A 55,482-nucleotide genomic window follows, 5' to 3' on the forward strand; every position below is an offset into this window, starting at 1 on the left:
CTGGGCTTCGACGAGACGAAGTTCGGACACATCTCGACCGGCGGTGGCGCGAGCCTCGAGTACCTGGAGGGCAAGACGCTCCCCGGTCTCGCCGCCCTGGAAGGCTGAAGGCACGATGACTGAGCGTCTCCCGCTGATGGCGGGCAACTGGAAGATGAACCTCAACCACCTCGAGGCCATCGCCCACACCCAGAAGCTGGCCTTCGCGCTGGCCGACAAGGACTACGCGGCCGTCGAGGTGGCCGTACTGGTCCCGTTCACCGACCTGCGCTCGGTGCAGACCCTGGTCGACGGCGACAAGCTGAAGATCAAGTACGGCTCGCAGGACATCTCCCGGCACGACTCGGGCGCGTACACCGGCGAGGTGTCCGGCCCGATGCTGGCCAAGCTCAAGTGCGACTACGCGGTGATCGGCCACTCCGAGCGCCGCCAGTACCACGGCGAGGACGAGGAGATCGTCAACGCCAAGGTCAAGGCTGCCTACCGCAGCGGGGTCACCCCGATCCTGTGCATCGGCGAGCCGCTGGACATCCGCAAGGCCGGCACCCACGTCGCGTACACCCTGGCCCAGCTGGACGGCGGCCTGGCCGACGTCCCGGCCGAGCAGGCCGAGTCCGTGGTCGTCGCCTACGAGCCGGTCTGGGCCATCGGCACCGGCGAGGTCGCCACCCCCGAGGACGCCCAGGAGGTCTGCGGGGCCATCCGCGGCCGCCTGGCCGAGCTGTACGGCCCCGAGCTGGCCGAGAAGGTCCGTGTCCTGTACGGCGGTTCGATGAAGGCCTCCAACGTGGCCGGCCTGATGGCCAAGCCCGACATCGACGGCGGGCTGATCGGCGGTGCCTCCCTGGACGCCGACGAGTTCGTCAAGATCGTGCGCTACCGTGAGCAGGCAGTAGGCTAACGCCGCCGCAGCAACGTAGGCTTTGGGGCCGGACCGCTGTCACCCAGCGGCCGGCCCCTTCGCCGAATGAACGAGAGAGTTGGTCCCGCCGTGGTTCTCGGGTTCTCGATTGCCCTGATCATCCTGAGCCTGCTGCTGATCCTCCTGGTGCTGCTGCACAAGGGGAAGGGTGGCGGCCTGTCCGACATGTTCGGCGGCGGCGCCATGTCCACCGGCGGCGGTTCCGCGGTGGCCGAGCGCAACCTCGACCGCATCACCATCGTGATCGGCCTCGGTTGGTTCGCCTGCATCGTCGTCCTCGGCCTGCTGCTCAAGTACAAGGGCTGACGCCCGAACGCGGGGGGTGCCGGGCCGCTGCCGAGGCGGTGGTGGCAGATTCTTAACTCCCGCTTACACTAGGTGGACTTCGCCACCGTCCGGAGCAGGCCGCGGCCGGACGGCACCAGCACCCAGGGAGTCAGACCGTGGCAAGTGGCAACGCCATTCGAGGCAGCAGAGTCGGCGCCGGCCCGATGGGCGAGGCGGAGCGTGGCGAGTCCGCGCCCCGCACCCGGATCTCCTTCTGGTGCGCGAACAAGCACGAGACGCGCCCCAGCTTCGCCGCCGAGGCGGCGATCCCCGACACCTGGGACTGCCCGCGCTGCGGCTTCCCGGCCGGCCAGGACGAGCACAACCCGCCCGCCCCGGCCCGCAACGAGCCGTACAAGACGCACCTCGCGTACGTCCGCGAGCGGCGCACCGACGCCGACGGCGAGGCCATCCTCGCCGAGGCTCTCGCCAAGCTCCGCGGCGAGATCTGAGCACTCCGTCCGAAGGGCGTCACCGGTCACCCGGTGGCGCCCTTCGGCGCATCCGGGGCCCGATGCCCCCTCCGCCCAGGGCGGTCCGTGCGGAGGTGACGGCCGGTCACCTGTACCCGGTGCAGCGGAACGGCCCGGCTCCGCAGGGCGGAACCGGGCCGTTTCGGTGGTGCGCTCAGGCAGACGCCGGGGGGTAGAGCTGCGGCGGGATCTTGGCCGCCGCGGTCCGGTCGAGGAGCCAGAGGGTCCGGGCGGTGCCGTGGGCGGCGGAGGCGGGGGCCAGCAGGGCGCCCGGGCCGCTGAGGGCCAGGGCGACCGCGTCGGCCTTGTCCTCGCCGGCGGCGAGCAGCCAGACCTCGCGGGCCGCCCGGATCGCCGGGAGGGTGAGCGAGATCCGGGTGGGCGGGGGCTTGGGGGCCCCGCGGACACCGACCACGGTGCGCTCGGTCTCCCGGACGCCGGGGTGCTCGGGGAAGAGCGAGGCGATGTGGGTGTCCGGGCCGACGCCGAGCAGCAGGACGTCGAACGCGGGCACCCGGACCCGGGCACCGGGCTCGGCGGCCCTGGCCAGCTCCTCGGCGTAGCGGGCCGCAGCGGCCTCCACGTCGGAGCCGTCCGGGCCGTCGGAGGCCGGCATCTCGTGCACCCGGGCGGGGTCGAGCGGCACCGCGGCGAGCAGTTCGTCCCGCGCCTGGACGGCGTTGCGCTCGCCGTCCGCGGCGGGCAGGAAGCGCTCGTCGCCCCACCACAGGTCGAGCCGCGCCCAGTCGACCGCGTCGCGCGCCGGGGAGGCGGCGATCGCGGCCAGCAGGGCGTTGCCGTTGCGGCCGCCGGTGAGCACCACCGAGGCGGTGCCGCGGGCGGACTGGGCGTCCACGATCCGGGTGATGAGCCGGGCGGCGGCCGCCTGGGCCATCAGTTCCTTGTCCCGGTGGACGACCAGCTGCGGGGTGGCCGCGGTCATGCGCCGCTCCGCTTGCGCGGGGCGGCGTTCTTGCGGGCGGCGGGCTTCTTGGCGCCGGAGTCCTTCTTCGCCGTGGCGGTCCTGGCCGCCGCCGACTTGCCGGACGCGGCCTTGGCCGGCTCGGCCGGGGCTTCGGCAGCGGGAGCCGGTGCCGGCGCGGCGTCGGCCGGGGCCTCGTCGGCCGGCACCTTGGCGGTGACCCGCGCCGGGGCGGCGGCCGCCGCGGCGACGGCGCCGGTGTCCGGCTCGCCCGCCGGGCGCTCCTTGAGCCGCTCGACCGGGGTGCGGACGGCGTTGGCGTAGATGTCGTCCGGGTCCAGGCGGCGCAGCTCCTCCGAGATGAGCTCGGCGGTGTCGCGGCGCTTGAGGGCGACCATCCGGTCCGGGGAGCCCGGCATGGACAGGGTGCCCAGCAGGCCGTCCGGGCGGTCGAGGACGATGTCGCCGTCCTTGGTGCGCATCCGGACGGCGGTGATGCCGGGGCCGCCGGTGACCACGCGCTCGACCGGGACGCGCAGGCGGTTGTGCAGCCACAGGCCGAGCAGCTCGACGCTGGGGTTGTACGACTCGCCCTCGACGACCGCGCCGATGACCTTGACCGGTCGCTGGTCCAGGGCGGCGGCCAGCATGGAGCGCCAGCCGGTGATCCGGGTCCAGGCGAGGTCGGTGTCGCCGGGGGTGTAGCTGGCGGCCCGCTGGGCGAGCTGGCCGACCGGGGACTCGGCGGTGACCGCGTCGGTGATCCGGCGCTGGGCGATGGCGCCGAGCGGGTCCTGGCCGGGGTTGAGCGGGGCGTTCTCCGGCCACCACACCACCACGGGGGCGTCCGGCAGCAGCAGCGGCAGGACGACCGACTGGGCGTGCGAGGCGAGCTCGCCGTGCATGCGCAGGATGACCGTTTCGCCGGAGCCGGCGTCGGATCCGACCAGGATCTCGGCGTCCAGCCGGGTCTCGGCGCGGGCCCGGGGCGAGCGCCCGGCGCGCTTGATGACCGCCAGGATGCGCGAGGGGTGCTCGCGGGAGGCGTCGTTGGCGGCCTTGAGGGCGTCGTACGCGCTGCCCTCGTCGGTCACGATCACCAGGGTGAGCACCATGCCGGCCGCCGTGGAACCGGCGGCCCGGCGGGCGTTCATCAGAGCAGCGTTGATCTTGCTGGACGTGGTGTTCGTCAGGTCGATCTTCATGGCCGGCGCCAGCTCCTGCCGTCTCGTGCGAGCATCTCGTCCGCCTCGATGGGCCCCCAGGTGCCGGCCGCGTACTGGGCGGGCTTGCCGTGGGTGTCCCAGTACTGCTCGATCGGGTCGAGGATCTCCCAGGAGAGCTCGACCTCCTGGTGGCGCGGGAAGAGGTTGGCGTCGCCCAGCAGCACGTCGAGGATGAGCCGCTCGTACGCCTCCGGGCTGGACTCGGTGAAGGACTCGCCGTAGGCGAAGTCCATCGTCACGTCCCGGACCTCCAGTGCGGTGCCGGGCACCTTGGAGCCGAACCGCACGGTGACGCCCTCGTCCGGCTGCACCCGGATGACCAGGGCGTTCTGCCCCAGCTCCTCGGTCGCGTAGGAGTCGAACGGCAGGTACGGGGCGCGCTGGAAGACCACCGCGATCTCGGTCACCCGGCGGCCCAGGCGCTTGCCGGTGCGCAGGTAGAACGGGACGCCTGCCCAGCGGCGGTTGTTGATCTCCAGCTTGATGGCCGCGTAGGTGTCGGTCTTGGACTCGGGGTTGATGCCCTCCTCGTCCAGGTAGCCGACCACCTCCTCGCCGCCCTGCCAGCCGGCCGCGTACTGGCCGCGCACGGTGTGCCGGCCGAGGTCCGCGGGGAGCTTGACGGCCGAGAGCACCTTGAGCTTCTCGGCGACCAGCGCCTTGGGGTGGAAGGACGCCGGCTCTTCGATGGCGGTGAGCGCCATCAGCTGCAGCAGGTGGTTCTGGATCACGTCACGGGCGGAGCCGATGCCGTCGTAGTACCCGGCCCGGCCGCCGATGCCGATGTCCTCGGCCATGGTGATCTGCACGTGGTCGACGTACGACCGGTTCCAGATCGGCTCGAACATCTGGTTGGCGAAGCGGAGCGCCAGGATGTTCTGGACGGTCTCCTTGCCGAGGTAGTGGTCGATCCGGAAGACCTCGTCCCGGGGGAAGACCTCGTGGACGATCCGGTTCAGCTCCTGGGCGCTCGCCAGGTCGTGGCCGAACGGCTTCTCGATCACCGCGCGGCGCCAGGAGCCCTTCGGCGGGTCGGTCAGCCCGTGCTTCTTGAGCTGCTGGACGACCGTGGGGAAGAACTTCGGCGGCACCGACAGGTAGAAGGCGAAGTTGCCGCCGGTGCCCTGGGCCTTGTCCAGCTCCTCGATGGTGGAGCGGAGCTTGTCGAAGGCGTCGTCGTCGTCGAAGGTGCCCTGGATGAAGCGCATGCCCTTGGCGAGCTGCGCCCAGACCTCCTCACGGAACGGCGTGCGGGCGTGCTGCTTGACGGCGTCGTGGACCTCCTTGGCGAAGTCCTCGTCCTCCCACTCGCGGCGGGCGAAGCCCACCAGCGAGAAGCCCGGGGGCAGCAGACCCCGGTTGGCCAGGTCGTAGATGGCCGGCATCAGCTTCTTGCGCGACAGGTCGCCGGTGACGCCGAAGATCACCAGGCCGGACGGCCCGGCGATCCTCGGCAGTCGGCGGTCGGCCGGATCGCGCAGCGGGTTGGCGGGCGGAGCCGGGGGTTCGCCCTGCTCCACCTCGGGGAAGGAGTTGCTCACTGGTGGTGTGCTCCGCTTTCCGTGCGTCGATTCGTGAGCAGGATCAGCTCTGGCCGCCGTGCGCGGCGAGCGAGGCGCTGACGGTGTCGAGCAGCTCGTTCCAGGAGACCTCGAACTTCTCGACACCCTCGTCCTCGAGCACCTGGACGACGTCGTCGTAGTCGACCCCGGCCGCGCCGATCGCGTCCAGGACGGCCTTCGCGTCCGCGTAGTTCGGGGTGATGGTGTCGCCGGTGATCACGCCGTGGTCGTCGGTGGCGTCCAGGGTGGCCTCGGGCATGGTGTTGACGGTGCCCGGGGCGACCAGCTCGGTCACGTACAGGGTGTCCGGCAGGTTCGGGTCCTTGACGCCGGTGGAGGCCCACAGCGGGCGCTGCGGCTTGGCGCCGGCGGACTCCAGGGCCTTCCAGCGGTCGCTGGAGAAGACCTCCTCGTACGCCTGGTAGGCCAGGCGGGCGTTGGCGAGCGCGGCCTTGCCCTTGAGCTGCTTGGCCTCGCCGCCGATCTTGTCCAGGCGCTTGTCGATCTCGGTGTCCACCCGGGACACGAAGAAGGAGGCGACCGACTCGATGGTGGACAGGTCCAGGCCGGCGGCCTTGGCCTTCTCCAGGCCGCTCAGGAAGGCGTCCATCACGGCGCGGTAGCGCTCCAGCGAGAAGATCAGCGTGACGTTGACGCTGATGCCCTTGCCCAGCACCTCGGTGATGGCGGGCAGGCCGGCCCTGGTCGCCGGGATCTTGATGAACACGTTCGGGCGGTCGACCAGCCACCAGAGCTGCTTGGCCTCGGCCACGGTCGGCGCGGTCTCGTGGGCCAGGCGCGGGTCGACCTCGATGGAGACCCGGCCGTCGCGGCCGTTGGAGGCGTCGTAGACCGGGCGCAGCACGTCGGCCGCGTCGCGCACGTCCGAGGTGGTGATCATGCGGACGGCCTCGTCGGTGGTGACCTTGCGGACCGCCAGGTCCTCCAGCTGGCCGGCGTAGTGGCCGTTGCCGCCGATCGCCTTCTGGAAGATGGTCGGGTTGGTGGTGACACCCACCACGTGCTTCTCCTGCACCAGCTCGGCCAGGTTGCCGGAGTTCAGTCGCTCCCGGCTCAGGTCGTCCAGCCAGATCGCCACGCCCTCGTCGCTGAGGCGCTTCAGAGCGTCAGTCATGGTGCTACATCCTCTTTTTTGTACGTCTGCTGTGGGGTCGTCAGACAGGGCCGGGCGGCCGATGTGCGGTCGGCTGCCCGGCCCGGGGTGCCTTAGCGGGAGACGGCCTCGACCGTGCGGAGCGAGGCGCGGGCGGCGTTGGCCACGGCGTCGGCGGTCAGGCCGAACTCCTGGTACAGCACCTTGTAGTCGGCGGAGGCACCGAAGTGCTCCAGGCTGATGATCCGGCCGGCGTCGCCGACCAGCTCGCGCCAGCCCTGGGCGATGCCCGCCTCGACCGAGACGCGGGCCCGGACGTTCGGCGGCAGCACGGTGTCGCGGTACGCCTGGTCCTGCTCGTTGAACCACTCGACGGACGGCATCGAGACGACCCGGGTCGGGATGCCCTCGGCCTCCAGGGCCTCGCGGGCCTGGACGGCCAGCTGGACCTCGGAGCCGGTGCCGATCAGGATCACCTTCGGCGACGCGCCCTCGGCCTCGGCCAGCACGTAGCCGCCCCGGGCCGCGCCCTCGGCGGAGGCGAACACCTCGCGGTCGAAGGTGGGCACGCCCTGGCGGGTGAGCGCCAGGCCGACCGGGCCGGGGTGGCTGGTGTGCCGCTCGACCACGGCGCGCCAGACCACGGCGGTCTCGTTGGCGTCGGCCGGGCGGACCACGGCCAGGCCCGGGATGGCGCGCAGCGCGGCCAGGTGCTCCACCGGCTGGTGGGTCGGGCCGTCCTCGCCGAGGCCGATCGAGTCGTGCGTCCAGACGTAGGTGACCGGCAGCTTCATCAGCGCGGCCAGGCGGACCGCCGGGCGCATGTAGTCGGAGAAGACCAGGAAGGTGCCGCCGTAGATACGGGTACGGCCGTGCAGCGCGATGCCGTTCATGATCGCGCCCATGGCGTGCTCGCGGATGCCGAAGTGGATCGTCCGGCCGTACGGGCTCGCGCTCTTGAGCGGGTTGCCCTCCGGAAGGAAGGAGGACTCCTCGTCGATGGTGGTGAGGTTGGACTCGGCCAGGTCGGCGGAGCCGCCCCACAGCTCGGGGATCAGTGCGCCGATCGCCTTGAGGGTGTCGCCGGAGGCCTTGCGGGTGGCGACGTCCTTGCCGGCCGGGAAGACCGGGATCGCCTTCTCCCAGCCGTCCGGCAGCTCGCCGATGGAGATCCGGTCGAACGAGGCGGCGCGCTCCGGGTTGGCGGCGTGCCAGGCGTGGAACGCCTTCTCCCACTCCTCGCGGACGGCCTTGTTGCGGGCCACCACCTTGCGGGCGTGGTCGATGACCGTCTCGGTGACCTCGAAGGTCTTGGCCGGGTCGAAGCCGAGCACCTTCTTGGTCTCGGCGATCTCGGCGTCGCCGAGGGCCGAGCCGTGCGCCTTGGCGGTGTCCTGGGCGTTCGGGGCCGGCCAGGCGATGATGGTGCGCATCGCGATGATCGACGGGCGGGAGGTCTCCGCCTTGGCCGCGGCCAGCGCGGTGGCCAGGGCGTGCACGTCGATGTCGCCGTCGGCCTTCGGGGTGACCCGCTGCACGTGCCAGCCGTACGCCTCGTAGCGGCCCAGGACGTCCTCGGAGAAGGCCGTCTCGGTGTCGCCCTCGATGGAGATGTGGTTGTCGTCGTACAGCGCGACCAGGTTGCCCAGCTTCTGGTGGCCGGCCAGCGAGGACGCCTCGGCGGAGATGCCCTCCTCCAGGTCGCCGTCGGAGACGATCGCCCAGACGGTGTGGTCGAACGGGGACTCGCCCGCCGCCGCCCGGGGGTCGAACAGGCCGCGCTCGTAGCGGGCCGCCATCGCCATGCCCACCGCGTTGGCGATGCCCTGGCCGAGCGGGCCGGTGGTGGTCTCCACGCCGGCGGTGTGGCCGTGCTCGGGGTGGCCGGGGGTGCGGCTGCCCGCGACGCGGAACGCCTTCAGGTCGTCCAGCGACAGGCCGTAGCCCGACAGGAAGAGCTGGGTGTACAGCGTCAGCGAGGTGTGGCCGGGGGAGAGGACGAAGCGGTCCCGGCCGACCCAGCTCGGGTCGGTGGGGTCGTGGCGCAGGAAGCGCTGGAAGATCAGATAGGCGGCGGGGGCCAGCGACATGGCGGTGCCCGGGTGCCCGTTGCCCACCTTCTGCACGGCGTCCATGGCCAGGACCCGCGCCGTGTCCACGGCCCGCTGGTCCAGATCGCTCCACTCGAATACGTTCGGCGTCGTGCTCACCCTGACTCAGGGCTCCTTCCGAATTTTGTGAAGTGTGACCCCGTGACACGGACCGGGCCGGCCACGCCGCTGTGGCCCGACTGTCGAGATGGTGCCGATCACGGAGGGTTGATCCCGCTTCTCTGTGCGAGCCTACCGCCCACGGGGCCCCTCACCCTGCGTGGTGGGACAACCGGCGATCCGGGGGCGGCATTCCTGCTCACTGTGTCAACTCCTCTGTCCTACCTTCACCCGGGTGAGGAGGGTTTGCCCGTCCGAGGGGCAAGACGGGCGAGGACGCGGCTCGCCCGGGGCACCCCGGGGCCGGTGCGCATATATGGAGCGTCTAAGCTGCCGTGGTACGCGCAGAGCGGACACGGGCACCCTTGCGGTCCGGGGGTCGCCTGTGGAAGTTCGTCGAATGTTGGGGTGTCCGTGACCGCCGTCGAATCCCGCCCCGCCGGGGTGGTAGGGACGAGGCCCACGAGCCGGCCGTTCGGGGCCCGTGTCGGAGCCTTCGTCGCACTGACCAAGCCGCGGATCATCGAGCTGCTGCTGATCTCCACCGTGCCGGTGATGTTCCTGGCGCAGCGCGGAGTGCCGGACCTGTGGCTGGTCGCCGCGGTCGTCGTCGGCGGCTACCTCTCGGCCGGCGGTGCCAACGCGCTGAACATGTACATCGACCGCGACATCGACGCCGTGATGTCGCGCACCGAGCGCCGACCCATCGTCACCGGCATGGTCTCGCCGCGCGAGGCCCTGGTCTTCGGCGTCACGCTGGCCGTCGCCTCGACGCTGTGGCTGGCCCTGCTGGTCAACGTGCTCTCCGCCGCGCTGGCGCTGGCCGCGCTGCTGTTCTACGTCTTCGTCTACACGATGGGCCTCAAGCGGCGCACCGCGCAGAACATCGTCTGGGGCGGCATCGCCGGCTGCATGCCGGTCTTCGTGGGCTGGGCGGCCGTCACCGACTCGCTGTCCTGGTCGGCCGTGGTGCTCTTCCTGGTGGTCTTCTTCTGGACGCCCCCGCACACCTGGGTGCTGTCGATGAAGGTGCGCGAGGACTACGCCAAGGCCGGGGTGCCGATGCTCCCGGTCGTCAAGGGCAATGTCGCCGTCGCGCGGCAGATCGTCGTCTACTCCTGGGTCATGGTCGGTGTCTCGCTGCTGCTGTGGCCGCTCGGGCACACCAGCTGGCTCTACCCGACCGTCGCGGCGGTCCTGGGCGCCTTCTGGATGAAGGAGGCGTACGCGCTCCAGGCGCGGGCCAAGGCCGGGATCGTCGGCGCGAAGCTCAAGGAGATGCGGCTGTTCCACTGGTCGATCAGCTACCTGACGCTGCTCATGGTGGTCGTCGCGATCGACCCGTTCGTGGGCTGAGACCGCCCTACCGGGGTGGGAGCTCACTGGGCCCCACCTGGCCGTCCAGCCAGTCCCTGAGCGGCTGCGAGGAGCGCAGGAAGCCGCTGATCCGCTTCCGCGCCTCGCGGGTGCCCAGCCACGCGGCCGGCTCCCACTCCTGCCAGGCGACCAGCCCCTTGTAGCGCAGCAGCTCGATCCGCGGGTGGTCCTTGGCGTAGCCGCGCGGCGCGGTCTTCAGCGCGTCCCGCCCGACCACCTCGGGTCCGGCCTTGCGGACCCGGGCGATCACCCGCTCCAGCTCCGCGCCGGTGACCTCCCCGGCCACCGCGGTGCGGTAGCGGTCCAGCTGGTCGGGCGCGAGCTGGTACATCCCGTTGCCGCAGGCCAGCCCCTCCGCGGAGAGCTGGACGTAGCCGCCGGAGTCGAAGTGCGCCCCGATGTGCGTCTTGTACGGCGACTTGTCGGCACTGAACCGGACGTCGCGGTTGGGCCGGAAGATCTTCGCCGGGCCGAACTCCGGCTCCAGCTCGTCCAGCAGCGCCGCCATCGGCTCGCGCACGGTGTGCTCGTACACGGCCTTGTGGTCGGTCCAGAAGCTCTTGGAATTGTCGGCCTCCAGGTGCTCGTAGAACTCGAGCGCCTCGGCCGGCCAGCCTTGGAAGGTCACGGGCTCAGCCTACGCGTCCGGCGTCCAGCAGTGCCGACGCCGCGGTCCGCGCCAGCGCGGCGGGCGCGGCGGAGCCCTCGCGCAGCGCGGTGACGATCGCGCCGTCCATCAGCAGCACCACCGCGCGGGCGGTGCCCGCCGGGTCCGGGTGGCCCTCCTCGGCCAGCAGGCCCGCCACGTACCCGGTCACCGCCGCCTTGTGCTCGGCGGCCACCCGGTGCGCCGGGGAGTCGGGGTCGGCGGTCTCCACGATGGTGTTGATGAAGGCGCAGCCCCGGAAGTCGGCCCGGGCGAAGCGCTCCGCCAGCGCGTCGAAGACGTTCAGCGGCCGCCCGCCGAGGGCGGTGACCCGCTCGTCCAGCCACGCCCGCCAGCGCAGGTCGCGCCCGCGCAGGACCTCGACCACCAGGTCGTCCTTGCTGGGGAAGTGCCGGTAGAAGGAGGCCCGGCCGACCCCGGAGACGCTCAGAATCCGGTCCAGGCCGACGGCGCGGATGCCCTCGGCGTAGAAGAGCTCCTCGGCGGTGGCGAGCAGGCGCTCGCGGGCGTGGGTCGGCATGCCCCGCATCGTACGCCCGCCATTGACCCGAACGGAACCGATCGGTACCGTCTGTCGAGCAACGGAACCGACCAGTACCGTTCCAGGAGGGGACATGCCACGCCTGCCACAGCTCGCCGAGGACAGCACCGGCCTGCTCGACGAGACCCGCCGCCAACTCGGCCGGGTGCCCAACCTCTACGCCGCCCTCGCCAACGGCCCGGCTGCCCTGGCCGGCTATCTCGCGATGCGCGACCACCTCACCCGGGGCGTACTCACCCCCCGGCTGCGCGAACAGCTCGCCCTGCTGATCGCCCAGGAGAACTCCTGCACCTACTGCGTCAGCGCCCACACCCTGCGCGGGACCCGGATGGGCCTGACCCCCGACGAGCTCGCCCGCACCCGCGAAGCCTCCGACGCCGACCCGCACGCCGACGCGGTGCTGCGGATCGCCCGCGCGGTGGTCCGCGACCGCGGCCGGGTCGGCGACCGGGAGCTCACCGACGCCCGCGCGGCGGGCGTGAGCGACGCCGAACTCGCCGAGATCGTGGCGCACGTCGCGCTCAACACCCTGTCCAACTACTTCAACCACCTGGCCCAGCCCGAACTCGACTTCCCGGAGGTGGCGGCATGACCCGCGAATGGCGCACCGGCTCGATCGAGCTGGTCGACGGCTACGCCCTGCTGGACGGGGAGGGGAGGGAGGTGCGGCGACTGGCCGGCATCGAATTCGCGGTCGAGGGCGGCTACCTCAACGTCCGGGTGCCCGGGCGGGACGGTCTGCAACTGCTCTCCGCCCCGGCCGTCCGGTCGGTCCGCACCGACGGGTAGCCGGGTGTGGCCCGCTGCACACGGTGCCGCCGTCGCCAGCCGGACTACTGATCGGTAGCATGCGGGACATGACCAGCGCAGACACCGCCACCACCGCCGCGCCGGACGCCCGCGCCGAGCGCCGGGCCAAGCGCATCGCCAAGAACATCACCAGCTTCGCCAGCAAGCACGGCGGCAGCGCGGAGGGCGTCGTCGAGTACGTCGGCCGCACCGCCACCCGGATCGTCCTGGTCGGAGCCGACGGCACCTGGGGCGACCAGGTCGCCCCGACCTACGCCATCGGGCAGCGGGCCGCCCAGCTGGCCGGACTGACCGTCCACGACTCCTTCGAGGGCGAGCTCGGCCTCAAGGTGAAGACCGGTCCGTACGAGTGGAAGCGCATGGCCGGCATCCAGATCTGACGTCAACCACAGGGGCGCGGGGAACTGCGCGCCCAGCCATCGCTCTACGTGAGGGAATGGCTGGGCGCGCAGTTCCCCGCGCCCCTGGTTTTCAGTGGTTGGCGAGCTGCGCAGGTGCGGGCACGTCCACCACGGTCTCCGCGGTACGGCTGCGCAGCGCGAGCGGGATGCGCACGGCCGCGCCGAAGATCAGCGCGGCGCCCGTCATGTGCAGCAGCACCATCGCCTCCGGCGCGTCCGTGAAGTACTGGACGAACCCCAGCACGCCCTGCGCCAGCAGCAGCACCAGCAGCTCGCGGACCCGCGCCCGGGCCGCCGTCGGCGCCTTCACGGCGGCGAACACCAGCACCGCCGCCAGGGTCAGGCCGACCGAGAGGAAGACCAGGTCGGCATGGGCCTGCGCCAGCCGGTCGTAGTCGAGCGGGATGCGCCACACCGGCTTGCCGTCCTTGCCGGGGGCGCCCGGGTGGTGGCCCGCGCCGGTGACCAGGGTGCCGGCCACCACCAGCAGGCCGACCACCGAGACCAGCACGTACGAGAGCCGGACGATCGGCGCGGCAACCAGCGGCCGCGGGGCGGCGTCGCCCTCCTTCGAGCGCTCCCACGTCAGCACCGCGACCCACACCAGGGCCATCGCGGACACCATGTGCACCGCCACGACGTACGGGTTGAGGCCGGTCAGCACGGTGATGCCGCCGATCACGGCGTTGCTCATCACCAGCCAGAACTGCACCCAGCCGAGCCGGGTCAGCGAGCGCCGCCACGGCTTGTGGGCGCGGGCGGCCAGGATCGCCCAGCCGACCGCCGCGCAGAGCACGTAGGTGAGCATCCGGTTGGTGAACTCGATGACACCGTGGATGCCCATCGCGGGCGTCGGGGTCAGGCTCTCGGCGGTGCAGCGCGGCCAGGTGGTGCAGCCGAGGCCGGAGGCGGTCAGCCGGACGGCGCCGCCGGTCGCCACGATCACCACACTCATCACCAGGGCGGCGAGCGCCGCCCGCCGGACGTGGGCGGCGGTCGGGTGCCAGCGGTCGGCGAGGAGGGAGAACGGGGAAATCACCGGACCATAGTAGGTGGGCCTTATGTGCGGCCGAGGTCAAGCCTGCTGGTGAGGCCAACCACAGGGGCGCGGTTGACGTCACCTACTCCCAGCGGAAGAAGCGGGCGGCCGCCGCGAGGCCGAGGACGGCCCAGGCGGCGAGGATGCCGAGGTCGGACCAGGGCACGCCGGCCCCGTGCTGCAGGACCGACCGCAGGCCGTCCGACAGGGCGCTGATCGGCAGCAGCTCCAGCACGGACCGTACGGCCCCCGGGAACTTCGACAGCGGGACGACGACCCCGCCGGCCAGCAGCAGCAGGATGAAGACCAGGTTGGCGGCGGCGAGCGTCGCCTCGGCGCGCAGGGTGCCGGCCATCAGCAGGCCGAGCCCGGAGAAGGCGGCGGTGCCCAGCACCAGGAGGGCGGCGACGGCGAGCGGGTTGCCGTGCGGGGACCAGCCGAGGGCCAGGGCGATGGCGGAGAGCAGGGCGACCTGCAGGGCCTCGGTGACGAGGACGCAGCCGGTCTTGGCGGTGAGCAGCGTCCAGCGGGGCAGCGGGGTCGCGCCGAGGCGCTTGAGCACGCCGTAGCGGCGTTCGAAGCCGGTGGCGATGGCCTGGCCGGTGAAGGCGGTGGACATCACGGCGAGGGCGAGCAGTCCGGGGGCGAGGAAGTCGACCCGGTTGCCGGGGCCGTCCACGGCGACCACGTCGACGGTGGAGAAGAGCACCAGCAGGACGGTCGGGATGACCACGGTCAGCAGCAGCTGTTCGCCGTTGCGCAGCAGCATCCGGGTCTCCAGCGCGGTCTGCGCGAGGAGCATCCGGCCGACCGGGGCGGCGCCGGGGCGGGGGGCGAAGTCGGTCATCGGAGTTCCCGTCCGGTCAGGTCGAGGAAGACGTCTTCCAGGCTGCGGCGCTGGACGGCCAGCTTGTCGGGCATCACACCGGCGCCCGCGCACCAGCCGGTGACGGCGGCGAGCAGCGAGGCGTCCAGGGCGGCCTCGACGCGGTACGAGCCGGGGGTGGGCTCGGTGACGGCGGCGCCGTCGGGGAGGACCTTGCGCAGTTCGCCGAGGTCGAGGCCGGCGGGGCCGTCGAAGCGGAGGGTGGAGTCGGTGCCGCGCAGGGCGTCGACGGTGCCGTGGGCGATCACCCGTCCGCGGTCGACGATCGCGACGTCGTCGGCGAGGTGTTCGGCCTCGTCCATGTGGTGGGTGGTGAGCACCACGGTGACGCCGTCGCGGCGCAGGTCGGCGATCAGGTCCCAGGTGGCGCGGCGGGCCTGCGGGTCGAGGCCGGCGGTGGGCTCGTCCAGAAAGACCAGTTCGGGGCGGCCGACCACGGCCATCGCGAGGGCGAGGCGCTGCTGCTGCCCGCCGGAGAGGCGGCGGTAGGTGGTGCGGCCGCACGAGTCCAGGCCCAGGCGTTCGACCAGCGAAGGGACGTCCAGCGGGTCGGCGTAGAGCTTGGCGGTGTGCTTCAGCATCTCGACGGCGCGGGCGCCGGCGTACACGCCCCCGGACTGGAGCATCACGCCGATCCGCGGCCGCAGCTCGGCGGCGTGGCGGACCGGGTCGAGGCCGAGCACCCGGACGGTGCCCGCGTCCGGACGGCGGTAGCCCTCGCAGGTCTCGACGGTGGTGGTCTTGCCGGCGCCGTTGGGGCCGAGCACGGCGGTGACGGTGCCCCGCGCGATGGTGAGGTCGAGACCGTCCACGGCGGTCTTGGAGCCGTACCGCTTGACCAGTCCGGTCACCTCGACGGCGGGGTCTGCATGCATACCGGCGAGTGTAGGAGCAGTTCACGCGGGGCTTCAGGTAAGGCATGCCTGCGTGATCGAAGCCACCGGTGAGGTGTGGATCACGGCTTGTCCTTCCGGAAGGAATTACGCAACAATCGTGTTGTGAAATACATGCGCGAGCACACCGCACAGGACGGGGAGCCCGAGTCGGGCCCCGGTTGTGCTGTGCCCGCGACGGCGGCAGAGGTCCTGCTGGAGGGTCATCGGGCGACTCGGGACCGGGTCGCCCGTTCGATCCTGGACCACGGGCCGTCCTCCGCCGCCGACCTGGCCAACCGCCTCGGTCTGACCGCCGCCGCCGTCCGCCGTCACCTCGACGGACTGGCCGCCGCGGGTCTGGTGGAGTCCCGCGAACAGCGGGTGTACGGCAGCCGCGGCCGGGGCCGCCCGGCCAAGGTCTTCGCCCTCACCGAATCCGGCCGGGACGCCTTCTACCAGGCGTACGACCAGCTCGCGGCCGATGCGCTGCGCTGGATCTCGGAGTCGGTGGGCGGCGGCACGGCGGGCGAGGAGGCGGTCGCCGCCTTCGCCCGGGCCCGCTTCGCCAAGCAGGGCCAGAAGTACCGGTCCACCCTGGAGCAGGCGGCCGCCGACCGGCAGGCCGAGGCACTGGCGGAGGCGCTGAGTGCCGACGGGTACGCTGCCACGGTGCGGCGTGTCCCGTCCGCGTCCCCGGAGAAGCCGCGAAGCTCACCGGCCGGCGCCCAGCTCTGCCAGCACCACTGCCCGGTCGCGCACATCGCCGAGCAGTTCCCGCAGCTCTGTGAGGCGGAGACCGAGGTCTTCTCGCAGCTCCTGGGCACCCATGTGCAACGGCTGGCCACCATCGCCCACGGCGACGGGGTCTGCACCACGTATGTGCCGGCATCCGGTGCCGCACCGTCCCCGGTCGCGGGGCCCGGTGCAGTGCCGACTGCCGGTACGTCCCCCAATGAAACGGCTCGTCCGCGCGGAGGAACCTCGCATGACTGACATCGCACACCCCGAGCTCGAAGGCCTGGGCACCTACGAGTACGGCTGGGCCGACTCGGACGCGGCCGGCGCCGCCGCCAAGCGCGGCCTGAGCGAGGACGTCGTCCGCGACATCTCGGCGAAGAAGAACGAGTCCGAGTGGATGCTCAACCTGCGTCTCAAGGGCCTCAAGCTGTTCGGCAAGAAGCCCATGCCGACCTGGGGCTCCGACCTGTCGGGCATCGACTTCGACAACATCAAGTACTTCGTGCGCTCGACCGAGAAGCAGGCCGAGTCCTGGGAGGACCTGCCCGCCGACATCAAGGCCACGTACGACAAGCTCGGCATCCCGGAGGCGGAGAAGCAGCGCCTGGTCGCCGGTGTCGCCGCGCAGTACGAGTCCGAGGTCGTCTACCACCAGATCCGCGAGGACCTGGAGGAGCAGGGCGTCATCTTCCTGGACACCGACACCGCGCTGAAGGAGCACCCGGAGCTCTTCAAGGAGTACTTCGGCACCGTCATCCCGGTGGGTGACAACAAGTTCGCCTCGCTGAACACCGCGGTGTGGTCCGGCGGCTCGTTCATCTACGTGCCGAAGGGCGTGCACGTGGACATCCCGCTGCAGGCCTACTTCCGGATCAACACCGAGAACATGGGCCAGTTCGAGCGGACGCTGATCATCGTCGACGAGGACGCCTACGTCCACTACGTCGAGGGCTGCACCGCGCCGATCTACTCCTCCGACTCGCTGCACTCCGCGGTCGTGGAGATCATCGTCAAGAAGGGCGGCCGCTGCCGCTACACGACCATCCAGAACTGGTCGAACAACGTCTACAACCTGGTCACCAAGCGCGCCGTGGCGTACGAGGGCGCGACCATGGAGTGGGTCGACGGCAACATCGGCTCCAAGGTCACCATGAAGTACCCGGCCGTCTACCTGATGGGCGAGCACGCCAAGGGCGAGACCCTGTCGATCGCCTTCGCGGGCGAGGGCCAGCACCAGGACGCCGGCGCCAAGATGGTCCACATGGCGCCGAACACCTCCTCGCACATCGTCTCCAAGTCGGTGGCGCGCGGCGGCGGCCGGACCTCCTACCGCGGTCTGATCGAGATCGGCGAGGGCTCGCACGGCGCCAAGTCCAACGTGCTCTGCGACGCGCTGCTGGTGGACACCGTCTCCCGCTCGGACACCTACCCGTACGTGGACGTCCGCGAGGACGACGTGTCGATGGGCCACGAGGCGACCGTCTCCAAGGTCTCCGAGGACCAGCTCTTCTACCTGATGAGCCGCGGTATGACCGAGACCGAGGCGATGGCGATGATCGTCCGCGGCTTCGTCGAGCCGATCGCGCGCGAGCTGCCGATGGAGTACGCGCTGGAGCTCAACCGGCTGATCGAGCTGCAGATGGAGGGAGCGGTCGGCTGACGCCCGGCCCCGCCCCCGCCGTCCACTGATTTCCCAGGAAGAGAGCAACACGAACAGCCATGGCTGACGTTCAGAACACCACCGGCGCCACCACCGCCGGCTCGATCGAGGTCGGCACCGCCGGCGCGGGCGCGCAGCTGGCCGGCCCCGGCACCGGCCGGTCCACGGTCCAGCAGCCGATCGACGCCCGCGTCGCGGTCAAGCCCTCGTACGACGTCGACGACTTCCCGGTGCCGCACGGCCGCGAGGAGGACTGGCGGTTCACCCCGCTGCACCGCCTCGGCGGCCTGCACGACGGGAGCGCCGCCTCGGCCGCCCGCGGCGAGGACAAGATCGAGCTGGGCCTGCCGGAGGGCGTCACCGCCGAGACCGTCGGGCGCGACGACGCCCGCCTCGGCAAGGCCGGCACCCCGGTGGACCGGGTCGCCGCGCAGGCGTACAGCGCCTTCGAGCAGGCGCTGGTGGTCACCGTCCCCAAGGACGCGGTGCTCACCGAGCCGGTGAAGATCGACGTGCACGGCGAGGGCGGCGTCAACTTCGCCCACCTGGTGGTCGACGTCAAGCCGTTCGCCGAGGCGGTCGTGGTGCTGAACCACACCGGCTCCGGCACCCGCGCCGCCAACGTCGAGCTGCTGGTCGGCGACGGCGCCAAGCTGACCTTCGTCTCCGTCCAGGACTGGGAGCGCGACGCCGTCCACGTGGCGCAGCACAACGCCCTGGTCGGCCGGGACGCCTCGTTCAAGTCCGTCGTGGTGACCTTCGGCGGCGACCTGGTGCGCCTCCACCCGCGGGTCAACTACGCGGCCCCCGGCGGCGAGGCCGAGCTGTTCGGCCTGTACTTCGCCGACGCCGGCCAGCACCTCGAGCACCGCCTGGTGATCGACCACGACACCCCGCACTGCCGCTCCAACGTGGCGTACAAGGGCGCGCTGCAGGGCCAGGACGCGCACGCCGTCTGGGTCGGCGACGTGCTGATCCGCGCCACCGCGCTGGGCACCGACACCTACGAGCTCAACCGGAACCTGGTGCTGACCGACGGCGCCCGGGTCGACTCGATCCCGAACCTGGAGATCGAGACCGGCGAGATCGTCGGCGCCGGCCACGCCTCCGCCACCGGCCGCTTCGACGACGAGCAGCTGTTCTACCTCCAGGCCCGCGGCATCCCGGCCGACGAGGCCCGCCGCCTGGTGGTGCGCGGCTTCTTCGCCGAGCTGGTCCAGCAGATCGGCGTCGCCGAGATCCAGGACCGCCTGATGGAGAAGATCGAGGCCGAGCTGGAAGAGACCGTCGCATGACGTACCTGCGCGCCTGCTCGCTGAGCGTGCTCCAGGAGGACGTCCCGAAGCGCGTCGAGCTCAACGGCGTACCGGTGGCGGTCGTGCGGACCGACGAGGGCGTCTTCGCCGTCAACGACGTCTGCTCGCACGCCAACGTCTCCCTCTCCGAGGGCGAGGTCGAGGACTGCATGATCGAGTGCTGGCTGCACGGATCCAGCTTCGACCTCCGCACCGGCAAGCCGTCCGGGCTTCCCGCCACCAAGCCGGTCGCTGTCTACCCCGTAAAGATCGAAGGGGACGATGTGCTCGTCTCCGTCAACCAGGAGTCCTGAGTACACATGGCTACCCTTGAAATCCGCGACCTGCACGTCTCCGTCGAGGCCGAGAACGGCCCGCGCGAGATCCTGCGCGGCGTCGACCTGACGGTGAAGCAGGGCGAGACCCACGCCATCATGGGCCCCAACGGCTCCGGCAAGTCCACCCTGGCCTACTCGCTGGCCGGCCACCCGAAGTACACCGTCACCGGCGGCTCGGTCCTGCTGGACGGCGAGGACGTGCTGGAGATGTCGGTCGACGAGCGCGCCCGCGCCGGCGTCTTCCTGGCCATGCAGTACCCGGTCGAGGTCCCCGGCGTCTCGGTCTCCAACTTCCTGCGCACCGCCGCCACCGCCGTCCGCGGCGAGGCCCCCAAGCTGCGGCTGTGGGTCAAGGAGGTCAAGGAGGCGATGGCCTCCCTGCAGATGGACCCGGCGTTCGCCGAGCGCAACGTGAACGAGGGCTTCTCCGGCGGCGAGAAGAAGCGCCACGAGATCCTCCAGCTGGAGCTGCTCAAGCCGAAGATCGCGATCCTCGACGAGACCGACTCCGGCCTCGACGTCGACGCGCTGCGGATCGTCTCCGAGGGCATCAACCGGGTCCGCTCCACCGGTGAGGTGGGCACCCTGCTGGTCACCCACTACACCCGCATCCTCCGCTACATCAAGCCCGACTACGTGCACGTCTTCGCGGGCGGCCGGATCGTCGAGTCCGGCGGCGCCGAGCTCGCCGACAAGCTGGAGGAAGAGGGCTACGAGAGCTACGTGAAGGGTGGCGCTTCCGAGTGACGAACCTGACGGCCGGCATGCCCGGTCTGCTCGACACCGATGCGATCCGCAAGGACTTCCCCGTCCTGCAGCGCCTGCTGCACGACGACAAGCCGCTGGTCTACCTCGACAACGCGGCCACCTCGCAGAAGCCCCGCCAGGTGCTCGAAGCGCTGAACGCCTACTACGAGCGGCACAACGCCAACGTCCACCGCGGCGTGCACGTGCTCGCCGAGGAGGCCACCGCGCTGTACGAGGGTGCCCGGGACAAGGTCGCGGCCTTCGTCAACGCGCCCAGCCGCGACGAGGTGATCTTCACCAAGAACGCCTCCGAGTCGCTCAACCTGGTCGCCAACATGCTCGGTTGGGCCGACGAGCCGTACCGCGTGGACGCGGACGCGGAGATCGTCATCACCGAGATGGAGCACCACTCCAACATCGTCCCGTGGCAGCTGCTCTCGCAGCGCACCGGCGCGAAGCTGAAGTGGTTCGGGCTGACCGACGAGGGCCGGCTCGACCTGTCGAACATCGACGAGCTGATCACCGAGAAGACCAAGGTGGTCTCCTTCACCCTGGTCTCCAACCTGCTCGGCACCCTCAACCCGGTCGAGACCATCGTGCGCAAGGCCCAGTCGGTCGGCGCGCTCGTCGTCATCGACGCCTCGCAGGCCGCCCCGCACATGGTGCTGGACGTCCAGGCGCTGGAGGCCGACTTCGTCGCCTTCACCGGGCACAAGATGCTGGGCCCGACCGGCATCGGCGTGCTCTGGGGCCGCCAGGAGCTGCTCGAGGACCTGCCGCCGTTCCTCGGCGGCGGCGAGATGATCGAGACCGTGACGATGGGGTCGTCCACCTACGCCCCCGCGCCGCACAAGTTCGAGGCCGGCACCCCGCCGATCGCCCAGGCCGTCGGCCTCGGCGCCGCCATCGACTACCTGTCGGCCATCGGCATGGACAAGATCGCCGCCCACGAGCACGCGATCACCGAGTACGCCATCGAGCGCCTCCTCGAGGTGCCCGACCTGCGGATCATCGGCCCCCGCACGGCCGTCGACCGCGGCGCGGCGATCTCCTTCACGCTCGGCGACATCCACCCGCACGACGTCGGCCAGGTGCTCGACGAGCAGGGCATCGCCGTGCGCGTCGGCCACCACTGCGCGCGGCCGGTCTGCCTGCGGTACGGAATTCCTGCGACCACCAGGGCGTCGTTCTATCTGTACTCCACGCCGGCCGAGGTCGACGCCCTGATCGACGGGCTGCACCACGTCCGCAACTTCTTCGGCTGACCCGAGAACCCGAGGACAGGTAGATGAAGCTCGACTCGATGTACCAGGAGATCATCCTGGACCACTACCGCAACCCCCACGGCAAGGGGCTGCGGGACGGCGACGCCGAGGTCCACCACGTCAACCCGACCTGCGGTGACGAGATCACCCTCCGGGTCAGGCTCGACGGCGCCCGCGTCGCCGACGTCTCCTACGAGTCGCAGGGCTGCTCGATCAGCCAGGCCAGCGCCTCGGTGCTGAACGACCTCGTCGTCGGCAAGACCGTCGGCGAGGCCCAGGCCGTCCAGGAGGCCTTCCTGGAGCTCATGCAGAGCAAGGGCCAGGGCGAGGGCGACGAGGAGGTGCTGGAGGACGCGGTCGCGTTCGCTGGCGTGTCCAAGTACCCGGCCCGGGTCAAGTGCGCCCTGCTGAGCTGGATGGCCTGGAAGGACGCCACCGCCAAGGCACTCGGCCAGCAGCCCGCCATCAACGACTGAACGGACACAACCCATGAGTGACACCCCGGAGACCGGGGCCGTGGAGGCGGCCGAGGCCGCCGAGAGCGGCGTCGGCTTCACCAGCGCGGGAACCGTGGCGGTCGAGGACCTCCGCGAGGCCCTGATGGACGTCGTCGACCCCGAGCTGGGCATCGACGTGGTCAACCTCGGCCTGATCTACGGCATCCACATCGACGAGGGCGACGTCGCCACCGTCGACATGACGCTCACCTCGGCGGCCTGCCCGCTCACCGACGTCATCGAGGACCAGGCCCGCACCGCCACCGACGGCCTGGTCAAGGACCTGCGGATCAACTGGGTCTGGATGCCGCCGTGGGGCCCGGACAAGATCACCGACGACGGCCGCGACCAGCTGCGAGCCCTGGGCTTCAACGTCTGAGTCCGTCAACCCACTGCCGCGTGGACACCCCCTTCGGGGGAATGATCCACGCGGCAGTGGCGTATCCGCGTACGCTCGGTGATGCTGGGCCCGCGACCGTCGAAGGAGCACCGAGATGTCCGTTGCTGCGATCGCGCACCTGGTACTGCCGGACTCCCCGTACGCCATGTGGGTCCGGGGCGAGCTGGACGACTTCCTGCACCTGCCCGAGGGGACTCGAGCCGAGGTCGTCGGGGGGGAGATCGTTGTGTCGCCGGCGCCGGTCTTCGCACACGGTGGGATCCTCTCGGACATCCAGGACGCCGTCGCCTTCGGGAGGTTCGCCGACCGGGACTTTCCCTGGCGGGCGGTGCAGGCGATCAATCTGAACCTTGCCGGGATCGGGGACGGCTACATCCCGGACATGGTCGTCGTCCAGGCCGAGATCGCCGCACAAAGCAGAGTCGACGACCTGGTCCACCTGCTGCCGCACCACGTGGATCTGGTGATCGAGGTCACCTCTCAATCGAATGCGCACAACGACCGTGAGCCCGTCTTCGGTCGGCGCAGGCAGGCGACCAAGTGGAGCGGCTACGCGCGTGAGGGGGTGCCGTACTACTTGCTCGTCGACCGGGACCCGAAGCGGCCCGGCGTCACCCTGTTCGGTGGGCCGGACCGCGAGGCGGGGACGTACCGGACGCTCGAGGAGTGGAAGTTCGGTGAGGACGTCCGGCTGCCGGAGACGTTCGGGTTCGAGATCAGGACCGAGCTCTGGCGGCCCTGGTCGGACTGAGGACGGCGGCTGCCAGGCCGAGGCAGGCGAGGGCGGCGCAGGCGGCGAAGCCGCTGACGGCGGGCAGGAGGCCGTAGCGCTGGGTGAGGGCGCCGACGGCGATGATGGGGGCCGAGGAGCCCAGGTAGACGATCACCCAGAGGGTGGAGAGTTCGCTGCCGCGGCGGGCCGGGTCCATCGCGGCGACCGCGCTGGTGAACAGGGAGCGGAAGGCCACGCCCTGGCAGATGCCGCCGAGGACGCTGCCGATGAAGAGCAGCGCCGGGGTGCCGGTGTACTGGGCGGTGACGACCAGGCCGAGGCCGGCGGCGAGGCCGGTCATGCCGAGGGCGACGACCACGCGGTCGGCGGTCGGCGGGACGAGCAGCTGGGCCGCGGCGGAGGAGCCGAGCAGCAGGGCGGCCACCACCGCGCCGGTGAGGTGCGAGGAGGTGTGCAGCAGCCGCGCGGAGAAGGCCGGGGCGAGCGCCAGGTAGACGCCGAAAACGCCGTACGAGACGAAGCCGGCGCCGGCGGCGAGCAGGAACTCGCGGCGGCCGGTGCGCGGCAGCCGCAGCCGCTGCGGGCGCAGGTGGGCCGGGGTGGTGATGCGCGGTGCCGAGGTGGGCGGTCGGACCGAGCCGGGCATCCGCGGGTGGACCAGGGCGAGCGGCAGGCAGAGGGCCAGCAGGCCGACGGCGTGCAGCAGGAACGGGGTGAGCAGCGGGTGCTCGCCGCCGGACAGGGTGGCGCCGACGATCGGGCCGAGAGCGACGCCGCCGGCCGAGCAGGCCAGGGTGAGCTTGGCGGCGAGGGTCGGGTGGTCGGGCAGCAGGTCGCCGAGGGCGGCTCCGGCGGCGCCGGTGGACAGGCCGACCGCGATGCCCTGGATCGCGCGTCCGGCGGCCAGCTGCCAGAAGCTGCCGGCGGTGGCGAAGACGGCGTCGCCGGCGGCGGCGAGGGCGACCGCGGGCAGGATCATCGCGCGCCGGCCGAGGTGGTCGGACCAGTGGCCGACCGCGGCCAGCACCGGGACCAGCGCGAACACGTAGATCGTGAAGAGGATCGTGGTGTCGAGCGCGGTCAGGCCGAGGCGCTGCTGCAGGACGGGATAGATCGGCGTGGCCAGGTTGGCGCCGATCAGAAGGAGGAGGAGGGCGCCGGCGACGAGGCCGACGCGGATGCCGCGCAGCGCGTTCCAGCGGCTGATCGCGGCGAGCTGGAGCTGCTTGCGTGGTGCGAGTTCCAGCGGGAGCAGGGCCTCCGACAGTCGGCGTCCGGCGTACTGAACCGTGGTCAGTCCGGAGCCGGCGGGGGAGAGGTCCGCCATGGCAGGGGTCTCCTGTGGCCGGGCGCCACCGGACGGCCGGGCCCGGGGTCGTGGCGTGCGGCGAGGCCCGGATGGAGCGGGGTCGATGCGATGCGGGGCCTCGTTGCCCCTGGTTGGAGGGGCGCGGGGTGGGCGCACCTGCCAAACGAAGGATACGTGCTCGCCGGGCCTTCCATTGCCAGAAGTGGGTGTGACCTCGGCGGCACGCCCCCACAGGCCGGGCGAGGCGGCGGCCCGGCCGATACGCTGAGTCGATGGGCCGACACGGATCGGCCCGGACGCAGTGCCCACGAGGTGCCCACAGCTACCACGGGAGATCGCGCAACGATGGCCGGACGCAGCCGCTTCACCCCAGACAACCCGCCCGCGTCGGACGGTGGAGAGCCGCGCGAGGGTTTGCTGCCCGCCGATTTCGACCTGGCCGATCTGTACGGCGCGCAGAACGGGGACGACGAGGACCTCGACGACACGGCGGTCCTGGTGCCGCCGATCAGCCTGCCCCCGGAGGGTGAGCTGGCGGCCGCCGCACTGGCCGTCCCGCTGATCGACCGCGTGGTGAAGCTGGCCCGCTGGACCACCCCGCACCGCCCGGTGGACGAGCACGGGGACCTGACCGGCGAGGACCGCGAGGCGGCGGCCCGGGCGATCGGCCTGGCGCCCGCCGAGGGCGCGGTGGACGAGGAGGCGGTGGTCGAGGCGATGCGGGCCTGGGCGCTGGCCTGCGACCTGGACCTGGTGGAGACCGGCACCACCGCCGACGGCGAGCACGTGGCGATCCCGGGCCCGGACCTGGAGGCGGTCGAGCAGGGCGAGCCGGACACGGTGCTCGGCCTGTGGCTGGAGGCGGCGGGCCTGGTCCGGGAGCTGGCCGCCGAGGCGGACTCGATGGACCCGGAGGCCGAGGGCGGGGGCGAGGGCGAGGAGGCCGACGAGGACGGCCTGGCCGACGTGGAGGACGCCAGGGACGCCGCCGCCGAGCTGCTCGACGAGGCGCTGCAGGTGCTGTACGAGACCACCGCCTTCGCCGAGCCGGGCACCGAGACGGTGCCGCTGGGCGTGCTGGCGGCGCTGCTGGTCGTCCCGGAGGGCGAGGAGCCGGACGAGGAGATGCTCGGCGACATCACCGACGTGATGGTCTCGCTCGACCCGATGCTGGGCGACCTCGCCGAGCTCGGCCTGATGGAGCACCGTCCGATCGACCCAGAGCTGTTCGAGGAGGAAGAGGAGCCCGGCGAGCCGGCCGCCGACGAGGCCCCGCTCTCGGACGAGGACGCGGCCCGGTTCGGGACCGTCCGGCTCACCCCGCTCGGCCAGTACGCGATCCGGCAGTGGCTGCTGGACGAGGGGTACGACGCGCCGCTGGTCGGCGAGCTGGCCCAGGGCGCGGACGCCGAGGCCCTGCTGGCCGCGCTGGCCGAGAACGTCAACGTGCTGCCCGACCGCGAACTGCGGGCCTGGCTGGCCGACCGGGATCCGGTCGCCGCGGCCCGCGAGCTGCTGGCGGCCGCGCGCGGCCGGGACGCGGCCGGCCCGGTCCGCCGCCACTTCTGCGACATGGCCCTGGTGGAGCTCGGCGAGCCCGCCTCCGACGCGGTCCGCGAGGTGGTGGACGACCCGGAGCTGGGCGCCCTCGCCCGGGAGTGGCTGCGCGAGCGCGGCGCCGAGGTGGACGCGCCGGAGCGGTCGGCGGCGCTGTGGTGGGTGGTCGACTCGTTCGCCGCCGTGCTGCTCACCGGCCAGGGCGACGCCGCCCGGCTGCGCCGGGTGGTCGCGGAGCTGCCGGTGACCGACAACCCGGCGAGCTACTTCGGCGAACTGTGGCGGGTGCCGCACCCCTACACCGCGGACATGCTGGAGGCGGTGGGGGAGCTGCACCTGGACCGGGGGGTCGCCAAGGAGGCGCGCAAGGCCGCGTTCAAGGCGAGATCGCAGCAGGGGCGGTAGCGGTCGGCCCGTGGCCCCGTACCGGGCACGGGCTACGGCAGGTCCAGTCGGCCGGACTCGGTGAAGGGGAAGAACGGGTTGTGGGCCAGCTCCCACAGGTGGCCGTCCGGGTCCTCGAAATAGCCGGAGTAGCCGCCCCAAGTGGTGGGGGTCGGCGGCTTGACCACGGTGGCCCCGGCCTTGACCGCGACCCGCAGCGCGGCGTCGACCAGCTCCGGGGACTCCAGGTTGACCGCCAGGGTGATGCCGCGGAAGGCCGGCTCGCCCCCGGCGGGGACGCCCGCGTCGGCGGCCAGCTCCTCGGCGGGGAAGAGGCCGAGCGCCGAGTCCGCGGTGCGGAACCAGACGATCTCCGGGCTGGAGGCGCTCGAGCGCTCCCAGCCCAGCGCCTGGTAGAACGCCGCGCTGCGGGCGAGGTCGCTCACCCCGAGGGTGACGATGCTGATCCGGGCGGGGAACCGGTCGGGGCCGGCGTTGGTTGCTGTCATGGGCGTCAGCGTAGGGAAGGCTACCGACAGGCGCCCGGCGGCGCGGCCGGTCCGACCATCCGCCAACCGTACGAGGGAAGCTGATGGCCCAGCAGGTGCCGGAGCCGTATCGTGGGGCGGGCGCGGTGCGGGTGGCATGGCAGGGGCCGGGCCAGCCGGCCGCCGAGTCGGAGCACGGTGAGTACCCGGGGGTGCGGCAGACGATGACGAGGCAGCGCACGAGCAGGCCCCAGGATCCCGACGGCTACTACGCCGACCACGAGGCGCACCACCGCGAGGTGCTCGCGGACGCGGACTTCCCGGTGTTCGCCGTCGACCGGGGCCCGGTCGCGACCGGCGCGACCGTCGGTGACGGGGCGCACGGTGAGGCGTACGCGCCGCTCGATGCTCCCGATGCCGGGCGGGACGCGCTGGCCGAGTACGAGGTCTTCAACGGCGAACTCGGCTGGGTCGAGGTCCGCTCCGGCGACTGGAGCTCGCTGCGCGGCCCCTACGTCACCGTCCGCACCTACCGGCCCGGCACCGAGCGGAGCGGACCGCTGCCCGAGCTGGAGGACGTGGTCGAGGACGAGCGCGACCGGGTCTACGAGCAGTTGGACGTCGACGAGGGCGACGGCCCCGGCCGGGTCCGGGCGCTGCGCGGCTGGATCACCGTGGAGGGCGAGCCCCGGGCGGTGCAGATCCACGAGGACCGCCGGGCCGACGGCGACACCGACGCGGTCTGGGCGGGCCGGCTGCGGATCGACGGGATCACCGTGACGGTCACCGGCCGCGGGATCGCGCCCGGCGGCGTCGAGCTGCGCCGGATCGACGACTTCGAGCCGTACATCGCCGGACGCACCGCCCTGCTGCGCCAGCTGTCGCTCCGCCAGCGGGCCGGGAACGTCCCGATCGAGGAGCGGGTGCTGCCGCCGGTCGCCGGCCTGGAGGCGCACCGCGAGGTGGTCGAGTACAGCGTCGCCGAGGCGGCCGCGATGGAGGCCCAACTGCGGGTCGGGCGCACCCCGCGGCTGCCCCGCCGGCTCCGCGGCGAGGCCGGCGCGCTGCGCTGGGAGGCGGCCGTGCGGCAGCAGATGCGGCTCGCCTCGGAGAGCCGCGACGAGGCGACCGAGGCGGTCAGCGCCATGGTCAACCACCTGACCCGGCTCGCCCAGCACACCGAGTGGCTGCTCGGCACGCCCGAGGGCACCGCCGCCGTCGAGGAGGTGGTCCGCTACACCGTTTTCGCCAGCCAGGTGCCCAGCCTGCCCGCGCAGCGGGCCTGGGAGCGGCTCTGGTCGGGCGGCACCGGCGAGCTGCCGGGCGGCGGCGAGGACGCCTGGCTGACCGCCTGGGAGCAGTGGCGGGTGGAGCGTACCCAGCACTGAGACCGGGGGTGCAGATCGGCAGGGTGAGCAACCACCGGGGGCGCGGGGAACTGCGCGATGCGGAAGACGGGGGCGTGCACTCCGGAACGTTGCCGGGTGCACCATCTGCCCTGCCGCTGCGCGCAGTTCCCCGCGCCCCCAGTTGTCATTCGGGAGGCAGCCGCAGCTGGAGCATGGTCAGCAGCCGCTGTTGGGGCTGTGCCAGGTCGATGCCGGTGAGCTGTTCGGCGCGGCGGACGCGGTACCGCAGGGTGTTGGGGTGGATGTGCAGCGCGTCCGCGGCGACCCGGACCTCGCCGAGGGCGTCGAGCCAGGCGAGTACCGACTCGGCGAGCCGGGTGCCGTGCCGGCGGTCGTACTCGGCGAGGGCGGAGAGCCGCGGGTCGCGCAGTTCGCGGCGCTCCTGGAGCAGCGCCAGGACCTCGCTGACCAGCACGTCCGCCTGGACGTCGATCAGTGCGGCGACGTCCGGCACCACCCCGCCGCGGCCCATCGCGTCCAGGATCCGGTCCGCCTGCGCCCGGGATCCGGGGACGTCGGCGAGGCCGTCGACGGTGGAGCCGATCGCCGCCCGCAGCGGGACGCCGAGGTGGTCGCGGGCCGCCTCGACCACCTCGTGGGCCCAGCTGCGCAGGGTGGCGGGGGGCAGGCCGGGCGGGAGTTCGGGGAGCAGGACGTAGACCCGGGAGTCGATCGGGGCGAGCAGGGCGCTGCGGTGCCGGGCGGCGGTGTGGACCGAGATCAGGCCGGTGACCTCGGCGCGGGTGAGTTCGACGTCGCGGCCCTCGGCGCCGACGCCGGTGGCGGCGGTGTAGGCCAGGACGGTGGCCGGGCGGTGCAGGTCGAGGCCGAGGTGGGTGGCGAGCGACTGGGGGCCGGTGGAGCCCTCCAGCAGGCCGGTCAGCAGGGTCTGGGTCAGCCGGACGTCGGCGGACAGTTCGCGGCGCCGGCGGACCAGCTTGGCGGCGGCCACCCGGGCGGCGCCGACCAGGGCCTGTTCGGCGAGCGGCGCGAGCGGCTGGGAGCCCTCCTGGACCCAGATGGTGCCGAGCGGCTGGGCGCCGGCCCGGATGCCGATGGCGAGGCGGCGGCGGATGCCGAGTTCGGGGTGGGCGTCGATCTCGATCACGCTGTCGGAGGTGCGCAGGTGCTGGAAGACGCCCCACTCGCGGAGTTTGGAGAGGTACGGTTCGGGGCCCTGCCAGCCGAGGATGGACAGCCGGCGCAGGTCGTCCACCTCGTCGGAGTCGGCCGAGCGGGAGTAGGCGAGGACGCGGCTGGAGGTGTCCTCGATCGAGACGATGCCGCCGGTGAGCACGGCCACGGTCTGGGCGAGCGAGAACAGGTCGCCGGCCATCAGTTCGGTGGTGTCGGGGGCGTCCGGGCCGGCCAGGATGGCGCGGGCGAGCGAGTCCAGGTGTTCCCAGCGGGTCTCCCGGCGCACCGAGAGCAGGGCCACCCCGGCCTCGGTGGCGGCCTCGCGCAGGGCGTCGGCCTGGCCGGGGCCGTCGAGCTTCACGGCGACGGCGGCGGCGCCCGCGCGGCCGGCGGCGCGCAGGGCGGGGAGGGCGGCGCGGCCGCGGGCGCCGATGGCGAGGACCAGTTCGCCGGCGGCGGCGGTCGGCGGGTCCTCGGGGTCGAGGATCGCCACGTCGCGGACCGGGACGTCCAGCCCGGCGGGGGCGGCCTGGAGCTCGACCAGGGGTTCGCCGAGCGACATCAGGAGCTGGCGCAGCGGCAGCCCGGCGGTGGCCATCGGCGCCCTCCTTCATCCGGGCGGACAACGCCCTGGGCATGATTTTAGCCGGGCGGACAGCGTTCCTCCTGAATGGTTGACATCGACTATTCGGAGTCGGATAGTCGATCCTGACTACAGAGAGAAGGTTCTCGTGGCGAAGCGGCGCAAGGTGGCCAACCCGCTGGCACTGGCGGTGCTGGCCGAGCTCTCGGCCGAGCCCATGCATCCGTACGAGATGGGCCGCCGGCTGCAGGAGCACGGCAAGGACCGCGACATCAAGTACACGCGCAGCTCGCTGTACATGGTGGTCGAGCAGTTGCGGAAGGCCGGCTTCGTCGCCGAGCAGGAGACCGTCCGGGACACCCAGCGGCCCGAGCGCACCGTCTACGCCCTCACCGAGGAGGGCCGGGCCGAGCTGTACGACTGGATGCGCGAGCTGGTCGCCGAACCGCAGCACGAGTACCCGCGGTTCGGGGTGGCGCTGTCGCTGCTGGCCGTCCTGGAGCCGGCCGAGGCGGCCGCGCTGCTGGAGCGGCGCCTCGCGGCGCTGGACGCCACCGCCGAGGAGATCCGCGCCACCGTGCGCGGGGCCAAGGAGAGCGGGGTCGCCTGGATCTTCCTGATCGAGGAGGAGTACCGCCTCGGGCAGCTGGAGGCCGAGCAGCGCTTCGTCACGGGTCTCGTGGAGTCACTCAGGCAGCCGGAGTACAGCCGTACCTGGCAGGAGTTCTTCAGGAGTCGGGAATGAGTGCAGTACGCACCGCACTGGTGATCGGCGGCGGCATCGCCGGACCGGTCACCGCCCTCGCCCTGCACCGGGCGGGAATCGAAGCGACCGTGTTCGAGGCGTACGAGAGCGGCGCCGAGGGCGTCGGCGGCGTCTTCATGGTCGCGCCCAACGGACTGGCCGCGCTGCGGATCGTCGGGCTGGACGAGCAGGTCGCCGCCGTCGGCCAGCCGATCCGGCGGATGGTGATCGACGACCCGCGCGGCCGGCGGATGGCCGAGTTCGGCGGCGTGCCCGGCCTGCCGCCGGGCCTGGCGCTGCGCCGCCCGGACCTCTACCGGCTGCTCCTGGAGCGGCTGCGCGAGGCGGGCGTGCCGGTGGTCCACGGCCGGCGGCTGGTCGGCGTCGAGGAACGCATCGACGGCGTCACCGCCCGCTTCGCCGACGGCAGCACCGCGAGCGCCGACGTGCTGATCGGCGCGGACGGCGTCCGCTCGGCGGTGCGCGGCCTGATCGACCCCGACGCCCCGGCCCCGCGCAACGTCGGCCTGATCGGACTGGGCGGCTACAGCGACCACCCCGGACCCGGGCGGCCCGACCACGCGGCGATGCACTTCGCCAACGGCCGGCGCGCCTTCTTCGGCTGGTGGACGGTGCCCGAGGGCGGCACCGCCTGGTTCAGCAACCTGCCGCACCGGGCCACGCTCACCGCCGCCGAGGCCGCCGCGACCTCCGCCGAGCAGTGGCTGGCCCGGCTGCGCGACCAGCACGCCGGGGACGTCCCGGCCGAGCAGGTGCTGGCCCTGGCCCGGCCGGAGACCCTGGTCAACGTCGGCTCGATGCACATCATGCCGAAGGTGGCCCACTGGCACCGCGACCGGATGGTGCTGGTCGGCGACGCCGCCCACGCGCCGTCCCCCAGCTCCGGCCAGGGCGCGTCGCTGGCCATCGAGAGCGCCGTGGAGCTCGCCCGCTGCCTGCGCGACCTGCCCGACGCGCCGAGCGCCTTCGCCGCGTACGAGGGCCTGCGCCGGGACCGGGTGGAGCGGATCATCGCCCAGGCCGAGAAGACCAACAACGAGAAGGCGGCCGGACCGGTGGCCCGCACCGCGATGCGGCTGGTCGCCCCGATCGCGCTGCGCACCTTCCTGCGGCCCGAGAAGATGTTCGGCCCGGTGCACGGCCACCGGATCGACTGGGAGGCGCCCGTGACCGCGCCGTGACCCCTTCGTCCGGGCGGACAACGGTGTTCGGGGGACTTTGGCGGCGCGGCCAACATGACGGCCCGGCCATGGGGAATAACGTTTCTTCATGGCCGGCGTGTGACCCTCGTCCGGCTTCCCATGACGAGAAGGAGAGCGTGCGCCATGGATGCTGTGACCCAGGTCCCCGCGCCGGTGAACGAGCCGGTCCACAGCTACGCCCCCGGCAGCCCCGAACGGGCCCGCCTGGAGGCGAAGCTGAAGGAGCTGGGCGGCCAGGAGCCGATCCAGCTGACCATGACGATCAACGGGGAGCACCGCATGGGCGGCGGCTCCGAGATCCACGTCGTCCAGCCGCACAACCACGCGGCTCGACTCGGCACGCTGCGCAACGCCACCCAGGACGACGCGCGCGACGCCATCGACGCTGCCCTGGCCGCCGCCCCGGCCTGGCAGGCGCTCTCCTTCGACTCCCGCGCCGCCATCTTCCTGCGCGCCGCCGACCTGCTGGCCGGCCCCTGGCGCGAGACCCTGGCCGCCGCCACCATGCTCGGCCAGTCCAAGACCGCCCAGCAGGCCGAGATCGACACCCCCTGCGAGCTGGTCGACTTCCTGCGCTTCAACGTGCACTTCGCCCGGCAGATCATCGCCGAGCAGCCGGTCTCCTCGGACGGCGTGTGGAACCGCAGCGACCACCGCCCGCTCGAGGGCTTCGTCTACGCCATCACCCCGTTCAACTTCACCGCCATCGCCGGCAACCTGCCGACCGCCCCGGCGCTGATGGGCAACGTGGTGATCTGGAAGCCGTCCCCCACCCAGCAGTTCTCCGCGCACCTGCTGATGCAGCTGCTGGAGGAGGCCGGCCTGCCCAAGGGCGTCATCAACATGGTCACCGGCGACGGCCTGGCCGTCTCCGAGGTCGCCCTCAAGCACCCCGCCCTGGCCGGCATCCACTTCACCGGCTCCACCGCCACCTTCCAGCACCTGTGGCGCGAGGTCGGCACCAACATCGCCGGCTACCGCACCTACCCGCGGATCGTCGGCGAGACCGGCGGCAAGGACTTCCTGGTCGCCCACGCGTCCGCCGACAAGGCCGTGCTGAAGACCGCGATGACCCGCGGCGCCTTCGAGTTCCAGGGCCAGAAGTGCTCGGCCCTCTCCCGCGCCTACGTCCCGGCCTCGCTCTGGGCCGAGCTCAAGGACGAGTTCCGCGACGAGGTCGAGTGGCTCACCATGGGCGACGTCACCGACCTGGCCAACTTCATGGGCGCCGTCATCGACGAGCGCTCCTTCGCCAAGAACAAGGCCGCCATCGACCGCGCCAAGGCCGACCCGAAGGTCGAGATCCTGGCCGGCGGCAGCTACGACGACTCGGTCGGCTACTTCGTCCGCCCGACCGTGCTGGTCTGCGAGGACCCGGCGTCCGAGTACTTCAAGGACGAGTACTTCGGCCCGATCCTCGCCGTGCACGTCTACCAGGACGACAAGTACGACGAGATGCTGGCCCAGATGGAGTCGGTGTCCGCCTACGGCCTGACCGGCTCGATCATCGCCAACGACCGCGAGGCCGTCCAGCACGCCATGCACGTGCTGCGCAACGCCGCCGGCAACTTCTACATCAACGACAAGCCGACCGGCGCCGTCGTCGGCCAGCAGCCGTTCGGCGGCGGCCGCGCCTCCGGCACCAACGACAAGGCCGGCGCCAAGCAGAACCTGATGCGCTGGACGTCGACCCGCTCCATCAAGGAGACCTTCGTCCCGCCGACGGACTACCGCTACCCGCACATGGGCTGACCGACGGTCACGCCCGCCCCGGGGCGGCGGCGCCCACCCCCCGCCGCCGCCCCCGCTCCACCCACCCACGCCGCCCCAGCTTCAGCCACCCCCTGAAGACCCGCTCCAGGAGTCAACGATGCTCCGTTCCGCCCTCCTCGCCGCGTCCCGCTCCCCGCAGGCGCGGACCCTGATCGAGAAGTTCCCGCCCACCCACGCGATAGTCGACCGCTTCGTCGCCGGTGAGCGCCTCGACCAGGCCGTCGCGGCCACCGAGCAGCTGGTCGCCACCGGCCGTACGGTCACCCTGGACCACCTCGGCGAGGACACCAAGGACGCCGGCCAGGCCGCCGAGACCGCCCTGGCCTACGAGCACCTGCTGGCCGCCCTCAAGGAGACCGGTCTGGCCTCCGGCGCCGAGGTCTCGGTCAAGCTCTCCGCCGTCGGCCAGTTCCTGCCGGTGGACGGCGAGAAGATCGCCCTGGAGAACGCCCGCCGGATCTGCCAGGCCGCCGCCGACGCGGGCACCACGGTCACCCTCGACATGGAGGACCACACCACCACCGACTCCACCCTGTCGATCGCCCGCGAGCTGCGCGCCGACTTCCCGTGGCTCGGCGTCGTGCTCCAGGCCTACCTGCGCCGCACCGAGGCCGACTGCAAGGACTTCGCGTCCGAGGGCTCCCGGGTGCGCATCTGCAAGGGCGCCTACAAGGAGCCCGAGTCGGTCGCCTTCCAGGGCAAGAAGGACGTCGACCTCGCCTACGTCCGCGCGCTCAAGGTCCTGATGGCCGGTCAGGGCTACCCGATGGTGGCCTCGCACGACCCCAACATGATCAAGATCGCCGGCCAGCTGGCCGAGTGGAACAAGCGCGACACCGACAGCTTCGAGTACCAGATGCTCTTCGGCATCCGCCCCGAGGAGCAGCTGCGGCTCGCCGAGGCCGGCAACACCATGCGGGTGTATCTGCCATACGGCCAGGAGTGGTACGGGTACTTCATGCGCCGCCTCGCGGAGCGCCCGGCCAACCTGACCTTCTTCCTGCGCGCGATGGCCACGCGCGGCTGAGACCACCCTGGGCAGGGGTGAAACCCGGGCCGCCGGCGGACTGCGCTCCGTCGGCGGCCCGTGGTGTTTCCCGCTCAGCGGGGAGGGGTCTCCTCCTCCGGGGCGAAGAGTGCGCTGTAGACGGTGGGGCGGCCGACGTCCGGCAGTGCGAGGTCGACCGGGTCGGTGAGTTGGGCCGGGGAGAGGAGCTTCAGGCCGTGCCGCGCGAGCAGGCGCAGCACCTCGGGCTCGACGGGACCGGAGTCGTCCGCGTCCGGGCCGACGAGGTCCAGCCCGCCGTCCGCGCGGGCCCGGCCGAGCAGGGCGTACGGCCCGACCATCGACAGCCGGACGACCAGCGCGGGGTCGGCCTCCAGCAGGTAGCTGAAGCAGACCTCGCAGTTGATGTCCGTGTCGTCGGTCAGCTCGCCCAGCGCGGCGAGTTCGGCGACCAGCGGTGCGTAGGGCCGGGTCCGCTCGACGGTGCGGGCGAAGGCCCGCTGCGGGCGGGCGGGATCGCCGTAGGCGTCCCGGACGCGGGCCATGAGCTCGCGCCGGGCGTTCCACGGCCAGGGTGACTCGGTGCGGCGGGGCCGCTCTGCTGCCATGACCGCCGATCCTAGTGCTCGCGACCCGCGGGGTGACCGTGGATCTTGCCGCCCCCGTCCATGTGGACGCGGACCTTGGTCTGCCAACCGCCGTTGGGTCCGCGGCCGACCGGTTGGCCGTACTCGTGGTCGCGGACGTTCGGACGTCCCGGGACCGGCGTGCCGTTGTCCCACGCGTGCTGGGCGTACGCGTCCGCCTCGGCGCGGTTGGCGAACGCCGAGGTCGGCGTTCCATTGGCGATCCGTTCCCGGTACTCCTTGGTGCCGAGGACGTGCTGGTCCTGCTTCTGCCGGGAGACGTGCGGCGACAGGCCGAGCGGGTCGGACCAGGTGTGCGGGTTGTGGACGTAGCCGTCCGGATTGGGCGCGGGGGCGAGCCCGAGCGGGTCCGGCGAGGTGTACCGGGCGGTCTCCGGGTCGTAGTAGCGGTGGACGTTGTAGTGGAGCCGGCTTTCCGGGTCGAAGTACTGGCCGGGGAAGCGCAGCGGGGTGTAGGTGGTGCTCTCGCTGGGCCAGGTGGTGTTGCCCCAGAGGGTGGGGGTGGCCCGCCAGGCGATGCTTTCGGAGACCGGGTCCACCAGCTCGGTCGGACTGCCGACCAGGTCGGTGACGATGGCGAAGAACCGCCGGTCGATCCGCTGCTGCTCGCCGTCGGCCGACGAGGTCGCGATCGTCTCGCTCTGGGCGACCGGGTGGAGCCCCCGGTGGTCCCAGCTGAGCGTGTGCGGCCCCGGCAGGTAGGCGGCCCGGGTGGTCTGCTCGACCAGGGTGGACCCGTCCCAGGTGAAGTCGGTCCGCTCGCCGCTCGGCGTGCCGTCGGGTGCGAGCCGCTCCTTCGCGACGCGGCGGCCCATCGGGTCGTAGCGGTAGTGCCAGCGGGCGCCGTCGGGGGTGGTGAGGTGGGTCAGCCGGTTCTCGGCGTCCCAGGTGTACTGCCATGTGTCGGGCTTGCGGGAGAGCCGCGTGACCTGCCGCAGGGTGGTGCGGCCGGCGGCGTCGTATTCGTAGCGGATCCGGCCGGCGCCGACGAGCTGCGTCCCGGCATAGGTCCGCGGGCCGACGGCCGCCGCGGTCGCCCCCGTGGCCGGCCAGTGGGCCTCGGTCGGGTTGCCGGCGGGGTCGTAGGCGTAGCGCTCGCTCCAGCCGGCCGCCTCGACCGAGGTCACCTGTCCCACCGCGTCGAGCCGGAAGTCGCGTCGGCCGGCCAACGTGTCCTCGATGCCGATCACATTGCCGTCGGGGCGGTAGGTGTAGGTGCGGTGTTGGAGGTCACTGTGGGCGGCGCCCGTGGTCCGCAGGGTCTGCGCGGTGAGGCGGCTGCGGGCGTCCCACGCGCTGTCGAGGGCCAGGCCGGCCCCGTAGGAGCGCCGGAGTTCGCGGCCGGCGGCGTCGTACGTGAAGCCCAGGGCGCCGTCGGGCGTGGTGAGCCCGATCGGCCGCCCGGCCGGGTCGTAGCTCCAGGCAGCGGTGTGGCCGGCGGGGGTGGTGCGGTGGGTGCGCCGGCCCAGCGCGTCCCAGGTCTGGTGCAGGGTGCGGCCGTTGACCGTTTCGCTGAGGACGTTGCCGAGCGCGTCGACGGTCCGGGCGACGTCGGCGTCGTCGTTCACGGCCCGCACGAGGTGGCCGGCGGTGTCGTAGGCGTAGTGGGTGGTGCATCCGGCCGCGTCCTTCGTCGTCGTCCGGCCGAGCGCGTCGTACGCGTAACCGGTCCGCTGGCCCAGCGGGTCGACGAGAGCGGCGAGTTGGCCGGCCGCGTCGAACTCGTAGCGGAGGGAGCGGCCGTGGAAGTCGCGCTCCGACACGACCCGCCCGGCGGCGTCGTAGCCGTACTCCCACTGCCGGCCGAGCGGGTCGGTGACCGCAGCGAGCTGCATGTGGGCGTTGTACGTGAAGCCGATCCGGGCGCCGTCGGGCGTGGTGCGGGCCGCGACCTGTTCGAAGTGGGTGTATTCGAAGGTGGTGGTCTGCCCGAGTTGGTCGGTGTGGGTGAGGAGGTTGCCCTCGCCGTCGTGGGTCCAGCTCTCGGTGGTGCCGTCGGGGGCGGTGCGGGTGGCCGGGTGGCCTTCGACGGTCCAGGTGGTGGTGGTGACGGCGCCGAGCGGGTCGGTGACGGTACTGGTGCGGCCGAAGGCGTCGTAGGTGTAGCGGGTGGTGGCGCCGGTGGGGTCGGTGACCTCGAGGGGGAGTCCGGCGGGGTTGCAGTGGATGGTGGTGGTGTGGCCGAGGGCGTCGGTCACCGTGGTGGGGTGGCCGCGGTGGTCGTACGTCCAGGTGGTGGTGGCGCCGAGGGGGTCGGTCAGGGCGGTGCGCAGCCCGGTGTCGTCGTAGGTCTGGTGCCAGGTGGCGCCGCCGGGTTCGGCGACGGTGACGGGGAGGCTGAGGCGGTCGGCGTAGGTGGCGGTGGTGCGGTGGCCGTCCGGGCGAGTGACGGACACGAGGTCGCCGGCGCCGTCGTACGCGTAGCTGGTGGTCCGGCCGAGAGGGTCGGTCTCGACCAGGAGGCGGTCGTACGCGTCGCGTTCGGTGTGGGTGGTGTGGCCCAGGGGGTCGGTGATGGCGGTGATCTGGGCGTCGTCGTTGACGGTGTAGGTGGTGGTGTGGCCGAGGGCGTTGGTCTCGGTGTGGGTTCTGAGGCCGGTGGCGGGCTCCGGGTCGCCGTAGGTGAAGCGGAAGCGCAGGGCGCCGTCGGTGCCGCCTTCGTCGGTGACGCGGTCGAGGGCGTCGTAGGTATAGGCGTACTGGGAGTTGTTGCGGTCGGTCCAGGAGAGGATGCGGCCGCTGTTGTCGTTGGCGAAGCGCATGGGCTTGCCGGAGGAGTTGTAGACGGAGCTGAGGTGGCCGTCGGTGTAGCCGTAGCGCAGCAGGAGGGCGTCGCCGCCGGTGTCGGTGGCGTGGGCGAGGCGCAGGGCGGTGATGCGGTCGGCGTCGACGGTGACCAGGAGTTGATAGCCGCCGGAATGGGTGATGGAGAGCGGGACGCCGTCCTCGTCGTGGGCGAGGGTGTAGTGGCGACCGTGGCGGTCGCGGACCGTGGTGAGGAGGGCCTCGGTGCCGTCGGGGGTCGGGGTGAACTCCTTGACCAGGCCGGTGGACGGGTCGGTGACGGTGTACAGGCCGTCGACGAGGTCGAGTTCGTGGCGGGATCCGGCGGAGGCGAGGACCGGGTCACCGGGTTCGGGGTGGGGGTAGGCCTGGGTGATCCGGTCCGGGCGGATGTGGACGACGCCCTGCTCGTCGATCTCCAGCCGTTCGTCGAAGGTGCACACCCACTTGGGGCCCATCCACCGCCCGGCGAGGTAGCCGGAGTCGAAGCTGCGGGTGAACTCCAGCGGCAGGGAGCCGGGAAGAGTGGCGTCGACCTGGTCGATGTACATCCGCCCGGTCGCCATGTCGACGGGTTCGCCGCCGCCGCAGCGGGTGTCGTGGGCACGGCCCTCGGTGCGAGGACTGTGGACCTGCTCGCGGCCCCGGCCCTTGGGGTGGGAGGTGCCGCGCGGGCCGTGGCCGCCGGAGCCGGCGCGGGGGTGGGGGACGCCCTTGCCGCCGTGGCCGCTGAGGATCTTCTCGAGGTCCTTGGCGTGCTTGGCCTCGACCTCGCGGGTGTTGTGGGCGACCTTCTTGAGGTTGTCGCCGGCCTTGCGGTAGAAGCTCTTCAGGGCCTTGCCGGCGTCCTCGGCCAGGGTCTTGCCGAGCTTCTGGGCGCCGTGTTCGAGCGCCTTGACGATCTGGTTGCTCATTCGAAGCTCACCCCGGCGATCTTGGACTGGAACGCCTGCGCGTGACCGGCGACGGTCTCGGCGTGGTCGTGCATCATCCGGGCGTGGTCGTCGAGGGCGTCCGGGTCGATCCGGAAACCGGTGCCGCCACCGCCGCCGCTCACCCCGAGCGCGGACTCCGCCGCCTGGAACACCAGCCCGGACACGGCGTTCGCCACGGTGTCGATCAACGGTTCGATCGCGGCCTCGACCACCTGGGCGATGATGTACTGCTCCAGTTGCTGTTCCAGGTAGTTGATCAGGCGCTTCGCGGTCTCCTCGATCAGGATGACGGCGGCCTCGGCCGCGCCGAAGGTGGCCACCGCGGCGGCCTGATCGGCGACGAACGCCGCAGCCAGACCGATGAGTTCACCTATCGTCTCGACCTTCATCGCCACGATCACGTCGGCCGCGACGTCCAGCGCGTCCGCCACCACGTGGCAGGCCTGCACCAGTTGGGTGAGGTGCTGCTCGGAGACCGACGCCCACTTGGCGAGCAGTGCCTCGTAGGAGGCTCCCTCGTACGCCTGGCCCAGCTGGTGGACCGTTGCGGTGGACTCCTGGTGCGCGGACTCCACGTTCTGTGCGAACTCCCGTACGTGCGAGGCGAACTCCCGCACGCTGTCCTCGTTCACCGTCGGCCAGTTGATACCGATGAACGACAGAAACGACACCACTTCGCCAGGCAGCTCTATTGCCACGACGCGTCCTCCCCCGACGGTGACCAGATGCGGTCAAGACCGTAGTGCAGGACGGTGTCCGAGGCTCATCGTTTGGCGCAATTATCACTGCCTCGCGGCCAGTTGGAGATCGGGCCCGGCGAGTCGGTCGAGCGTGTCCCGCCGTGCCGCGGGGCGGGGAGCGGTGGCACGGTAGCGGGGCACGTAACGTGCGGTTCCCGGTTCCGGTCAGAGCATCGAGGCGGCCGGCTTCACCATGGCGCGGGCGGTCTTGGCGTCCACGTACTCGCCGATCGCGGTCATCACCCACTCGCCGGAGAACTGGCGGACCAGCTTGCACATCGCCACGCCGGTGCGCGCCTCGGCGTGGGTGAGGTCGAAGCGGACCAGTTCCTCGCCGCTGGAGGCGTCCAGCAGGCGGCAGTAGGCGTTCTTGACGTCGGTGAACTTCTGGCCGGAGAAGGAGTTCACCACGAAGACCAGGCCGCAGACCTCGGCCGGGACGCCCTCCAGGTGGACGGTGATCGCCTCGTCGTCGCCGGCGCCCTCGCCGGTGAGGTTGTCGCCCGAGTGGACGATCGCGCCGTTGAAGATGGACAGCTTCATGAACCAGGCCGTCTCGACCTTGTTGCGCTGGGCGTCGAAGGCGATCACCGAGGCGTCCAGGTCGATGTTGCGGCCCCGGCCGGCCGGCTCCCAGCCGAGGCCCATCCGGACCGAGGCGAGGAAGGGCTTGCCGTTCTTCTCCAGCGAGACGGAGCCGCCCTTGACCAGGTTGACCCGGCCCTTGTCCAGGGTGATCCGGCCGACCGCCGGCGGCGCGGAGGGCATCGGCGGCGGCCCGGCGGATGCGGCGGAGGGAGCTGCGGGGGCCGGGGGAGCAGTGGTGGGAGCGGTGGCCGCGGGGGTGGCGGGGGTGGCGGCGGGCTCGTCCTCCACGGTGACGCCGAAGTCGGTGGCGATGCCGGCCAGCCCGTTGGCGTAGCCCTGGCCGACCGCGCGGACCTTCCACTCGCTGCCGCGGCGGTAGACCTCGACCACCACCAGCGCGGTCTCCCGGCTGAGCCGGGGCGGGGTGAAGGTGACCAGCTCGCGGCCGGTGTCGGCGTCGCGGACGGTGGCGGTGGGCTCGGTGCCGGCGAAGGTGGCGGACGCGTCGTCCAGGCTGGCGGTCACCACGATCTTGCTGATGTCGCCGGGGACGGCGGCGGTGTCCACGGTGATCGCGTCCGGCGTGCCGCCGGAGGCCGGCCGGTGGGTGACCCCGGGGCCGTTCGGGGCGTTGAAGAAGACGAAGTCGGCGTCGGAGCGCACCTTGCCGGCGTCGGTCAGCAGCAGGCCGGAGACGTCCAGCCGCTTGGGCGCCGTCACCTCGACCGTCACTCTCGAGGCCGCGAGCGGCGCATTTCCACCCTGCGTCAGGACCGTCGTCACCGTGCTCCTCCTCGACCTGCCGGGCCCCGCGCCCGGCCTGCCCGCCTCTGCCGCACTCACCCTAGCCAACCGGGTGCCGCAACGGCAGTGACCTGACGGTACGCCGCGAGCGGAAGTGCTTGCCCGGCCCGGTGGCGCTGGGAAAGCATGCAGGAATGCCAGCTCTGCAACGTACCGAAGCGACCCTGCGCGCCGGCCTGCTCGACGTCCGCTCCTACACCGTGGACCTCGACCTGACCCGCGGCGGCGAGGTGTTCGGCAGTACCACCGTGATCCGGTTCGACTGCGCCGAGCCCGGCGCGGACGCCTTCGTCGACCTCGAACCGGCCGCACTGCACCGGGTCGAGCTCAACGGTCGGCCGCTCGACCCGGCCGGCCTCGACGGCAACCGACTGGCCCTGCCCGGCCTGGCCGCCGAGAACGAGCTGCTGGTCGAGGCGGAGATGCGCTACTCGCGCACCGGCGAGGGCCTGCACCGCTACACCGACCCGGCCGACGGCGAGGTCTACCTGTACGCGACCTGCGGCCCTGACCTGGCGCCCAAGGTCTTCGCCTGCTTCGACCAGCCCGACCTCAAGGCGCCGATCACCCTGCGCGCCACCCTGCCGCCGCAGTGGACGGCGGTCGCCAACGGCGCGGTGACCGAATCCGCCGACGGCCGCTGGGAGTTCGCCCCGACCCGGCCGATCTCCACCTACCTGTTCACCGTGGTGGCCGGCCCGCTGCACTCGGTCCGCGGCGAGCACGACGGCATTCCGCTCGGCCTGCACGCCCGGCGCTCGCTCGCCGCCGAGCTGGAGCGCGAGGCGGAGGAGATCTTCGAGGTCACCCGGGCCTCGTTCGACCGGCTGCACGAGCTGTTCGACGAGCGCTACCCGTTCGGCGAGTACCACCAGGCGTTCGTGCCCGAGTTCAACTGGGGCGCGATGGAGAACCCGGGCTGCGTGGTGTTCCGCGACGAGATGCTGTTCCGCTCGGAGCCGACCGACGCCGACCGGGAGAGCCGGGCCATGGTGATCTGCCACGAGATGGCCCACATGTGGTTCGGCGACCTGGTCACCATGCGCTGGTGGGACGACCTCTGGCTGAACGAGTCCTTCGCCGAGATGCTCGGCTACCGGGTCGCCGCCGAGGCCACCCGCTTCAACGGCGCCTGGACCGGCTTCGCGGTCAAGCGCAAGGGCTGGGGCTACGACGCCGACCAGCGCGGCTCCACCCACCCGGTGGCCGGCAACGGCACGCAGAGCGTCGCCGAGGCCGTGGTCAACTTCGACGGCATCTCGTACGCCAAGGGCGCCTCGGTGCTCCGCCAGCTGGTCGCCTGGCTCGGCGACGAGGCCTTCTTCCGCGGCATCAACGCCTACTTCGCCCGGCACCGGTACGGCAACGCCGAGCTCGCCGACTTCCTGGCCGCGCTGGCCGAGGCCAGCGGCCGGGACGTGCACGGCTGGGCCGAGGCCTGGCTGCGCACCAGCGGCGTCGACACCCTGCGGGTGGAGACCGAGCGCGACAGCGGGAAGCTCCGCTCGGTCACCGTGGTCAACGAGGGCAGCCGGCCGCACCTGATCCGGGTCGGCGCGTACGCCATGGTCGAGCCCTACCTGCGGGCCTGGCCCGGCGCGGCCGTCGAGGTGCCGGCCGGCGGCCGGGTGGCCGTACCGGAACTCCTCGACGACCAGCCCGAGCTGATCGTCCCCAACCACGGCGACCTCACCTGGGCCAAGCTCCGGCTGGACGACCGCTCCCGCGAGGTGCTCACCGCCTCGCTCGGCGACATCGAGGACGAGCAGACCCGGGCGCTGCTCTGGGAGCACGCCCGCGACCTGGTCCGCGACGGGGAGCTGACGCCCGCCGCGTACCTGGAGATGGTCGAGCGGCACCTGCCCGGCGAGAGCGCGGTCAGCATCGTCGAGGCGGTGCTCGCCTTCGCCGCGGATAACGCGGCCGGCCGGTACCTTGACCCCGACGCGCGGCCCGACGCGATCGCCGTGGTCTCCCGCACCGCCCGCGCCCTGCTGCGCCGCGAGGGCGTCGGACAGAGCCTGCGGCTCGCCGCGCTGCGCGCCGCGGTGGAGAGCTCGGCGAACGCGGCCGACCTCGACGAACTGCGTGGCTGGCTGGTCGGCGAGGGCCTGCCCGCCGGCCTCGCGCTCAGCCCCGAGCTGCGCTGGTCGGCGATGGCCCGGCTGGCGGCCAAGGGTGCGGCGGGCGAGACCGAGATCGCGGTGGAGCTGCTGCGCGACCCCGGCACCGAGGCCGAGCTGGGCGCGGCCCGGGCCCGGGCCGCCCGGTCGGAGCCGGAGGCCAAGGAGCGGGCCTGGCAGGAGATGTTCACCGACGGCACGCTCTCCAACCACCTGCTGCGGGCGACCGCCGAGGGCTTCTGGCGCTCGGGTGAGGAGGAGCTCCAGCAGCGGTACGTGCGGCGCTACTTCGCCGAGCTGCCGGGTGCGGGCGGGCGCGGGGACACGGTGGCGCGGGTGCTCGGGCACGCGCTGTTCCCGAAGAGCCGGGCGACCGCGGAGACGCTCGCCCTCGCGGAGGAGTGCCTGCGGCAGTCGGAGCTGACGCCGTCCGTCCGGCGGGTGCTGGCCGACGAGACCGACGACCTGCGCCGCGCCCACCGGGTCCGCGGCTAGGTCGGGGTAGGTCCCGGATTGCCGCGGCGCGCGGATCTCCCCGCGCGCCGCGGCGCTCACCAGGCGGGGAAGCCGCCCCGGGCGGCGACCGCGTGCGGGTCGTCGGTCAGGGCGAAGGCCGAGGCGGTCCAGGTCTCGGCGGGCGTGGTGGGGCCGGCGGCGGGGACGGCGCCGGTGACCGAGAAGGTGTAGGTGCCGGGGCCGAGGTCCGGGCCGGGCAGGACGGTGAAGCGGTAGACCAGGGTGTCCCGGTCGAGCGCCACCGTGACCACGGTGCCGGGCAGGTCGGTCCACGGCGTGGTGCCGGGCAGCGCGTCCGGCCGGCGCAGCCGGAACTCCACCTGCAGCGCGGTCAGCCGGGTGCCGACGGTCAGTTCGACGGTGTGCCGGTTGCCGGAGCGGCCCAGCGCCTCCACCGCGGCGGTGCCCGCGAAGGCGGTGTCCGGCGCGGTGGGCTTCGGCGTGGTCGGAGTCGTGGCGGTGGGCTTCGCCGTGGTGGGCGTCGGGGCGACCGGGGTGGCACCGGCCGGCCCGCCGGTGGGTGCCGGCGTGGCGGACGGCGAGGGCGAGGCCGCGGCGGTCTCCTGGGCCGGGTCGGGGGCCGAGGTGCTCGGCGCGGCGCTGGTGGCGCCGGCCGGGCGGGCGGCCACCTTGCCGGCGGTGGCGGACGGTCGCGCGCCGGGCAGGGCGGTGGCGCTCGCGGCGGTGTCGGCCAGGGCCGGGCGGTCCGGTCCGGTCGGGGCGGGGGAGGGCGACTCGGCGGCGTCGGCGGCCTGGTCGGCGCTGGGCACCGGCGGGCTGGCGCCGACCGAGGTGCCGGGCCGCCGGCCGACCTGCTGCTGCTCGTTCAGCAGCCAGGTGGTGGCGAGGCTGATCCCGACCACGGTGGACATCGCCATCGCCGCCCCGGAGAAGCGCAGGGTCGGCAGGCGCAACCGGCCGCCGAACGGCTTCGGCCGACCGTGCCGGCCGTGCCGGACGGTGTCGTGCACCGCCCTGGAGTGCTCGCGGAGCGCCACCCCGGTTCCCCTCCCTCGCTGTGTCGGACGAGACTACCAGCGACCGGCGGACGTGCCGCCAGACCCGTGACCGATCGGATACGGGACGGGCGAGTCCCATGGGGCCGACGGGAGTTGACGCACAGTCGGATTCCCGGCGGGCGGTCGCGTTGCAACCCCTTGCAACCCTTGCCGGAAGGATTCCGGTGGCGGAGTCTTGGTCGGTACCCAGCCGCTTCGGAGAGACCGTCATGCCGCGCGACCCGCTGTCCGCCTCCTCCCGCCAGCCCCTCGCCGCCACCCCCACGGGCGACGAACCGGGCCGGCCCACCGCACCCCCGGCGGTGGTCGAGGAGGTCCTGACCCTGCGGATCGCGCTCGAGCAGGACCTGGTGGGAGAGGTGCGCACCCGCTTCCGGTACGACGCCGAGCGTCCGTACGAGGTGCGTCTCACCTTCCACCTGGGGCGGCCCGACGAGGCGGACTGGGTCTTCTCTCGTGAACTGCTCCGGGACGGCCTGGAGTCGCTGAGCGGCCAGGGCGACATCAAGCTCTGGCCCGCGTACTGCCCGTGCCACGGGTCGACCCTGCACCTCGCCCTGGAGTCCCCGCACGGCAGCGCCCTGCTGGAGGCGTCCAAGCCGCGGGTGCGGGCCTGGCTGCTGCGCACGTACGAGGCGGTGCCGGCCGGGCAGGAGTCGGTCGGACTGCCGACCGACGATCAGCTGGCGGAGCTGCTGGCCGGCGGCTGACCCCCGCGCGGCCCGGGCAGTCGCTGCGTGCCGGCGGCCAGCGCGGCGCGCAGCTCGCGGACGGCCGGTGCGGTGGAGCCCGGCAGCAGGTCGTACGGCTCCGGCGGCCCGAGGACGGCGACCTCGGCGGAGGCGGCCAGCCGGTAGGGCCGGTGGTCGAGCAGGCCGCCGAGGTGGCGGCGCAGCCGGGAGAGTTCGGCGCGCACGGTGACGGTGCGCGCGGGGTCGCCGAACAGTGCCCCGGCCAGCCGGGCGGCGGTCAGCCCGGCGCGGTCGACGGCCAGCAGCAGCAGGAGTTCGGCGTGGCGCGGGCTCGGGATGTGCGACCAGGTGCCGGCCGCGCCGGCCAGGTGCAGCTCGGGCCGGTCGGGCCGGCGCAGGTCCAGGGTGATCCGGGTGCCCTCGCCCTGCTCGGCGACCGCGGCGGGCGGGCTGCCGAGCGGGCGGATCAGCCAGCCGTCGGCGAGCGGTTCGACGGCGCACTCGCCGAGGGTGGGCAGCCACTGGGTGGCGGCGGCGCCCCAGCCCTCGGGCGGCAGGTGCATCCGGGGCGCGCTGGGCAGTCCGACGGCGGCCGCGGTCCAGCCGGCGCCGTCCACCACCACGGCCGGGCCGGTGAAGCGCGCGAGCAGCGGGCAGGCGACGGTCCGCAGCCGGTGCAGCGACTCGAGGTGGCGGGCGCGCAGCTCGGTCTCGGCCAGCCGGGCGGCGGTCAGGGTGAGCTGCATCAGGTACGGGGTGCCCGCGTGGGCCGGGCCGCTGAGGTCGACCACGCCGGCCAGCCGGCCGGTGCGCGGGTCGCGGATCGGCGCGGCGGTGCAGGTCCAGGTCTGGTGGCTGCGCAGGTAGTGCTCGTAGGAGTGGACCCGGGACGGGGTGGCGGTGCGGACGGCCAGGCCGATGCCGTTGGTGCCGACGTCGTCCTCGGCCCAGCGGGCGCCCTCCTCGAAGCCGATGCCGCCGGCCTCGCGGCGCAGCCGGCGGTCGCCGTCCAGCCAGAGCAGGTGGCCGCGGGCGTCGGAGACGGCGAGCACCAGCGGGGTGCCGGCGCCGGGGGCGAGCAGGGTGGTGCGCAGGACCGGCATGACCTCGTCCAGGCCGTTCTCGCGCCGCCGGTGCTCGAGTTCGGCGGGGGGTATCCGGTGGACGCTCCGGCCGAGTTCGGGGTCGAGGCCGAGTCGGCGCAGCCGCTCCCAGGAGTCGCCGATCTCGGGGCGGACGTCGTCGCTCTGCGGCGGGTCGCCGGCCAGGGCGCGCTCGTGGGCGCGGGCCAGCGCGGCGCGGGTGACCGGTCGGAGCCGTCCGGGGGACAGTCGTGTGCTCCGCTGCATTCCGCCCCCGTCAGTCGAAACGTCCACCGTCGGCAGCCAGGGTAAGGCCGGATCGGACGGACATGCCGGGGGAGGGAAAGAAGTCGTTCCGGACGGTGCGGGTCGGGCAGACTGGTCGGTTTTCGGTGCGGGAGCTCCGCCGACCTCACCCCGGTCCGCGGCGGTCAGTGATCCGCGTCTCGCATCCGTTCTGGTACATGTTGTCCCTGTGTCTCCTTCTGTTCATTCCTCGTTCCTTGCCTACGACGGCAGCGGGATCGACGGCGGTCTCTACACCCGGGTGACCGGGTGGGCCGCCGACGCGCCCGACTGGCTCGACCGGCTGGTCACCGTCTGGTCCGACCTCGGCCTCGGGCTCTTCGCCGTCCTGATGCTGTGGGGGTGGTGGCGCGCCCGCGGCGCCGGCCCCGCGGTGATGGCCCGGGTGCTCGCCGCGCCGGCGATCGTGGTCCTCGCCTACGCGGTGAACTCCGTGTTCAAGAGCCTGATCGAGGAGAACCGGCCGTGCCGGCAGATCGCCGGCAGCTTCACCCTGGAGGCCTGCCCCGGCGCCGGGGACTGGTCCTTCCCCAGCAACCACGCGGTGATCGCCTTCGCGGCCGCCGCCGCGCTCTGGTTCGCCGACCGGCGGCTCGGGTGGATCGCCGGCGTCGCCGCCGTGCTGATGGCCGCCTCGCGGGTGTGGGTCGGCGTGCACTACCCGCACGACGTGGCGGTCGGCGCGCTGGTCGGGGTCGCGGTGGCCGTACCGGTCGCGCTGCTCGCCGGGCGGGCGGCGCCGGTGGTGGTCCGGCTGCGGGCCGGACGGCTCGGGCCGGTCCTCGGATAGCGGGCGGTTCCCCCCGGTGGCGGCCGGTCGGTCCTCGGGTGGACCGGCCGGCCGTCGGCATACGGGGCGGCCTGAGGGCCTCTTGTGCGGGCCGTCACCCGGGGAGAGCATGTGAAGCCTGGCCGCCAGGTACCCGCACCGCGGAGGGATGCCCCATGCCGTACCGCCTCGACGTCACCCAGGGCGACTGGCCCGCGCCGGAGCTGGCGAAGGGGGTCGAGGGCATCCTGTCGGAGAGCATGGTGCTCACCCTCGCCACCGCCGGCCACGAGCGCGGCCCGCACGCCAACCTCGCCTTCTTCGCGTACGACGAGGATCTGGTCCTCTACTTCGTCAGCGAGCGCTCCACCCGGCACAGCCTGCACCTGGCCGAGGAGGCCAGGGCCGCCGCCACCGTGTTCCTGCCGCCGCCGGTCTTCGGCGAGCAGCTGCGCGGCATCCAGCTGACCGGCAGCGCGGGCGAGGCGTGGGGCCGGCAGGCGGAGGCGGCGCTCGCCGCGTACCAGGGGCGGTACCCGGCCTTCGCCCAGGACCCGGAGGTGCGTGAGCAGTTCCTGGCCGGCGCCGGGGCGGCCGCGCTGTACCGCTTCCAGGTGGAGGAGCTGACCGCCGTGGACGAGCCGCAGTTCGGCCGTCGCCACTACCTGCAGGCCCGGGTGGTGCGCTGACCGAGGCCCGCGCGAGGTTGGCTGTACAACTTTTCGGGTGATTCACCCGCCGGTCGCCGGGCGGACGACCTGCGGACACCTGGCCGCCGAAGGCTGTCCGCATGACTGACACGAGCACTGACGTGAAGCTGGTCGTCCTGGACATGGCCGGGACCACCGTGGCCGACGACGGCCTGGTCGAGCGCGCCTTCGACGCCGCCGCGGCCTCGCTCGGCGTGGCGCACGCCACCCCCGAGCACGCCCGGATGGTCGAGCACGTCCGCGCCACCATGGGCGAGTCCAAGATCTCCGTGTTCCGGCACCTGTTCGGCGACGAGGCCAGGGCCCAGCAGGCCAACCTCGCCTTCGAGGCCGCGTACCACGAGCTGGTCGACGGCGGCCTGTGCCGGCCCCTGCCCGGCGCGGCCGAGGCGATCGAGCAGCTCCGCTCGGCCGGCCGCAAGGTGGTGCTGACCACCGGCTTCTCCCGCGCCACCCAGGACCTGATCCTGAAGACGCTCGGCTGGGAGCGGATCGCCGACCTCACCCTCTGCCCGGCCGAGGCCGGCCGCGGGCGCCCCTACCCCGACCTGGCCCTGACCGCCCTGCTGCGCACCGGCACCGACTCGGTCCGCCAGGTCGCGGTGGCCGGCGACACCGGCTACGACATGCTCACCGGTACCCGGGCCGGCGCCTCGGTGGTGGCCGGCGTGCTGACCGGCGCGCACCGCGAGGAGCGGCTGCGCGCAGACGGTGCCACCCACGTGCTGGCCTCGATCGCGGAGCTGCCGGCCCTGCTCGGCTGAACCGGCGCCGGGGGCGCGGGGAACCGGAGTGCGCCGTTCCCCGCGCCCGCGCGCTGCCCGTGGTTAGCTCTGGTCATGGGCTTCCGGTGGCTGGTCGCTGGTGCGGTACTGCTGCTCGCCGCGTGCTCGAGCGGGTCCGGCGGCGGCGCGCCGAGCAGCTCCGGCGCGCCGTCGGCCCCGTCGACCTCCGCCTCGGCCTCGCCGCCCACCTCGGCGGCGGGCACGCCCACACCCACGCCGACATCCGCGAGCCCGACGCCCGCCTCGCCCTCGCCGACCCGCAGCACGCCCCCCGCCACCTCCCCGGAGCAGCTGGCCGGGCGGCGGGTCGTCTACTCCTACCCCGGGCCGACCCCGCCCGAGGCGCTGCTGCAGGCCGTCCGGGAGGGCCGGGTGGCGGGGGTGATCTTCTTCTCCGAGAACGTGCCCGACCCGCAGACCCTCCGCACCGCGGTCGACCGGCTGCGCCGGGCGCAGGCGCAGAGCCCGGGCGGCGGCCCGCTGCTGCTGATGACCGACCAGGAGGGCGGCCGGGTCCGGCGGCTGCCCGGCGCGCCCGAGGAGTCCGCCCGGCAGGTCGGGCTGTCCGCCGACCCGGTCGCCGCCGCCCAGCGCACCGGCGCCGCGGCAGGCGCCAACCTGGCGAGCTACGGGCTGAACCTCAACCTGGCCCCGGTGCTGGACGTCTTCAGCACGCCCGGCGACTTCTCCGACAGCTTGGGCCGCTCCTACAGCGACGACCCGGCGACGGTCGGCCGGCTGGGCTCCGCGTTCATCCGCTCCCAGCAGGCGACCGGCGTCGCCGCCACCGCCAAGCACTTCCCCGGCCTCGGCACCGCGCCCGCCGGGGCGAACACCGACACCGGACCGGTGGTGCTGCCCGCCTCCGCGGCCCGGCTGCGCGGGGTGGACGAGGTGCCGTACGGCCCGGCGATCGCCGCCGGCGTGAAGCTGGTGATGCTCTCCTGGGCGGTCTACCCCGCCCTGGACGGCAGCCGGCCCGCCGGACTGTCGCCCACGGTGGTCCAGGGCGAGCTGCGCGGGCGGCTCGCCTTCCGCGGGGTGACCGTCAGCGACGCGCTGGAGGCGCAGGCGCTCAGTGCGTACGGCGGGACCGGGGCCCGGGCGGTGGGCGCCGCCAAGGCCGGGGTGGACCTGCTGCTGTGCTCCGCCCGCGACGTCGCCCAGGGCGACGCGGCCGCCGCCGCGCTGGCCGCGGGCCTGCGCGACGGCAGCCTGGACCGCGCCCAGTTCGATGCGGCGGTGGCCCGGGTGGATGCCCTGCGGGGCGGGCTGCACTGAGGCCGGTGCCCGACCTCAGTGGCTGGTACGGAGGTTGAGCAGCACGACCCCGACGATCACCACGCCGATGCCCAACCACTGCAGCCGGCCCAGCGGTTCACCGAAGAACGTGGCGCCGATGGCCGCCACCGCCGCGGTGCCCACCCCGGACCAGACCGCGTACGCGACCGACACCGGTATGTGCTTCAGCGCCCGGCCGAGCAGGAAGAACGACAACACGTAGCCCAGCGCCACCCCGAGGCTCGGCCACAGCCGGGAGAACCCGTCGGTGAGCTTCAGCAGACTGGTGGCGCAGACCTCGCTGGCTATCGCCAGCGCGAGCAGCAGGTACGGCATCACGCGGCCGGCCGGTCGGCGGGCGCGGTCAGCCCGGCCAGCAGGGTCAGGTCCGCCTGCTCCAGGCTCTCCAGCAGGGTCACGCCCTCGGCGGCCGGGATCGGCACGGTGGACGGCACCGCCAGCACGGCGCAGCCTGCGGCGTGCGCCGACGCCACGCCGGTCGGGGTGTCCTCGACCGCCACGCAGGCCGCCGGGGCCAGGCCCAGTCGCTCGGCGGCGGCCAGGTACGGCGCCGGGTCCGGCTTGGTCACCGGGGTGTCCTCGGCGGCCAGGGTGGTGGTGAACCAGTGGTCGCCGATCGCGTGCAGGACGAGATCGACCACCCGGCGCGGCGACGCCGAGACCAGGGCGGTCGGCACCGACGCCGCGCGCAGCGCACCGAGCAGCGCCAGCGCGCCCGGCCGCGGCACGACCTCGGCGGCCACCTTGGCGGAGAACGAGTCGTTCAGCCGCTCGACCAGCTCCGCCTCCGGGCGGGCGGTGCGGCTGGTGCGGTGCAGGTGCGCCGCGGTGTGCTCGACGGCTCGGCCGAGGACCTCCGGCAGGTCGGCGTCGGTGAGCGTGAGGTCGAGTTCCGCGGCGAGCTCTGCGGCGGCCTGCCACCAGAGGTGCTCGGTGTCGACCAGGGTGCCGTCCATGTCGAACAGGACGGCGGCAGGGGAGGAATCAGGCATGGCGGTACCTTAGGTGGAGAGAAAGTGAACGTGACAAGGGGGCTCGGGGAACTGCGAGGCCGACCCCGGGGTCGGCCGACCTCGCGAGTTGCGCCGATCCCGGGTCGGCCTCGCAGTTCCCCGAGCCCCTGTCGGGCTATCGCCGGTCGACCAGGACCGGGCGGTCCGGCAGCGCGATGTCCGCGGCGGAGCCGACCGGCAGGGCGGTCGCGCCCTCGGTGGGCAGGTCGGCCTTGATCTCGGTGCCGTCGGCGAGCCGGACGGTGAGGCGGGTGACCGCGCCGAGGAAGGACGCCGAGACGACCAGCGCCGGCCCCTGCGGCGACGGCGCCAGGAGGACGTTCTCCGGCCGCACCAGCACGTGCAGGTCGCCGGTGGCGGGCATCGCGCCGTCCACCGCGTGGCGGCGGCCCAGCACGCTGACGGTCCCCTCGCCGGCCCGCTCGCACGGGATCCGGCTCATCGTGCCGACGAACTCGGCGACGAACGCGGTGGCCGGCCGGGCGTAGAGCTCGGACGGCGCGGCGCACTGCTCCAGGCGGCCGGCCCGCAGCACCGCGACCCGGTCGGCCATCGACAGCGCCTCCTCCTGGTCGTGGGTGACGAACAGGGTGGTGATCCCCAGCTCCTGCTGCAGCCGCCGGATCTCCTCGCGCAGGTTGAGCCGCACCTTGGCGTCCAGCGCCGACAGCGGCTCGTCCAGCAGCAGCACGCGCGGCTGCAGCGCCAGCGCGCGGGCCAGCGCGATGCGCTGCTGCTGCCCGCCGGACATCTGGTGCGGGTAGTGCTCGGCGCGCTGCGGCAGACCGACCAGCTCCAGCAGCTCCTGGGCGCGGCGGCGGCGCTGGGCCTTGCCGGTGCCGCGCATCCGCAGCCCGAAGGCCACGTTGTCGATGGCGGTCAGGTGCGGGAAGAGGCTGTACGACTGGAAGACCATGCCGGCGTCGCGCTTGTGCGCGGGGATCCGGGTGACGTCCTCGCCGTCGACCAGGACCTGGCCGGAGTCGTGGCTCTCGAAGCCGGCCAGGATCCGCAGCGCGGTGGTCTTGCCGCAGCCGGAGGGGCCGAGCAGGGCCAGCAGTTCGCCGGGGTTGACGGTCAGGTCGAGGCCGTCCAGCGCGGTGGTGGCGCCGAAGGTGCGACGCAGTGCGCGGAATTCGACGGTGGCGCTGGTGGCGGTCTTCGCCAGGGTGGCGGTGCTCATGGGGGTTCTCCGGTGAGGCTCAGGAGGTGGCGGTCTTGTGGTGGCGCTCGCGGCCGGCGGCGGCCAGCAGGAGCAGCAGCACCCAGGTGATCAGCAGGCTGAGCACGGACACCGCGACGGACATCTGCCCCTGGCTGTTGCCGACCGAGTAGATCCAGACCGAGAAGGGCTCGTAGCCGAGGATCGAGGCCGCGGTGAACTCGCCGAGCACCAGCGCCAGGGTGAGGAAGGAGGCGTTCAGCAGCGCGCCGCGCAGGTTGGGCAGGATCACCGCGAACACCGCGCGCGGCCAGCTCGCCCCGCAGTTGCGGGCCGCCTCGACCAGGGTGCGGACGTCCACCGCGCGCAGACCCGCGTCCAGGGCGCGGTACGCGAGCGGCAGCGCCATCAGCACGTACGCGATCACCAGCACCAGCGGGAACTCCGGCTGCTGGATGAAGACGAAGGTCTGGAAGAACGGCGTGTCCATCAGGTAGTCCGGGCCCCAGCGCAGCACGCCGATCAGTCCGGCGGTCAGCGCCACCGGCGGCACCACCAGCGGGAGGGTGCAGACCACTTCGAGCACCGGGCGCAGCCGCGGCGACCCCAGCCGGACGGCGATCATCGCGGGCACCAGCAGGAGCAGGAGCACGACCACGGTGACCGCGGCCAGCCCCAGGGTCAGCCAGAGGCTGTCGGTGAAGCCGGGCGCGCTCAGCAGGCCGGTGTAGGCGTCGAAGCCGATGCCGTTGACGTCGTCGATGGAGAACCAGACCGAGGCCGCCATCGGGACCAGGAAGTAGATCCCGGCCAGCAGCAGGACGGCGCCGCGCCACACGCGCAGGCGGGAGATCAGCTGAGCCATCGAGCACTCCGGCGCTGCAGGGGCAGGTAGACGGCCATCACCAGGACGGCGACGATGATCATGTCGAGGCTGAGCGCCAGCGCCAGGTTGCCCTGGCCCACCAGCACGTTGCCGGACAGCGCGTCGGCGATCTGCCGGCTGATCAGCGGTACGGTCGCGCCGACCATCGCGGCGGCGGTGGCGTACGCGGCGAACGCGCTGCCGAACAGCAGCACATAGCCGCCGAGCAGCGACGGGAACAGGATCGGCAGTGCCACGTGCCGCCAGTACTGCAGCGCGGTGGCCCGGTTGTTCTGCGCCGCCTCGCGCCACTGGGTGCGCAGCCCGTCCAGCGCCGGGGTGATGGTGAGCACCATCAGCGGCACCAGGAAGTACAGGTACGCGACCGACAGGCCGGTGAAGCTGTACAGCGACCAGCCGTGGTCGGTGAGGTGGAACATCTTGGTGACCTCGCCGGCGTTGCCGAGGGTCGCCACGAAGGCGAACGCCAGCGGCAGGCCACCGAAGTTGGCCAGCACACCGGAGGCGGTCAGCACCGCCTCGCGCAGCACGCGGAAGCGCGAGGTGACCACCGCCTGGGCGATCGGCACGCCCACGACGGTGCCGATCAGCGCGGTGAGCGCGGACAGCTTCAGGCTGGAGAGCAGGGCCGTCCAGTACGCGCCGTGCACCGAGTCGGTGAGGTTGGCGGTGGTGAACGAGCCGCCGCCGGTCGGCGCGTCGCTGGAGACGGTGAACGCGCCGGTCACGATGGCGACCGCCGGCAGGCCGAAGGCGATCGCGAAGAACGCCAGCAGCGGCACGGTGGCGAGCCACGAGCCGCCGCGCAGGCGGCGACGCTCGGTGGCGGGAGTGGGGGAAGCGGTGCGGGAGGCCCCCGGGCCGCCACTGGTGTCAGTGGCGGCCGGGGTCGGCACCGGGGTGGGAGCCGTGGTCATGTCGGTGATCAGCCCGCGATCGCCTTGGCCCAGTTCTCGGTCACGACCTTCTTGGCGGCCGTGATCTGGTCCTGGGACGGGAACGTGGTGAAGGGCTTCTCGACGGTCGGCAGCTTGGCCGCGGCGGTGGCGTCCAGGGTGCCGTCCTTCTTCAGCGCGTCGAACAGGGCCGGGGTGGCGTAGCCGCCCAGGAAGAGGTTCTGGCCCTCGGCGCTGAACAGGTACTCCTGCCACAGGCGGGCGGCCGCCGGGTGCGGAGCCTGCTTGTTGATGGCCTGGTTGTAGAACTGGGCGTAGGAGCCGTCCGAGGGGATCGACACCTGCCAGTCGATGCCCTTGCCCTTGAACTCGTCGGTGTAGCCGGCGTTCAGGTACGACCAGTCGATCGAGATCGGGGTCTCGCCCTTCTCGATGGTGGCCGGGGTCGACTCGACCGGGTTGAAGTTGCCGGACTGCTTCAGCTTGCCGAAGAAGTCGATGCCGGGCTGGATGTTGTCCAGCGAACCGCCGTTGGCCAGCGCGGCCGCGTACACGCCGCCGAACGCCGAACCGGACTTGGTCGGGTTGCCGTTCAGCGCGACCTGGCCCTTGTACTCCGGCTTCAGCAGGTCCGCGAAGGTCTTCGGGCAGTTGGCGACCTTCTTGCCGTCGCAACCGATCGAGATGTAGCCGCCGTAGTCGTTGACGCGAAGGCCGTTCGGGTCCTTCATGGTGTCGGCGATCTTGTCGAAGTTGGCGACCTTGTAGGGCGCCAGGATGCCCTCGGCGGCCGCCGACAGCGCGAAGGCACTGCCCAGGTCGACCACGTCCGGCGCACGGTCCTGGCCCTGGCGGGACTTGATCGCGTTGATCTCGTCCTGGCTGGAGCCGTCCGGGTTCTCGTCCTCGATCTCGATGCCGTACTTGGCCTTGAACGAGTCCATGATCTTGCCGTAGTTCGCCCAGTCCTTGGGCAGCGTGATGACGTGCAGCTTGCCCTCCTTCTTGGCGGCGGCGACCAGGGCGTCCATGCCGCCGAAGTCGGCGGCGGAGGTGGCGTCCTTGGCGGCCTTGGCGCCGCCCT

At 72.7% G+C, this 55,482-nt stretch carries 53 protein-coding genes and 1 pseudogene (2 of these 54 running past the window's edge); 29 read left to right on the plus strand and 25 right to left on the minus strand.

The annotated features are described in order from the left end of the window. The 4 genes from FHR36_RS05690 to FHR36_RS05705 form a co-directional block, all read left to right on the plus strand. Positions 1–108: the final stretch of a phosphoglycerate kinase gene (locus tag FHR36_RS05690; RefSeq protein WP_253794272.1), read on the plus strand. It extends 1,098 nt beyond the left edge of the window; 108 of the gene's 1,206 nt are visible here — the last part of the coding sequence; the start codon falls outside the window, past its left edge; the stop codon is at positions 106–108. A gap of 7 nt (positions 109–115) precedes the next feature. Beyond that, positions 116–901, plus strand: coding sequence for a triose-phosphate isomerase (tpiA, locus tag FHR36_RS05695; protein WP_253794274.1), 786 nt, complete (start codon positions 116–118; stop codon positions 899–901). 90 nt (positions 902–991) lie between these two features. Next, positions 992–1,228: a preprotein translocase subunit SecG gene (gene secG, locus FHR36_RS05700; protein WP_253794772.1), complete on the plus strand. Its 237-nt coding sequence runs from the start codon at positions 992–994 to the stop codon at positions 1,226–1,228. Between the two features lie 185 nt (positions 1,229–1,413). Further along, complete coding sequence (locus FHR36_RS05705; protein ID WP_253794774.1) at positions 1,414–1,701, plus strand: RNA polymerase-binding protein RbpA; 288 nt, start codon at positions 1,414–1,416, stop codon at positions 1,699–1,701. A 175-nt stretch (positions 1,702–1,876) separates the two neighbouring features. On the opposite strand, the gene pgl is transcribed toward FHR36_RS05705, so the two are convergent. From pgl to tkt, 5 genes are all read right to left on the minus strand, one after another. After that, positions 1,877–2,665 carry a 6-phosphogluconolactonase gene (pgl, locus tag FHR36_RS05710; protein WP_253794276.1) on the minus strand — a complete coding sequence of 263 codons (789 nt, stop codon included), beginning with the start codon at positions 2,663–2,665 and terminating at the stop codon, positions 1,877–1,879. Next, positions 2,662–3,849: a glucose-6-phosphate dehydrogenase assembly protein OpcA gene (opcA, locus tag FHR36_RS05715; RefSeq protein ID WP_253794279.1), complete on the minus strand. Its 1,188-nt coding sequence runs from the start codon at positions 3,847–3,849 to the stop codon at positions 2,662–2,664. The genes pgl and opcA overlap by 4 nt, the downstream gene beginning before the upstream one ends. Beyond that, positions 3,846–5,390, minus strand: a complete 1,545-nt coding sequence (gene zwf, locus FHR36_RS05720; RefSeq protein WP_253794776.1) for a glucose-6-phosphate dehydrogenase — start codon at positions 5,388–5,390, stop codon at positions 3,846–3,848. The genes opcA and zwf overlap by 4 nt, the downstream gene beginning before the upstream one ends. 64 nt (positions 5,391–5,454) lie before the next feature. Further along, a complete protein-coding gene (gene tal / locus FHR36_RS05725; protein ID WP_253794280.1) occupies positions 5,455–6,567 on the minus strand; it encodes a transaldolase in 1,113 nt (370 codons plus the stop codon). A 92-nt stretch (positions 6,568–6,659) separates the two neighbouring features. Next, the gene (tkt, locus tag FHR36_RS05730) at positions 6,660–8,756 is read right to left on the minus strand and encodes a transketolase (RefSeq protein ID WP_253794281.1); all 2,097 of its coding nucleotides are present in this window, start codon (positions 8,754–8,756) and stop codon (positions 6,660–6,662) included. 414 nt (positions 8,757–9,170) lie between these two features. On the opposite strand from tkt, the gene FHR36_RS05735 reads away from it, so the two are divergent. Continuing rightward, positions 9,171–10,112, plus strand: coding sequence for a heme o synthase (locus tag FHR36_RS05735; RefSeq protein ID WP_253794778.1), 942 nt, complete (start codon positions 9,171–9,173; stop codon positions 10,110–10,112). Between the two features lie 7 nt (positions 10,113–10,119). Here the strand turns inward: FHR36_RS05735 and FHR36_RS05740 are convergent, their stop codons facing one another. Beyond that, positions 10,120–10,761: a DUF2461 domain-containing protein gene (locus FHR36_RS05740; RefSeq protein WP_253794283.1), complete on the minus strand. Its 642-nt coding sequence runs from the start codon at positions 10,759–10,761 to the stop codon at positions 10,120–10,122. 4 nt (positions 10,762–10,765) lie between these two features. Next, positions 10,766–11,320: a TetR/AcrR family transcriptional regulator gene (locus FHR36_RS05745; RefSeq protein WP_253794284.1), complete on the minus strand. Its 555-nt coding sequence runs from the start codon at positions 11,318–11,320 to the stop codon at positions 10,766–10,768. A gap of 94 nt (positions 11,321–11,414) precedes the next feature. On the opposite strand from FHR36_RS05745, the gene FHR36_RS05750 reads away from it, so the two are divergent. The 3 genes from FHR36_RS05750 (at position 11,415) to FHR36_RS05760 (ending at position 12,531) form a co-directional block, all read left to right on the plus strand. Continuing rightward, the gene (locus FHR36_RS05750) at positions 11,415–11,933 is read left to right on the plus strand and encodes a carboxymuconolactone decarboxylase family protein (protein WP_253794291.1); all 519 of its coding nucleotides are present in this window, start codon (positions 11,415–11,417) and stop codon (positions 11,931–11,933) included. Continuing rightward, positions 11,930–12,130: a hypothetical protein gene (locus FHR36_RS05755; protein WP_253794292.1), complete on the plus strand. Its 201-nt coding sequence runs from the start codon at positions 11,930–11,932 to the stop codon at positions 12,128–12,130. The genes FHR36_RS05750 and FHR36_RS05755 overlap by 4 nt, the downstream gene beginning before the upstream one ends. 68 nt (positions 12,131–12,198) lie before the next feature. Beyond that, positions 12,199–12,531, plus strand: a complete 333-nt coding sequence (locus FHR36_RS05760) for a hypothetical protein (RefSeq protein WP_253794294.1) — start codon at positions 12,199–12,201, stop codon at positions 12,529–12,531. A 91-nt stretch (positions 12,532–12,622) separates the two neighbouring features. Here FHR36_RS05760 and FHR36_RS05765 read toward each other — a convergent pair whose 3' ends face one another. From FHR36_RS05765 to FHR36_RS05775, 3 genes are all read right to left on the minus strand, one after another. Then, complete coding sequence (locus FHR36_RS05765; RefSeq protein ID WP_308199177.1) at positions 12,623–13,591, minus strand: COX15/CtaA family protein; 969 nt, start codon at positions 13,589–13,591, stop codon at positions 12,623–12,625. A gap of 82 nt (positions 13,592–13,673) precedes the next feature. Next, positions 13,674–14,438: an ABC transporter permease gene (locus FHR36_RS05770; protein ID WP_253794297.1), complete on the minus strand. Its 765-nt coding sequence runs from the start codon at positions 14,436–14,438 to the stop codon at positions 13,674–13,676. After that, entirely contained in the window at positions 14,435–15,352 is a 918-nt protein-coding gene (locus tag FHR36_RS05775; RefSeq protein WP_253794298.1) for an ABC transporter ATP-binding protein, read from the minus strand. The genes FHR36_RS05770 and FHR36_RS05775 overlap by 4 nt, the downstream gene beginning before the upstream one ends. A gap of 132 nt (positions 15,353–15,484) precedes the next feature. Between FHR36_RS05775 and FHR36_RS05780 the strand changes: the two genes are divergently transcribed. The 9 genes from FHR36_RS05780 to FHR36_RS05820 all read left to right on the plus strand — a co-directional run bounded on the left by FHR36_RS05780 (position 15,485) and on the right by FHR36_RS05820 (position 23,043). Beyond that, positions 15,485–16,345, plus strand: a complete 861-nt coding sequence (locus FHR36_RS05780; RefSeq protein ID WP_253794299.1) for a helix-turn-helix transcriptional regulator — start codon at positions 15,485–15,487, stop codon at positions 16,343–16,345. Then, positions 16,338–17,750: a Fe-S cluster assembly protein SufB gene (sufB, locus tag FHR36_RS05785; protein WP_253794300.1), complete on the plus strand. Its 1,413-nt coding sequence runs from the start codon at positions 16,338–16,340 to the stop codon at positions 17,748–17,750. The genes FHR36_RS05780 and sufB overlap by 8 nt, the downstream gene beginning before the upstream one ends. 59 nt (positions 17,751–17,809) lie before the next feature. Beyond that, positions 17,810–19,045 carry a Fe-S cluster assembly protein SufD gene (gene sufD, locus FHR36_RS05790; protein WP_253794301.1) on the plus strand — a complete coding sequence of 412 codons (1,236 nt, stop codon included), beginning with the start codon at positions 17,810–17,812 and terminating at the stop codon, positions 19,043–19,045. Next, on the plus strand, positions 19,042–19,359 hold the full coding sequence (locus tag FHR36_RS05795; protein WP_253794302.1) for a non-heme iron oxygenase ferredoxin subunit: 318 nt from the start codon (positions 19,042–19,044) through the stop codon (positions 19,357–19,359). Before sufD ends, FHR36_RS05795 begins: the two co-directional genes overlap by 4 nt. A gap of 6 nt (positions 19,360–19,365) precedes the next feature. Beyond that, positions 19,366–20,130 (plus strand): Fe-S cluster assembly ATPase SufC, encoded by a 765-nt coding sequence (gene sufC, locus FHR36_RS05800; protein WP_253794303.1) that lies wholly within the window; start codon positions 19,366–19,368, stop codon positions 20,128–20,130. Between the two features lie 17 nt (positions 20,131–20,147). Next, on the plus strand, positions 20,148–21,395 hold the full coding sequence (locus FHR36_RS05805) for a cysteine desulfurase (RefSeq protein WP_253794782.1): 1,248 nt from the start codon (positions 20,148–20,150) through the stop codon (positions 21,393–21,395). 23 nt (positions 21,396–21,418) lie between these two features. Beyond that, positions 21,419–21,871 (plus strand): Fe-S cluster assembly sulfur transfer protein SufU, encoded by a 453-nt coding sequence (gene sufU, locus FHR36_RS05810; RefSeq protein ID WP_253794305.1) that lies wholly within the window; start codon positions 21,419–21,421, stop codon positions 21,869–21,871. A 13-nt stretch (positions 21,872–21,884) separates the two neighbouring features. Next, complete coding sequence (locus FHR36_RS05815) at positions 21,885–22,271, plus strand: metal-sulfur cluster assembly factor (protein ID WP_301329711.1); 387 nt, start codon at positions 21,885–21,887, stop codon at positions 22,269–22,271. Positions 22,272–22,386: 115 nt separating this feature from the next. Then, on the plus strand, positions 22,387–23,043 hold the full coding sequence (locus FHR36_RS05820) for a Uma2 family endonuclease (RefSeq protein ID WP_253794307.1): 657 nt from the start codon (positions 22,387–22,389) through the stop codon (positions 23,041–23,043). Here the strand turns inward: FHR36_RS05820 and FHR36_RS05825 are convergent. Then, complete coding sequence (locus FHR36_RS05825; protein ID WP_253794309.1) at positions 23,009–24,352, minus strand: MFS transporter; 1,344 nt, start codon at positions 24,350–24,352, stop codon at positions 23,009–23,011. The genes FHR36_RS05820 and FHR36_RS05825 overlap by 35 nt on opposite strands. A 327-nt stretch (positions 24,353–24,679) precedes the next feature. Here FHR36_RS05825 and FHR36_RS05830 point away from each other — a divergent pair, with 327 nt between their 5' ends. Continuing rightward, complete coding sequence (locus FHR36_RS05830) at positions 24,680–26,296, plus strand: hypothetical protein (protein WP_253794311.1); 1,617 nt, start codon at positions 24,680–24,682, stop codon at positions 26,294–26,296. Positions 26,297–26,328: 32 nt separating this feature from the next. Here FHR36_RS05830 and FHR36_RS05835 read toward each other — a convergent pair whose 3' ends face one another. After that, positions 26,329–26,784 (minus strand): VOC family protein, encoded by a 456-nt coding sequence (locus FHR36_RS05835; RefSeq protein ID WP_253794313.1) that lies wholly within the window; start codon positions 26,782–26,784, stop codon positions 26,329–26,331. Between the two features lie 83 nt (positions 26,785–26,867). Here FHR36_RS05835 and FHR36_RS05840 point away from each other — a divergent pair, with 83 nt between their 5' ends. Continuing rightward, entirely contained in the window at positions 26,868–28,151 is a 1,284-nt protein-coding gene (locus FHR36_RS05840; RefSeq protein WP_253794315.1) for a hypothetical protein, read from the plus strand. Positions 28,152–28,296: 145 nt separating this feature from the next. Here the strand turns inward: FHR36_RS05840 and FHR36_RS05845 are convergent, their stop codons facing one another. After that, on the minus strand, positions 28,297–29,907 hold the full coding sequence (locus FHR36_RS05845; protein WP_253794317.1) for a PucR family transcriptional regulator: 1,611 nt from the start codon (positions 29,905–29,907) through the stop codon (positions 28,297–28,299). Between the two features lie 133 nt (positions 29,908–30,040). Here FHR36_RS05845 and FHR36_RS05850 point away from each other — a divergent pair, with 133 nt between their 5' ends. The 4 genes from FHR36_RS05850 to FHR36_RS05865 all read left to right on the plus strand — a co-directional run bounded on the left by FHR36_RS05850 (position 30,041) and on the right by FHR36_RS05865 (position 34,660). Beyond that, complete coding sequence (locus tag FHR36_RS05850) at positions 30,041–30,637, plus strand: PadR family transcriptional regulator (RefSeq protein ID WP_253794319.1); 597 nt, start codon at positions 30,041–30,043, stop codon at positions 30,635–30,637. Further along, a complete protein-coding gene (locus FHR36_RS05855) occupies positions 30,634–31,839 on the plus strand; it encodes an FAD-dependent oxidoreductase (RefSeq protein ID WP_253794321.1) in 1,206 nt (401 codons plus the stop codon). Before FHR36_RS05850 ends, FHR36_RS05855 begins: the two co-directional genes overlap by 4 nt. Positions 31,840–31,983: 144 nt before the next feature. Then, positions 31,984–33,612 carry an L-glutamate gamma-semialdehyde dehydrogenase gene (gene pruA / locus FHR36_RS05860; RefSeq protein WP_253794323.1) on the plus strand — a complete coding sequence of 543 codons (1,629 nt, stop codon included), beginning with the start codon at positions 31,984–31,986 and terminating at the stop codon, positions 33,610–33,612. A gap of 118 nt (positions 33,613–33,730) precedes the next feature. Beyond that, complete coding sequence (locus tag FHR36_RS05865; RefSeq protein WP_253794325.1) at positions 33,731–34,660, plus strand: proline dehydrogenase family protein; 930 nt, start codon at positions 33,731–33,733, stop codon at positions 34,658–34,660. 74 nt (positions 34,661–34,734) lie between these two features. Here the strand turns inward: FHR36_RS05865 and FHR36_RS05870 are convergent, their stop codons facing one another. The 4 genes and pseudogenes from FHR36_RS05870 to FHR36_RS05885 all read right to left on the minus strand — a co-directional run bounded on the left by FHR36_RS05870 (position 34,735) and on the right by FHR36_RS05885 (position 41,104). Next, positions 34,735–35,247, minus strand: coding sequence for a hypothetical protein (locus FHR36_RS05870; RefSeq protein ID WP_253794327.1), 513 nt, complete (start codon positions 35,245–35,247; stop codon positions 34,735–34,737). Between the two features lie 11 nt (positions 35,248–35,258). Further along, positions 35,259–38,639, minus strand: a pseudogene (locus FHR36_RS05875) (RHS repeat-associated core domain-containing protein); the annotation flags it as partial. Between the two features lie 341 nt (positions 38,640–38,980). Further along, positions 38,981–39,703 (minus strand): WXG100-like domain-containing protein, encoded by a 723-nt coding sequence (locus tag FHR36_RS05880; RefSeq protein WP_253794331.1) that lies wholly within the window; start codon positions 39,701–39,703, stop codon positions 38,981–38,983. Between the two features lie 207 nt (positions 39,704–39,910). Continuing rightward, on the minus strand, positions 39,911–41,104 hold the full coding sequence (locus tag FHR36_RS05885; protein ID WP_253794786.1) for a TerD family protein: 1,194 nt from the start codon (positions 41,102–41,104) through the stop codon (positions 39,911–39,913). 167 nt (positions 41,105–41,271) lie between these two features. Here FHR36_RS05885 and pepN point away from each other — a divergent pair, with 167 nt between their 5' ends. Further along, positions 41,272–43,755 (plus strand): aminopeptidase N, encoded by a 2,484-nt coding sequence (gene pepN / locus FHR36_RS05890; RefSeq protein ID WP_253794333.1) that lies wholly within the window; start codon positions 41,272–41,274, stop codon positions 43,753–43,755. Positions 43,756–43,811: 56 nt separating this feature from the next. Here pepN and FHR36_RS05895 read toward each other — a convergent pair whose 3' ends face one another. Continuing rightward, positions 43,812–44,774 (minus strand): hypothetical protein, encoded by a 963-nt coding sequence (locus FHR36_RS05895; protein ID WP_253794334.1) that lies wholly within the window; start codon positions 44,772–44,774, stop codon positions 43,812–43,814. A gap of 230 nt (positions 44,775–45,004) precedes the next feature. Here FHR36_RS05895 and FHR36_RS05900 point away from each other — a divergent pair, with 230 nt between their 5' ends. Next, entirely contained in the window at positions 45,005–45,505 is a 501-nt protein-coding gene (locus tag FHR36_RS05900) for an SsgA family sporulation/cell division regulator (RefSeq protein WP_253794335.1), read from the plus strand. Here FHR36_RS05900 and FHR36_RS05905 read toward each other — a convergent pair. Continuing rightward, positions 45,475–46,836 carry a GAF domain-containing protein gene (locus FHR36_RS05905; protein WP_253794336.1) on the minus strand — a complete coding sequence of 454 codons (1,362 nt, stop codon included), beginning with the start codon at positions 46,834–46,836 and terminating at the stop codon, positions 45,475–45,477. The genes FHR36_RS05900 and FHR36_RS05905 overlap by 31 nt on opposite strands. A gap of 208 nt (positions 46,837–47,044) precedes the next feature. Between FHR36_RS05905 and FHR36_RS05910 the strand changes: the two genes are divergently transcribed. The 4 genes from FHR36_RS05910 (at position 47,045) to FHR36_RS05925 (ending at position 50,420) form a co-directional block, all read left to right on the plus strand. Further along, positions 47,045–47,665, plus strand: coding sequence for a phosphatase PAP2 family protein (locus FHR36_RS05910; protein WP_253794337.1), 621 nt, complete (start codon positions 47,045–47,047; stop codon positions 47,663–47,665). 155 nt (positions 47,666–47,820) lie between these two features. Further along, positions 47,821–48,333: a pyridoxamine 5'-phosphate oxidase family protein gene (locus FHR36_RS05915; protein ID WP_253794338.1), complete on the plus strand. Its 513-nt coding sequence runs from the start codon at positions 47,821–47,823 to the stop codon at positions 48,331–48,333. 101 nt (positions 48,334–48,434) lie between these two features. Next, positions 48,435–49,118, plus strand: a complete 684-nt coding sequence (locus FHR36_RS05920; protein WP_253794339.1) for a phosphonatase-like hydrolase — start codon at positions 48,435–48,437, stop codon at positions 49,116–49,118. A 75-nt stretch (positions 49,119–49,193) separates the two neighbouring features. Further along, complete coding sequence (locus FHR36_RS05925; protein ID WP_253794340.1) at positions 49,194–50,420, plus strand: glycoside hydrolase family 3 N-terminal domain-containing protein; 1,227 nt, start codon at positions 49,194–49,196, stop codon at positions 50,418–50,420. 15 nt (positions 50,421–50,435) lie between these two features. Here the strand turns inward: FHR36_RS05925 and FHR36_RS05930 are convergent, their stop codons facing one another. The 6 genes from FHR36_RS05930 to FHR36_RS05955 form a co-directional block, all read right to left on the minus strand. Further along, entirely contained in the window at positions 50,436–50,756 is a 321-nt protein-coding gene (locus tag FHR36_RS05930; RefSeq protein ID WP_253794788.1) for a DMT family transporter, read from the minus strand. Then, a complete protein-coding gene (locus tag FHR36_RS05935; RefSeq protein ID WP_253794341.1) occupies positions 50,756–51,433 on the minus strand; it encodes an HAD family hydrolase in 678 nt (225 codons plus the stop codon). Before FHR36_RS05935 ends, FHR36_RS05930 begins: the two co-directional genes overlap by 1 nt. Positions 51,434–51,569: 136 nt before the next feature. After that, a complete protein-coding gene (locus tag FHR36_RS05940) occupies positions 51,570–52,637 on the minus strand; it encodes an ABC transporter ATP-binding protein (RefSeq protein ID WP_253794343.1) in 1,068 nt (355 codons plus the stop codon). 19 nt (positions 52,638–52,656) lie between these two features. Beyond that, positions 52,657–53,481: an ABC transporter permease gene (locus FHR36_RS05945; protein WP_253794345.1), complete on the minus strand. Its 825-nt coding sequence runs from the start codon at positions 53,479–53,481 to the stop codon at positions 52,657–52,659. Next, complete coding sequence (locus FHR36_RS05950) at positions 53,469–54,419, minus strand: ABC transporter permease (RefSeq protein WP_253794347.1); 951 nt, start codon at positions 54,417–54,419, stop codon at positions 53,469–53,471. The genes FHR36_RS05945 and FHR36_RS05950 overlap by 13 nt, the downstream gene beginning before the upstream one ends. Before the next feature lie 8 nt (positions 54,420–54,427). Then, positions 54,428–55,482, minus strand: partial view of an ABC transporter substrate-binding protein gene (locus FHR36_RS05955; protein ID WP_253794349.1) — the 3' portion only. Its footprint extends 112 nt past the window's final position; only the last 1,055 of its 1,167 coding nucleotides appear in the window; its start codon lies beyond the right edge, outside the window; it ends in the stop codon at positions 54,428–54,430.

It is taken from the genome of Kitasatospora cinereorecta (assembly GCF_024172095.1).
GTDB classification, from domain to species: Bacteria; Actinomycetota; Actinomycetes; order Streptomycetales; family Streptomycetaceae; genus Kitasatospora; species Kitasatospora cinereorecta.

Excerpts from the sequence above, each read along its gene's own strand:
- tpiA (WP_253794274.1), top strand. The coding sequence starts at position 116 with ATGACTGAGCGTCTCCCGCTGATGGCGGGCAACTGGAAGATGAACCTC.
- FHR36_RS05705 (WP_253794774.1), top strand. The coding sequence starts at position 1,414 with ATGGGCGAGGCGGAGCGTGGCGAGTCCGCGCCCCGCACCCGGATCTCC.
- pgl (WP_253794276.1), bottom strand. The coding sequence starts at position 2,665 with ATGACCGCGGCCACCCCGCAGCTGGTCGTCCACCGGGACAAGGAACTG.
- opcA (WP_253794279.1), bottom strand. The coding sequence starts at position 3,849 with ATGAAGATCGACCTGACGAACACCACGTCCAGCAAGATCAACGCTGCT.
- tal (WP_253794280.1), bottom strand. The coding sequence starts at position 6,567 with ATGACTGACGCTCTGAAGCGCCTCAGCGACGAGGGCGTGGCGATCTGG.
- FHR36_RS05745 (WP_253794284.1), bottom strand. The coding sequence starts at position 11,320 with ATGCCGACCCACGCCCGCGAGCGCCTGCTCGCCACCGCCGAGGAGCTC.
- FHR36_RS05750 (WP_253794291.1), top strand. The coding sequence starts at position 11,415 with ATGCCACGCCTGCCACAGCTCGCCGAGGACAGCACCGGCCTGCTCGAC.
- FHR36_RS05755 (WP_253794292.1), top strand. The coding sequence starts at position 11,930 with ATGACCCGCGAATGGCGCACCGGCTCGATCGAGCTGGTCGACGGCTAC.
- FHR36_RS05760 (WP_253794294.1), top strand. The coding sequence starts at position 12,199 with ATGACCAGCGCAGACACCGCCACCACCGCCGCGCCGGACGCCCGCGCC.
- FHR36_RS05770 (WP_253794297.1), bottom strand. The coding sequence starts at position 14,438 with ATGACCGACTTCGCCCCCCGCCCCGGCGCCGCCCCGGTCGGCCGGATG.
- FHR36_RS05775 (WP_253794298.1), bottom strand. The coding sequence starts at position 15,352 with ATGCATGCAGACCCCGCCGTCGAGGTGACCGGACTGGTCAAGCGGTAC.
- FHR36_RS05780 (WP_253794299.1), top strand. The coding sequence starts at position 15,485 with ATGCGCGAGCACACCGCACAGGACGGGGAGCCCGAGTCGGGCCCCGGT.
- sufB (WP_253794300.1), top strand. The coding sequence starts at position 16,338 with ATGACTGACATCGCACACCCCGAGCTCGAAGGCCTGGGCACCTACGAG.
- sufD (WP_253794301.1), top strand. The coding sequence starts at position 17,810 with ATGGCTGACGTTCAGAACACCACCGGCGCCACCACCGCCGGCTCGATC.
- FHR36_RS05795 (WP_253794302.1), top strand. The coding sequence starts at position 19,042 with ATGACGTACCTGCGCGCCTGCTCGCTGAGCGTGCTCCAGGAGGACGTC.
- sufC (WP_253794303.1), top strand. The coding sequence starts at position 19,366 with ATGGCTACCCTTGAAATCCGCGACCTGCACGTCTCCGTCGAGGCCGAG.
- FHR36_RS05805 (WP_253794782.1), top strand. The coding sequence starts at position 20,148 with ATGCCCGGTCTGCTCGACACCGATGCGATCCGCAAGGACTTCCCCGTC.
- sufU (WP_253794305.1), top strand. The coding sequence starts at position 21,419 with ATGAAGCTCGACTCGATGTACCAGGAGATCATCCTGGACCACTACCGC.
- FHR36_RS05815 (WP_301329711.1), top strand. The coding sequence starts at position 21,885 with ATGAGTGACACCCCGGAGACCGGGGCCGTGGAGGCGGCCGAGGCCGCC.
- FHR36_RS05820 (WP_253794307.1), top strand. The coding sequence starts at position 22,387 with ATGTCCGTTGCTGCGATCGCGCACCTGGTACTGCCGGACTCCCCGTAC.
- FHR36_RS05825 (WP_253794309.1), bottom strand. The coding sequence starts at position 24,352 with ATGGCGGACCTCTCCCCCGCCGGCTCCGGACTGACCACGGTTCAGTAC.
- FHR36_RS05830 (WP_253794311.1), top strand. The coding sequence starts at position 24,680 with ATGGCCGGACGCAGCCGCTTCACCCCAGACAACCCGCCCGCGTCGGAC.
- FHR36_RS05835 (WP_253794313.1), bottom strand. The coding sequence starts at position 26,784 with ATGACAGCAACCAACGCCGGCCCCGACCGGTTCCCCGCCCGGATCAGC.
- FHR36_RS05840 (WP_253794315.1), top strand. The coding sequence starts at position 26,868 with ATGGCCCAGCAGGTGCCGGAGCCGTATCGTGGGGCGGGCGCGGTGCGG.
- FHR36_RS05845 (WP_253794317.1), bottom strand. The coding sequence starts at position 29,907 with ATGGCCACCGCCGGGCTGCCGCTGCGCCAGCTCCTGATGTCGCTCGGC.
- FHR36_RS05855 (WP_253794321.1), top strand. The coding sequence starts at position 30,634 with ATGAGTGCAGTACGCACCGCACTGGTGATCGGCGGCGGCATCGCCGGA.
- pruA (WP_253794323.1), top strand. The coding sequence starts at position 31,984 with ATGGATGCTGTGACCCAGGTCCCCGCGCCGGTGAACGAGCCGGTCCAC.
- FHR36_RS05865 (WP_253794325.1), top strand. The coding sequence starts at position 33,731 with ATGCTCCGTTCCGCCCTCCTCGCCGCGTCCCGCTCCCCGCAGGCGCGG.
- FHR36_RS05870 (WP_253794327.1), bottom strand. The coding sequence starts at position 35,247 with ATGGCAGCAGAGCGGCCCCGCCGCACCGAGTCACCCTGGCCGTGGAAC.
- pepN (WP_253794333.1), top strand. The coding sequence starts at position 41,272 with ATGCCAGCTCTGCAACGTACCGAAGCGACCCTGCGCGCCGGCCTGCTC.
- FHR36_RS05900 (WP_253794335.1), top strand. The coding sequence starts at position 45,005 with ATGCCGCGCGACCCGCTGTCCGCCTCCTCCCGCCAGCCCCTCGCCGCC.
- FHR36_RS05905 (WP_253794336.1), bottom strand. The coding sequence starts at position 46,836 with ATGCAGCGGAGCACACGACTGTCCCCCGGACGGCTCCGACCGGTCACC.
- FHR36_RS05915 (WP_253794338.1), top strand. The coding sequence starts at position 47,821 with ATGCCGTACCGCCTCGACGTCACCCAGGGCGACTGGCCCGCGCCGGAG.
- FHR36_RS05920 (WP_253794339.1), top strand. The coding sequence starts at position 48,435 with ATGACTGACACGAGCACTGACGTGAAGCTGGTCGTCCTGGACATGGCC.
- FHR36_RS05925 (WP_253794340.1), top strand. The coding sequence starts at position 49,194 with ATGGGCTTCCGGTGGCTGGTCGCTGGTGCGGTACTGCTGCTCGCCGCG.
- FHR36_RS05930 (WP_253794788.1), bottom strand. The coding sequence starts at position 50,756 with ATGCCGTACCTGCTGCTCGCGCTGGCGATAGCCAGCGAGGTCTGCGCC.
- FHR36_RS05935 (WP_253794341.1), bottom strand. The coding sequence starts at position 51,433 with ATGCCTGATTCCTCCCCTGCCGCCGTCCTGTTCGACATGGACGGCACC.
- FHR36_RS05940 (WP_253794343.1), bottom strand. The coding sequence starts at position 52,637 with ATGAGCACCGCCACCCTGGCGAAGACCGCCACCAGCGCCACCGTCGAA.
- FHR36_RS05945 (WP_253794345.1), bottom strand. The coding sequence starts at position 53,481 with ATGGCTCAGCTGATCTCCCGCCTGCGCGTGTGGCGCGGCGCCGTCCTG.
- FHR36_RS05950 (WP_253794347.1), bottom strand. The coding sequence starts at position 54,419 with ATGACCACGGCTCCCACCCCGGTGCCGACCCCGGCCGCCACTGACACC.